This is a genomic window from Marinobacter sp. V34 (genome assembly GCF_055524115.1).
Map to the genome: position 1 here is coordinate 115344 of NZ_JBUPZY010000003.1, position 57671 is coordinate 173014.

Consider the following 57671-nt stretch of genomic DNA (forward strand, 5'->3'; position numbering starts at 1 on the left):
ACGGCGGATTGTATCGGGGCTGATGGCATGGCGGTTTTGGCCAACCTCCCTGCCTTGATTCAGGCGTTCGGCCATACAGTGCAGGATGCTTGCCCCCATGTGACGTTGCATATCCTGATTATCCCGAGAGCGATCGAACTCTCCCGCCACAAACTGAACCAGCCCTTGCAGCTTATTGTCCAGAACCAGTGTGCGCGGCCGCTCAAACAGGGGGGCGAGCGTTTCATACTCACTGTGGCCGGGGCTATTTATGGCCGGCATGTAGGGATCGAGGTTGATAACCAGAACGTGGTTCTGTAGGTCGCCACAGTAATCATGGCGCGCTTCTGTGGGAACCAGGCAGGCTCGCCAGGTATCCAGGTGAGAACCTGTTCCATCCACACTCAGGTCGGCCTCTCCACGAACACCAACAACAATCTGGTGATGTTCATGGCGATGGTGGTGTGAAGCGGTGGGAAGCTTGAGCAAACGTGCGTCCAACATGCCCGCGATCCGGAGATTTCCTGAGAATGTAGCTCAATTAAAGCAGATCATCGGCAAACTTGCACGACTACGCCCGATTCACCAGATTCCGAAGCAGGCCCGCGACCTCGTCGCTGACTGTCTCGATCGGCTGGGAGGCGTCCACAATGTGATAACGGCCCGGTGCGTTGGCCGCACGCGCAAGATAGGTCTCGCGTATTCGCTCAAAAAACGCCACCGCTTCCTGTTCGAATCTGTCCAGGCCTCCCCGCTGTCGGGCACGGGTCATACCAATGTCCACCGGTGCATCCAGCAGGATAACGTGATCCGGGCGTACCGTGCCCTGCACCAGGCTTTCCAGTAGCGCTATGCGCTCAGCGGGCACCCCACGCCCGCCCCCCTGGTAGGCAAAGGTCGCGTCGGTGAAGCGATCGCACAGCACCCAGCGACCAGCCTCCAATTCAGGAAGAATACGCGTATGAAGGTGTTGCGCCCTGGCGGCGAACATCAGCAGCAGCTCGGTGGTTTCGTTCACCGGCTCATCACGCGGCGCCAGCAACAGCTCGCGAATGGACTCCGCCATCGGGGTGCCGCCGGGCTCTCGGGTTACAACGCATTCAACACCAAGCGCGTCCAGCGTACTTGCGGCGTTCGCCAGCTGAGTAGACTTACCAACACCTTCCGTACCTTCAAAGGTAACAAACTGCCCTCTGCGGGTCATTGGTCACCCTCTTCCGCTGTTGTATCCGGAGACGGCGCTGGAGACGGTGCTGGAGAGGAACGATAGTCTGAACGGCGGTTGAGCTGAAACGCCCTCACAGCCTTCTGGTGCTCCGCCAGGGTTTTCGAGAACTTGTGGGTGCCATCACCACGCGCCACAAAGTAGAGCGTATCGCCTTCAGCCGGATTCAGGGCCGCATGAATCGCTTCCCGGCCGGGCAACGCGATGGGTGTGGGCGGAAGTCCATCGATCCGATAGGTATTGTAGTCAGTGTGGGTTCGCAGATCCTTGCGGGTGATACGCCCCTGGTATTTCTCTCCCATCCCATAGATGACCGTAGGATCAGTCTGCAACCTCATACCTTTCTCCAGGCGCCGCACAAAGACGCCGGCCACTTCCTCCCGCTCATGAACCGCACCGGTCTCGCGCTCAACGATCGAGGCCATGATCAGAGCTTCATAGGGAGAATCGTAAGGCAGGTTTTCAGCCTTAGCCTGCCATTCCGTCGCAAGCACCTCTTCCATTCGCTCAAAAGCCCTGTGAAACAGGTCAAGGTCGGTTTCACTGCTGGTAAACAGGTAGGTATCCGGGAAAAAGCGGCCTTCAGGGTGCTCGTCATCGGCACCCATCGCCTCCATGATCCGCTCGTCAGGCCAGTCGGCCGTCACCTGTCCAAGGCGCTCACTGCTGGCAAGCGCGGCGCGCATGTCTTTAAAAGTCCAGCCCTCTATAAACTGGATCTGCCAGTGCTTGGTGTCTCCGGCGACCATCTTGCTTATCATTTCGAGGCTGGTCATGCCATCGGTGAACTCATATTCGCCAGCCTTCAATAGCGCCTGATCCGGGTAAAGGCGCCCATGAACCTTCAGCCAAAGACTGTCGCCCACAAGGCCTTCTGCTTCGAGTTTACGCGCAATCTGGCCGTAACCGCTCCCGGATGGCACGCTGAACAGAACCGGCTCATCCAACGCCACCGGTTGCTCAAGAGTCTGAAGCCCCTGCCATAACCAGAGACCGCCCCCGGCAAGCGCCAGGACTGAGAGACACAACACACAGATGAGTAACTTCTTGAACAAGCTTTTTATTCCAAAGTTTTCAGGGGGTCGCAGATTGTCTCAAGCCCATCATCAACTGGCAAATCAACCCGGCCCATTCTGCGAACCGCTACAATACCGATAACGCTGTTGACGAGATACAGGCCACGTAGCCCGGGCGACGACAGCAACGAGGGGGGGATGATCTGCTCCCGGATAGTATGGCCGGATGCGCGCAGACACTCGAGGGCGTACTGCCGCATGACGCCTGCCACCGCAAGGCTCTCAACCGGCGGGGTTACCCACTCACTTTCCATCCTGACAATGAGGTTGGTTCGCGTCCCCTCAAGCAACTGCCCGTCGGCGTTCGCCATGATCAGTTCGAATTCCTCGCCACTGAATTCACGGCTTGCCATCACCTGCTCCAGCCGATTCAGAGTCTTGATGCCTGCAAGCCTCGGATTCACGGTGAGTGGAAACTGCGAAAATGCGGCGACCACACCTCCCGGCTCGGGGAGCGCGGGCATAGGAGAGGAGGTGACAATCAGGCTTGGCTCGCACTCGACAGGCAACCGGTAACCTCGCCCGCCACTTCCCCGAGTAAGGACCAGTTTCAACACCCAGTCGTCATCGCCGTATCGGGAGGCCAAATCGCAACCCGAGCGGGTGATTTCAGCATCCAGATCGCTACGCTCGACAGGAATACCCAACCGACCGGCATCGGCCACCATACGATCCAGGTGATGCGAACGCAGCACGGCTTTCCGACCGCGCATCCGGATGGTTTCAAACAACCCATCGCCGTAGGCCAACCCTCGATCTGTCGTGGAAACTCCATTGCTGTCGGGGTGAATAACGTTCAACACAACCCGATCAATCCTCGTAACGACGGAAAATCAGAGTGCCGTTTGTACCACCAAAGCCAAAAGAGTTGGACAACGCAACCCGCACATCAGCCTTGCGGCTCTTGCCGGCCACAAAATCCAGATCACAGCCATCATCAGGGTCGTCAAGGTTGATGGTCGGCGGCAGCACACCGTCACGGATCGCCAATACCGAGAAAATCGCCTCAACGGCCCCGGCAGCGCCAAGCAAGTGCCCGGTCATGGACTTGGTGCTGCTGACAGCCAACTTGTAAGCGTGGTCGGCAAATACCGATTTCACGGCAGACACTTCTGCCAGGTCTCCCACGAGCGTGGAAGTGCCATGGGCGTTAATGTAGTCGATGTCGTCGGCGCCGAGCCCGGCATCGCGAATCGCATTCTTCATGGAGCGCGCGGCACCCTCACCGTTCTCTGGGGGAGCGGTTATATGGAACGCATCGTCGCTCATACCGAAACCGATCACTTCGCCATGAATGGTGGCACCACGGCGTTTCGCGTGCTCGAGATCCTCCAGCACCAGCACGCCGGCGCCGTCGCTGAGCACAAAGCCATCCCGGCCACGATCCCACGGCCGGCTGGCCTTTTCCGGATCGTCATTGCGGGTGGACAGCGCACGCGCTGCCGAAAACGCGGCAATTGAGCTTCGGGTGGTGGCCATTTCCGAACCGCCGGCCAACATCACGTCGGCATCACCGTAAGCAATGGTGCGCGCCGCATAGCCAATGTTATGGGTGCCGGTCGTGCAGGCTGTCACGATTGCGATGTTTGGCCCCTTATAGCCAAAGCGGATAGCCACGTTTCCTGAAATCATGTTGATTACGGAGGCTGGCACAAAGAAGGGAGACACCTTTCGCGGCCCGGACTTCTCCATCGTGATCACGTTCTTCTCGATGTATTCAAGGCCACCGATACCTGAGCCGATAGCAACCCCGACTCTCTCACGATCGAGATCGGTGTACTCATCAAGGCCACTGGTGTCCACTGCCTGCTGGGCGGCGATCAGACCGTAATGAATGAAGGCATCCAGTTTTCTGGCGTCCTTCGCAGACAGGTAAGGTTCAATATCCAGATTCTTGATGCCACCGCCAATCCGTGTGCTGTATCCGGTGGTATCAAAGCGGTCAATCCCGGCAATGCCGCTGCGACCGGAACGAATACCATCCCAGGACGAATCCACATCGTTACCCAGTGGCGAGAGCATTCCCATGCCTGTGATTACAACACGTCGTTTAGCCATACCCCTTCACCTGAGTTCCTTGCTGGTCATGAACTGGAATATCTGCCAATAAAAAAGCCGTCCAATGTCTTATCACATGGACGGCTTTTTGCCTGGCGATAAAGCGTGCAGAGTATCAGGTGTGCGCGACGATGTAGTCGATCGCGTCCTGAACACTCGCCAGCTTTTCCGCTTCCTCATCAGGAATCTCGGTCTCGAACTCTTCCTCGAGTGCCATGACCAGCTCAACGGTGTCCAGTGAGTCAGCGCCAAGATCCTCTACAAAAGAAGATGTGTTCTGAACTTCGGACTCTTTAACGCCCAACTGCTCACAAACGATCTTCTTCACGCGCTCTTCAACTGTACTCATAATGTCCTCACTTTTGTGTCAACCAAGCAACTTAAGTGCTGCCAGTTTAGTTTAAACCATACCTGCAAACAAGCAGGGGTTCCATTCAAACATGTTGTGCGACAAGGGTTTGCGCACACGCCCCGTCAGGGACTATCCCATGTACATACCGCCGTTCACGTGGATCGTTTCACCCGTCACGTAACCAGCGGCCTCCGATGCCAGGAAAGCAACCACCGCAGCCACTTCTTCCGGCTCACCCAGACGACCGGCAGGTATGACTTCCATCATAGCCTCACGTTGCTTGTCGTCCAGTTTTCGGGTCATATCCGTGTCGATAAATCCAGGCGCCACACAATTGGCCGTGATGCCCCGGTTCGACATTTCCTTCGCCAGGCTGCGGGTAAAGCCTTCAACTCCGGCCTTGGCAGCGCAATAGTTGGCCTGTCCGGGGTTACCCATGCCAGCCACAACCGAGCTGATGTTGATCACCCGGCCCCATCGCGCCTTGGCCATTCCCCGCAATACGGCTTTACTGGTCCGGTAGACGCTGGACAAGTTGGTTTCCACCACCGACGCCCAGTCATCATCCTTCAGACGCATCAGCAGATTATCACGAGTGATCCCTGCGTTGTTGACCAGGATTGCAGGCGCGCCGGCTTTCTCGTTGATTTCCTTCAGGCCAGCCTCGATGCTGCCTGGGTCGGCAACATTCATTACGATACCGAAACCCTTCGCACCCGCTGCTTTCAGGTCGGCAGAAATCGATTCAGCACCATTCTCACTGGTTGCCGTGCCAACCACCATTGCGCCTTGATCTGCAAGCGCCTTCGCAATGGCCTTTCCGATACCGCGAGTAGCACCCGTTACTAGCGCTGTTTTGCCTTCAAGAGACATGTATTGCTCCTATTCATTACTGTCCAAATGCCTCTGACGCCTTTGCCAGCGCATCCGGCTCGTCAATGCCGTAAACCGACAATTCACGGTCAATGCGCTTCGCCAGTCCTGCAAGGACTTTACCGGCGCCGCACTCTACAGCGATCCGCACATCATTTGCCACCAGTTTACGAACTGTATCGGTCCACAACACCGGTGAGTATAGCTGCTTGACCAGATTAGCTTTGAGGGATTCACTGTCCTGGGCAACGGCCGCGGTGACATTCTGTATCACCGGGATGACAGCATCGTTAAACGTTACTTCGTCCAACGCGGTTTCCAACTCCTCCGCGGCCCCCTTCATCAGGGCGCAGTGGGAAGGCACACTCACTGGCAGCGGCATGGCCTTGCGGGCGCCTCGGGCCTTGCAGGCTTCGATGGCACGCTCGACAGCTGCAGCGGCACCAGCAATCACTACTTGCCCAGGGGCATTGAAATTGACGGCGGCCACCACATCGCCATTTGCCGCCTCGGCACAGGCTGCGGTTACATCATCGTCTTCAAGACCAAGAATGGCTGCCATCTTACCTTCGCCGGCTGGCACAGCAGCCTGCATGAGCTCGCCACGCAGTTGCACCAGTTTAATGGCGTCAAAGAAGTTCAGGCTTTCGGCGGCAACCAGCGCGCTGTACTCGCCCAGGCTGTGGCCGGCAACATAATTGGGCGCCTGGCCTCCCGCCACAAACCATTGCCGCCATAGCGCCACACTTGCTGCAAGCAGCGCCGGCTGGGTAACTGTGGTCTGATTGAGCTCTTCCGCAGGTCCATGCTGGCACAGGTGCCAGAGATCATAGCCCAGCACATCGGAGGCTTCGGAGAACGTTTTTTCTATGATCGGCCAGTTCTCGGCTGCTGCCCCCAGCATACCGACAGACTGCGATCCTTGTCCGGGAAAAATAAAGGCTGATTTCATAGTGGGAATCTTACCGTCAATGAGGGGTTACGGGAGATTAGCCAATAGTACAACCTGGGGGCCAATCCGGCCAATCTAGCAAAAATGGGGAGAGACTTTAGTCTCAGAGAGGGGCTAAAGCTTGCGGGCTCAGATCATCAGGTCGTCAAGACGGTCATTGATGCGACTGGGCACTTCCAGTTCAACTTCACGAACCGCCTGACGTATGGCTGCCAGCATGGCGCGCTCGTTGGCATTGCCATGGCTCTTTATCACCACACCCTGAAGGCCCAGGAGACTGGCACCGTTGTGCCTTGAAGGGTCCATAAGCCGAAGCAGCCTTCCGATGATCGGCCGCGCTAAAAAGCCGACACACTTGCCATAAAAAGTTTGTGTAAAGGCTTGCTCCAGCAGCTCAATCAGCAGACCGGCTACGCCCTCACCTGTCTTTAGGGCAATATTCCCGACAAAACCGTCGCACACCACCACATCCGCCACATCGCGGAACAGATCACTGCCCTCGATGTATCCGATATAGTTGATGGTATCGCACTGGGCCAGCATGTGAGAGGCAAGCCGCACTTGCTCGTTGCCCTTGATCTCCTCTTCGCCAACGTTGAGAAGAGCGACCCGAGGTTCTGGCTGATTGCAGATGGCCGACGCCATCAGTGAGCCCATCAGTGCGTACTGATAGAGGTTTTCCGCTGTGGAGTCCACGTTGGCGCCCAGATCGAGCACGTGGCAACGCCCCCGAAGCGACGGAATCAGTTTGGCGATTGCAGGGCGCTCAATACCCGGGTACATGCGAATAACAGAACGGCCAAACGCCATGAGAGCCCCGGTGTTGCCGGCACTGACGCAGCCTTGAGCAACACCGTCACGGACCAGCCCCAACGCCACGGCCATGGACGAATTACGCTTGTGGCGAAGCGCGTGGGACGGCCGCTCGTTCATCCGTACGACATCAGCAGCTTCGACGATGCGAATTCGCGGGTGCCCAGGATGCAACAAAGCCTCAAGCTCACTCCGGATTCCCACCAGAACAAGACTCAAGGCTTCGTTTTCTTTCACCGCAACCAGTGCAGCGGAGGCCACAACGTCGGCTCCGCGATCGCCACTCATGGCGTCAATTGCGACGGTGACCGGCTTCACCGTTCCTCCATCTCGCACTGGCGGGTGGATTGCTCGCGACGGTTTACTCGTCGCGAGCCTCAATTACCTGCTTGCCACGGTAAAAACCGTCCGGGGACACATGGTGACGAAGATGCACTTCACCAGTCGTAGTGTCAGTGGACAGAGCTGCCGTGCTCAGAGCGTCATGTGAACGGCGCATACCGCGCTTTGAGCGGGTCTTTCGGTTTTTCTGTACAGCCATGATTATGCTCCTGACCTGATAAACGTGTGTTCGTTAAATTCGCGACGGTTTCCAGAGAAAACGACGCCTGATTAATGCTTCTTTGTCTTGAGATCCGCCAGCACACTGAACGGATTGTCTTCAGCCTTCCTGACCGGCTCCTCGTCCCCGGATTCATCCGGCTCAAAGGCTTCCAGCTCTTCCCGGGCAGGACATTCGTCACGCTCGTGAAGTGGAAACGGAGGCAGAACAAGCAACAGCTCGTCCTCAGTCAAGGACCACAAATCCGCGCTGAAATCGTCCGTCAGAAACGGTTCAAGCTCTTTTGGCAACTGCTGGGCCTGCTCATCGCTGGTCACCAACCCCAACGTAAAGCGGGAGACCAACATCTTTTGCATAGGCCCCATGCAGCGCTGACACTCCAGGGTAACCGGTGCCTCCAGCTCACCTGTCACCATGCGTCGGCGTTCGCCGTCCATGGAAAATGACAGGCTTACCCGGCACACTGCGCCGTCCTCAAAACCAAATACAGAATCACCAAAACGAGACAATGCCTGCAGAGGGATTTCTCCCTCCAACACTATTTTTTGCTCTGCCAACCGGTAAGGATCGACAGTTTTGGGCAGTTCGGTGCTTGAGGCTTTTGACATAGGCGCGCAATTTTAGGGACCTGACCGCCTGCTGTCAAAGACTTCATGCGCATTTGGGCAAGGGTTACGCTGCAGATAGGTGTATTCTACGATACCACCAGCGCAACCAGGCCCGCCCGGACAACTCCGAACACCGACTAAGGGCATCGACTATAGGAAACCTTATGAAACAACACCCGCTTCTCCTTGCCTCATCCTCACCTTATCGGCGACAACTGATGGAGAAGCTAAGGCTGCCATTCCATACCGCCTCGCCGAACGTCGATGAATCGCAGCACATGAATGAGAGTGCGGAACACTTGGCCGTGCGGCTTTCACTAAAAAAAGCGGAGGCCCTTTGCAGCGGCCACCCTGATCACTGGATCATCGGCTCCGACCAGGTCGCCTGCCTGGAGGATGGCACCATACTGAACAAACCGGGAACCCATGAGCACGCAGCGGAACAGCTCAAACGCAGTAGCGGCCAGCGCGTTTCGTTCCTGACCGGCCTGGCACTGGTGGACTCAAGCACCGGGCAGCGACAGAGCCACTGCGAATACTTTCACGCCCACTTCCGCACGCTCGATACGGACGAAATCGAAAACTACCTGCGCGCCGAGGAACCCTACGACTGCGCTGGCAGCTTTAAAATGGAAGGCCTGGGCATCGCCTTATTCAGCCGACTGGACGGGCGCGACCCCAACAGCCTGATAGGACTGCCGTTGATCGCACTCACCGAAATGCTTCGGAATTGGGGGCTAAATCCGCTGTACCAGCTGCCCATCTCTTACCGAAGCTCCAGCCGCGATTCAGCGAAGTAGCGGGCGATACCACTGCCCACGGAAACGCCAAACTGGTCAACAATGTCCTGGAACGGCGACTCACGGCGACTATAGTCCACAAGGTCCTCCTGGCCGATGACCTGCCTTGCCACGTGAGAAGAGCTGCCAAGGCCATCGATCAGACCAAGCTCGAGCGCCTGCTCGCCACTCCAGACCAGCCCTGAGAACAGCCGCTCATCATCCGCAAGCCGATCACCCCGCCCCTTACGCACACTTTCGATAAACTGATCGTGAGTGGTTTCCAAAACGTCTTGCCAGAACTGCACCTCTTTCTCTTCCTCCGGCGAGAACGGGTCCAGGAAAGCCTTATTCTCCCCAGCGGTGTACAAACGCCGGTCGACCCCCAGCTTATCCATAATCCCGGTAAAACCGAAACCTCCAGCCACCACACCAATGGAACCCACCAGGCTCGCCTTGTCGGCGTAGATTTCATCAGCAGCCGCAGCGATATAATAGGCGCCAGAGGCACCAATATCGGAAATCACCGCATACACTTTTTTGTCCGGGTACTCGCCCCGCAATCGAACGATTTCGTCATAGACATAACCGGACTGGACCGGACTGCCGCCCGGGCTATTGATCCGCAGGATTACACCCTCTGAATTCTCCGCCTCGAAGGCTTCGCGCAGGGAGCCGACAATGTTGTCGGCACTGGCAAGCTCGTCCGCCGCGATGGTGCCCTCGATCTCAACGAGCGCCGAATGCTTCCCCTTGGCAGCGGATTCCAGCGCACCGCTAAGCGGGAACTGAATCATCAGTAGCAATGCAAAGAGATACCCGAACGTCAGCAGCTTAAAAAATATCCCCCAGCGGCGGCTTTTTCTCTGCTCTGACTGCAGCGACATCACCAGCTTTTCGATCAATTTCCAATCGCGAGCTGACTCCGGCGGCATTGCCGGTGTGCGGCGACTTCCCGCAGATCTGTTCGCGCCGCCTTCCGGCTCGCTCCCCCAGCCGGGATGCCTGTCTGATTCCCAATCGCTCATTGCTGCTTCCTATTACTGTTACGACTCAGAGGCCAAGTACGTTGCGCAGGTCTTTTACCGAATCGACGATCGCGTGCGGCGCATAGTGCCCCAGCACATCCCGCTGATGCACACCCCACTCCACACCAATAGACGGCATCCCGATACGCTGGGCCATTTCAAGATCGTACCGGGTATCGCCGATCATAACCGCTTCTGCCGGCTCAATGCCGTAAAAGCGGGTGATCTCTTCAAGCATCGCCGGATCGGGCTTGGACCGGGTTTCATCCGCGCAGCGGGTGATATCGAAGTGCGGGCCAAGGCCGCTGGACACCAGCGCACCTTCCAGGCCGCGACGGCTCTTGCCGGTGGCCACCGAACAGCCGCGACCACCCGCGCGCAGGTCAGCCACCACGTCTGCCATACCGGCGAACACATTCTGAGGCGTGGTTACCTTGGAAAAAAAATAACGGGCATAACCTTCCCGGATGGTGGTCATTTCCTCCCGCGTTATACCGGGATACAGCTTCTCCAGAGCCTCAATCATGCCCAGGCCGATGATATCGCGATAGGCTTCCCTCTCCAGTTCCGGATACCCCAACTCGGTGGCCGCCTGGTGAAGGCTGTCTGCGATATGATCAACGGAATCCACCAGCGTTCCGTCCCAGTCAAAAATCACGACCTTTACGTCCATTGATACTACCTTGGTGCGGTTATCCTGCTTGCCAGCCACAGAACAACGGATTATTCGGATGCCTTCCGGCGCGCCGCCAGCTTGGCCATGAGTTCGCTGAAAGCTTTGTCGTAGGAAGCCTCAAGGTGAACAGGCTCTCCCGTGGAGGGCAGCGTGAAGTCCAGAGCACGGGCATGGAGCATCAAACGCTGACCGCCTGCGGAGCGAAATGCCCGCAGACTTACATCATCCATATACTTGTCATCCCCGGCAATCGGATGACCGGCCCAGGCACTGTGAACGCGAATCTGATGGGTACGGCCGGTAACCGGTGAAGCCTCAACCAGCGTGTACCCTGAAAAAGACGCCAGCACCCTGAAGCGGGTGAGAGAGTCCTTTCCTGCTTCATCCACTCGAACACGGCGCTCACCGGAGCCCAACTCAAACCGCAACAGCGGCTCGCTGACCTTCTTGACGGACCCCGGCCAGTCGCCAGCCACCAGGGCATGATAATGCTTACGAATACGCTTATGACGCAACTCGTCCTGCAAATAGCGCAACGCAGAACGCTTCTTCGCGACCATCACCAGCCCCGAGGTATCCCGGTCAAGCCGATGTACGAGCTCCAGGAATCGAGCTTCCGGACGCGCCGCCCGCAAGACTTCGATCAGCCCGAAATCCAGCCCGCTACCGCCGTGCACGGCTATTCCGGATGGCTTGTTGACCACCAGCATCTGATCATTCTCAAACACCACTGCGTCCTGCATGACTCCCTGAACCCGGGAACCCGGAACAACCTGCGCCGGTTTTTCTTTGCGGGTAACGGGCGGAATGCGCACCTCATCCCCCGTGTTCAGACGGGTATCAGGCTTTACCCTGCCCTTATTCACGCGCACCTCGCCCTTGCGGATAATGCGATAGATGATGCTGCGCGGCACGTCTCGGATCTGCGCCATGAGGTAGTTGTCTACGCGCTGGCCGTGATTATCCTCATCAACCACCACCTTTCGCACACCCTGCTTAATCTCGCCGCCTCTGGAGCCGGGTACAGAGCCGCCCTTGCCGTCACCGGTAGACCGTGGTGAGGAAGGGTGACGTTTTTGCCTGGTCGATCTGGACATGGATACCTTACCGCTGGAAACCCCGCGGGATTGAAGGAGCCGGCGAATACTGTTATATTCCGGCGTGCTCTGCCGTTTGTCTACGGCCTGGCCAGTATGCCAGAAGCCGGAGCGGCAGGAGTATACCGACACTATTTGAGAGTTTGAACGCCGAACGCCCAATCATTACCGGGCCCGGCGATTGAAATCCTCCCGGATCAAAACGGAAGACGCTGACTACAGTGACTGTCCGAAAGCCGGGGGAACAAGAAACCGTACGGAAAACCGTCGGGCGACATCGCGAAGAATCATTACCAGCACGCAGGGCCGGGCCGTCCAGCATACGAATACGACGTGAGACCCAGGCACCCGCGTGAACCTGAAAACGGATAACATGCGCCAACAGACTCTGACCCTAAGCGACTCTTTCCTGCCCACAGGCAGGCGAACCGTCGGCGGTGGCCTCGGAACCCCGGGAAAATCCCCCGCAGGGATCTGATTCGTCTGGCCGCCGGATCACCCCTGTTACAAGGGGCCCGCGGCACGCAAGTTCTGCTTCGCTGATGCTATTCCCCAGGTTTTCTGTCCAAACCAAACGACAGGAACCATTTCTTTCCATGAAAAGAATGCTAATCAATGCGACTCATCCCGAAGAGTTGCGCGTAGCCCTGGTTGACGGCCAGCGCCTGTTTGACCTCGACATCGAATCCAGCTCCCGCGAGCAGAAAAAGGCCAATATCTACAAGGGGCGCATTACTCGTGTAGAGCCCAGCCTGGAAGCTGCCTTCGTAGACTTCGGCGCGGAACGCCACGGATTCCTCCCTCTCAAGGAAATCTCCAAGGAGTATTTCAAGAAATCACCTGGCCAGATTGAAGGCAAGATCAACATCAAGGATGTGGTTGCTGAAGGCCAGGAAGTCATCATTCAGGTGGACAAGGAAGAGCGTGGCAATAAGGGTGCCGCCCTCACCACTTTCATCTCCCTTGCCGGCCGCTATCTCGTGCTGATGCCGAACAACCCCCGGGCCGGCGGTATCTCCCGTCGCATTGAAGGGGATGAGCGAGCACAGCTGAAAGAGGCCATGAACGACGTACAGGTGCCCAAGTCCATGGGCATCATTGTTCGCACCGCCGGCATCGGCCGCACCACCGAAGAGCTGCAGTGGGACCTGGACTACCTCGTTCAGTTCTGGGAAGCCATTACCCAGGCCGCCGGCGAGCGCAAGGCGCCATTCCTGATTCACCAGGAAAGCAATGTCATTATCCGCGCTGTACGTGACTATCTTCGCCAGGACATTGGTGAAGTGCTGATTGACGCCGGAACGGTTTACGAGGACGTACTGAACTTCGTTCGTGCCGTTATGCCCTCGTTCGAAAACAAGATCAAGCTGTACAAGGACGAAATCCCCCTGTTCAGCCGTTACCAGATCGAAGGCCAGATCGAGACCGCTTTCCAGCGTGAAGTGAAGCTGCCCTCCGGCGGCTCCATCGTGATCGATCCCACCGAAGCGCTGGTGTCCATCGACATCAACTCCTCCCGTGCCACCAAGGGCCACGATATTGAGGAAACCGCGCTGCAGACCAATCTGGAAGCGGCGGAAGAGATTGCCCGCCAACTGCGCCTCAGGGATATGGGCGGTTTGATCGTGATCGACTTTATCGACATGACCCCGGCCAAGCACCAGCGGGAAGTCGAACAGAAGATGCGCGAAGCACTGGAAATCGACCGCGCCCGAGTCCAGGTGGGCAAAATTTCCCGCTTTGGTCTGCTCGAAATGTCACGCCAGCGTTTGCGCCCATCACTGGGCGAGACCCGTAGCGAAGTCTGTCCTCGCTGTGAAGGCCAGGGCACCATCCGGGGCATCGAGTCTCTGGCCCTGAGCATCATGCGCCTGATCTACGAGGAGTCTTCCAAAGAAAAGACCGGTCAGGTTCGCGCCGTGGTGCCCGTCGCCGTCGCCACGTTCCTGCTGAACGAGAAGCGCAAACAGTTGGCCGACATCGAAGCGCGCCAGGAAGTCGAGTTGGTGGTCGTACCCGCACCTCACATGGAAACACCGCACTTCGAAATCCTACGTATGCGTGACGACGAAACCGGCGTGGAGCATGTATCGAGCTACCAGGTAGCCCAGGAGTACAGTGAACGGGAAGAGGAAATCTTCGAGGCCCCCGCTGCACAGCCACCGGCTCGCGAACAAGCAGCGGTGAAGGCCATTCGTGCGGCTGCACCCGCACCCGCCCCTGCCCCGGAAAAGGCGAAGCAAGAGACATCAACCGAACAGACCGAAGGCCTGTTCGGCAAACTTGGTCGCAAGATCGCCGACTTCTTCAGCGGTGAGGAAGTCATCGGAGAACCACCGGCGAAACAGGAGCAGCCCACAGGCTCCAACCGTGACGACCGACGCTCTCAGGGCCGCCAGGACCGCCGCAAATCAAGGGTAGCCCGTGATGACAACCGCTCCGGCAATCGTAGCGGTGCTGAGCGCCGCCAGCCCGGCGCTAATCGTGGCGATAGCAGCCGCAGCGATGACAACCGGGGACGCAACCGAGGCGCGAACCGCAATCGGGGAGACGTCCAAGGCCAGCAGAGCGGTACCGACAAGCCTACTGACAGCCGCAGGGACAGCAATCGCAAAGACGGCCAACCTCAGAGCCAGGGACGTGGACAAGGGCGCAACAAGCCCCAAGCCAGGGACCAGAAGGAGCAGCAGGACACCAGCACCCAGAAGAGCACTGCCGCCGAAAAGTCCGGTTCCGATGAAAAACGTCGTAAACCAAGACGCAATCGTAATCGCGACGGTTCCCCTGCCGAAAACCCAGCGTCCACACCGGCAGATCGAAAATCCGCTCGCAGCGAGAAGCACCAGAAGGATACCCAGCCGGAGGAACAGACAGACAAACAACCTGCCGTTCAACCCGCTGGGAAACCGGACGTAGCGGCGGCCAATACGGCAGAGCCCAAGCCGGCGGAAAGCGTGCCCAAAAAATCTGTCGAGGTTAAGACAGCAGAGGGCGCAACGGAGGCACCGGCTGAAAAACCGGCGGAGAAACCCGCTGAACCAACGACTGGTGGTCCAGAGTCTACAGAAACGCCTGAAAAACAGCCGAAGTCGGAAACCTCCGTTGCCGCGAAGACCGATCAGCCGGACACCGCTGGCAAAGATTCGGTGACATCCGACGCCGACACCGGTGTCGAGGAGAAGCCGAAACGCCCTGCCCGACCACGCCGGTCGCCCAGGAAGCCCGCTGAGAAGAAAGCCGAAACCGCCAATGCAGATGCAGATGCGACGGCCGACAAGGCTGAAACGGCGACTCCGGAAAAAGGGGCCCCCGTGCCTGAAGCACCCGAGCAGGAAGTGGAAGCCAAACCACAACCAACAGACGCTGACACCAAACCCAAGGCAGAATCCAGGGCCGACAGCGTTGCTGATGCCGAGCCTTCGACGATCAAAGCAGAGAAAGCGGAACAGCCCGAAACCGCTACCCCGGCGAACCAGCCGGAAGCGGCGGCAGCGGATACCGCCGAAGAAGCGAAGGAAGCCCCCAGCAAACCAGCTGCGGAACCGGACGTCGCGGTTGCCCAGGCAGAGGAAAAGCAAAAGCCCGAAGAGAAGGCAATTGGGCCCGCCGCCGAGCAAGAACAGCCGAGTGAGCAGGTGGATGTACCGGTAACCCCGGGCCGCGCCTACAATGATCCGAGGGAAGTCCGTAAGCGTCAGCGGGCAGCCGAAGAGGCCAAAAAGGCCGGGAGTAACTGAGGAATGCTATCAGATTCGGACATCGAAGCGCTGGAAGACATCCTTTTCGCAGAACCCTGGGGCGATGAAGCCCTGGACTTCTTCGGTTTGCATGGGGTTGTCTGCGCCAGCGTGGTAGGCCCGGCATCCTTGAGCACTGAGGATATCTTCAGGCTGGCCACAGGCGCTGAACAAGCGCCCGGTGGCCAGGTTCCGGATGTGTTTCGCCAGACTGTTGAGCAGCTCGGCAAGGACATGGCCCACGCACTGGACTTGGGCCAGCCTCTGGAGTTGCCAGAACCTGAAGATGGCGATCCGATGAATGCACTGGAGAACTGGTGTGCCGGGTTCGTGGACACCTTCCTCGAGAATGAGGAAGCCTGGCTGGAAGCCGGCGAAGAAGAAACCGCCGACCTGCTGGTGCCGATGCTCACATTGTCCGGGCTGTTCGAAGATGAAGACTTCCAGAATGTTCGCAACAGCGAGAAACTGTCCCGACAAATGGCGGACGCCATCCCGGACTCGCTGACCGACCTATACCTGCTGTTCCACGCACCGGATTAAACCGCTGCGGGAACCCCTGCCGGTTGTTTGAAATGATGCCAGACAGGCTCAAGCCCGTCTGGCATTTTCATGATCGCCCCAAGCTCACACCAGGGTGCACCGGGAAAATGGAAGTCGCTACCCTGGGAGGCAAGCAGGCTCTCCCGACGACACAATTCCGCCAAAAAGCCCAGATCCCCACTGGACTGCCCCGAGGTTGATACCTCGATACTCCGGCCTCCCGCCTGACGAAAGTCGGCAACGAGCGCCCGCAGTTTTGTCGCCGTAAGCTTATACTTCCTGGGATGGGCCAGCACGGCCACACCTCCAGCCTCGGTAATCCACCTGACAACCTCCGGTAGTTCAGGCCAGAAGCCCTTTACATCTCCCGCTTTGCCGGCTCCGAGGTAGCGCTTGAACGCCTGCGCGATATCCTTCACCGCCCCCTCTTCCACCAGCACCCTGGCAAAATGAGGACGCCCAGGCACATCGCCACCCGCCCTGTCGGTTGCTTTCTCAAGCAGGTTTTCAATTTTCAGTTTCGAAAGTTTGTCGGTAATCGTGCGGGCACGGGACCAACGATTCGTGTTCTGCCGCTCCAGCGCCTGCTTCAGACGGTTGTCATCACTGTCAAAATCAAGCCCGACCACGTGTATGGTGTGACTTTTCCAGAGACAGGACAGCTCAGTACCGGCGATCAGAGTAATGCCCGTTTCCCTCGCCGCCTCCGATGCTTCTTCAAGTCCGGCAATGGTGTCGTGATCTGTCACCGCAAGGTGGGTGACGCCTTTCGCGTGTGCGCGTGCGATCAATTCCCTTGGTGGCAACGCACCGTCGGATGCCGTTGTGTGGCAATGCAGATCAATGCAGAAGTCAGCTTCTTGAGTTATAGTCACATCTTTTCCGATTTCAGAGTAAATACCATCAACGCCAGTGTACCAGTCAGGTATTACACTGTGTCAGTAAATATCCGGAGATTATCATGTACTACGCCATCATCAGCGAGGATGTCGAAGGCAGCCTGCCACTCAGAACCTCTGCCCGCCCTGCCCACATTGAACGACTCAAACTGCTCAGGGACGAAGGCCGTCTTCTGGTCGCGGGCCCCCACCCGGCCCTGGATACACCGGAACCGGGTGATGCGGGATTCACCGGCAGTCTGGTTGTGGCCGAATTTGATTCGCTGGCATCAGCCCAAGCCTGGGCTGATGCCGACCCCTACGTGGATGCAGGCGTGTACCAGAAAGTGACCGTCAAACCCTTCAAGGCAGTACTGCCTTGAAGGCACATAGCCGTCTGCGCCTGGCACCATGAGCTTTTTGTAATGAACTCCACCTTGTATGACCCGGCATCTATGACAAAATTGCGCCTTAAATCGCTGTTCCAGGGAATAAAACCAGTGACGCCTTTACGTCTGATTACCTGCATTATCATTTTGATGGTGGCTGCAACCTCCGCCCACGCCAGAACCGTTTATGTCGAGGATACGCTCTACGCTCCGATCCGAAGCGGTGAAGGAACACAGTACCGCATCCTTCATTCAGGAGTCCGGAGCGGGACTTCGCTTGAACTGCTGGAAACATCGGAATCAGGATACAGCCGGGTGCGCACACCGGACGGGATAGAGGGCTGGATGGTGTCACGCTATCTCACTGACACCCCTATTGCACGCCAGCGTCTGGAAGCCACCAACCGGCAACTGGAACAAGCCCGCAATGAACTGAGTAATCTCAAGACGCAGCTTGAGGATGTCACCAGTGAGCGGAACGAACTCAGGAGCTCAGAAGAGTCGCTGGAGGCTCGTTCCGGGCGCCTTAGCGAGGAGCTTCGCAACATCAAGGAAGTGGCCTCCGACTCGATCAACCTGAATCGCCGGAATAGTGAACTTCGTGAAGAAAACCAGAAGCTGCGCAACGACTTGGAAGTACTCACCGCAGAAAAGGAGCGTTTGGAAGCCAAAAAAGAATCCGACTTCATGCTTCTGAGCGCAGCCCTTGTGCTTCTCGGCGTGATCCTGGCCCTTGTAATCCCGTTACTCAAACCTTCAAAGAAAACGGACAACTGGGCATAAACCACCTCCTCACACCAGGAGGCCTCGGACAGAGCGCTCCGCCCAAAACCTACATATAGTGCCATTCGGGAAACCTAAATACTAAATATAAGGGTTTCCCGAATTTTTATTCCCATGAATTCTTTGACGCTTCAGCCCTTAGCATTTATAACTAACAAAACAACAACCGCGAGGTGCCGGGATGTCTGAAACCATGAAGGACTATTCAGAAAAACGCGATTTCCATCGCATGACGATGAACTCGGAAATCGAACTCACGGACAGCAAGGGCGTCGCGATTCCTGGCATTTGCCGGGATCTCAGCGGCACGGGCATGCAGCTTTATGTGGAAAGGGCGTTTGCCGAAGGGGATGAAATACACACCCTTCTACCTTCCACCAGCGAGCAGTTTCCACCATTCGAAACGGTCTGCCGAGTGCTACGCTGCGTTCCAGACGGGGATGGATTTCTCGTGGGGATGGAAATTGTAAAGGTAAAACGCTGACCGGGGCAGTCAGTTGGAATATAGCCCGGTAGTGATTAGAGGGACTACCGGGCAAACGGCTGCATCAGTTGATCTTCAGTGACGTTTCGGAAACCACGATGCCGTTGTTATCTGCATAGATGTAATGGCCGGGTTGGAAGGTCACGCCTCCGAAGGTGACCGGTACGTCCAGATCACCCACTCCCCGTTTCTCGGTCTTGCGCGGATGCGCACCCAGCGCCTGCACCCCCAGAGCTGTCTTTCCGATGACATCCACATCGCGAATGCAGCCATAGATCACCAGGCCCGCCCAACCATTATCCGCCGCCTTCTCGGCCAGCATGTCACCCAGCAGAGCAGCCCGCTTTGATCCGCCACCATCGACAACCATCACACGACCGTTACCCGGCAGAGCAACCTGCTCCTTAACGATGGAGTTGTCCTCGAAGCATTTCACCGTCACGATTTCGCCCCCGAAGGCGTCCACGCCACCAAAGTTGCGAAAACCTGGCTCTACCACCAGGATTTCGGGGTAATCGTCACACAAATCGGGGGTTACGATAGGCACGCGCGCACTCCTTTTTCGAAATGGTCAGTCAATTTTCTCGTCAGCAAGGAAGAACCAGGTATCCAGCACTGAGTCCGGGTTCAGCGACACAGAATCAATGCCCTGATCCATCAACCACTTGGCCAGATCAGGATGATCCGATGGCCCTTGACCGCAGATACCAATGTACTTGTTGGCCTTCTTGCAGGCCTGGATAGCACTGGCCAATAATGCCTTGACGGCGTCATTCCGTTCGTCGAACAGGTGGGCAATGATGCCGGAATCCCTGTCCAGCCCCAGGGTCAACTGGGTCAGGTCGTTAGAACCGATCGAGAAACCGTCAAAGTGCTCCAGGAACTGCTCAGCCAGCAGGGCGTTGGCGGGAAGCTCGCACATCATAATCACGCGCAACCCGTTCTCGCCACGCTTGAGGCCGTTCTCCGCCAGCAGGTTGACCACCTGCTCCGCCTCACCCACTGTGCGGACAAACGGCACCATGATCTCAACGTTTGTCAGCCCCATTTCATTACGAACTTTCTTCAGGGCCCGACATTCAAGCTCAAAACAATCGCGGAAGGTTTCGGAGATATACCGGGAAGCACCACGAAAGCCCAGCATCGGGTTTTCTTCGTCAGGCTCGTAAAGGGTACCGCCGATCAGGTTAGCGTATTCATTGGATTTAAAATCCGACAGGCGAACAATCACTTTCTTGGGCGCAAAGGCGGCGGCAAGAGTGGATATTCCCTCGACCAGCTTGTCAACGTAGAAGTCCACTGGCGAGCTGTACCCGGAAATACGCTTCTCCACCGTCTGGCGAATATCCCTCGGCAGACCGTCAAAATTCAGCAGCGCCTTAGGGTGCACGCCAATCATGCGGTTAATGATAAATTCGAGCCTAGCCAGTCCGACACCTTCGTTAGGCAGTGCCTGGAAGTCGAAGGCCCGGTCCGGGTTGCCCACGTTCATCATGATCTTGAACGGAATAGCGGGCATGGAGTCGACCGTGTTCTCTTTCAGCTCGAAATCCAGGCTGCCCTCGTAGATCATTCCGGTGTCGCCTTCGGCGCAGGACACGGTCACGTCCTGGCCGTCTTTCAGTATTTCCGTGGCATCACCACACCCCACCACGGCCGGGATACCAAGCTCACGCGCAATAATCGCCGCGTGGCAGGTGCGCCCACCGCGATCGGTGACAATGGCGGACGCCCGCTTCATCACCGGTTCCCAGTCCGGGTCGGTCATGTCCGTAACGAGAACATCACCCGCCTGGACTCGATCCATCTCCTTGATGCTATTAACAATTTTGACTGGTCCACTGCCAATTTTGTGGCCGATACTTCGGCCCTCCACCAGGATGGTGCCGGTTTCGTTGAGCAGGTAGCGCTCCATGACGTTGGCCGAGGTACGGCTCTTAACCGTTTCAGGGCGGGCCTGCACAATGTAGATGCGGCCATCGTCACCGTCTTTCGCCCACTCGATATCCATCGGGCGCTGGTAGTGCTTTTCGATAATCATGGCCTGCTTGGCCAATTCTTCCACTTCCGCGTCGGTGATACAGAAGCGATTACGATCGTCCTGTTCAACCTTTACCGTTTCCACAAACTGCTCTGCGGCGGGGTCAGTGTGATAAACCATCTTGATGGCCTTGCTGCCCAGGTTGCGACGCAGAACGGCAGGCTTACCCGCAGTGAGGGTGGGTTTGTGAACGTAAAATTCATCGGGGTTCACGGCACCCTGCACTACTGTTTCGCCCAGGCCGTAGGAGCCAGTGATAAACACGACATCCCGGAAACCGGATTCCGTGTCCAGAGTAAACATAACCCCACTGGCAGCAGTCTCACTGCGCACCATTTTCTGGATACCCGCAGACAATGCCACCTGCTTGTGATCAAAACCGTGGTGGACGCGATAGGAAATGGCGCGGTCATTGAACAGAGAGGCGAAAACCTCCTTTACTGATGTCCGTACCTGCTCCAGACCCACAACGTTAAGGAAGGTCTCCTGCTGGCCAGCAAATGACGCATCTGGCAGATCTTCTGCGGTAGCTGAGGAACGCACCGCCACCGCCAGGTTGTCGTTGCCACTGCGTAGCTTTGCATAGGCGTCTGCAAGCGGCTTCTCCAGCGCATCCGGAAACGGCGTGTCGAGAATCCACTGGCGAATTTCGGAGCCAACTCGCGCTAACTCGTTCACATCGTTGATGTCCAGGGCGTCCAGAGCGGTGTCGATCTTTTCACGAAGACCGTCTTTGGCCAGGAACTCACGGTAAGCGTGGGCGGTTGTTGCAAAGCCACCCGGAACGGTAACACCTGCGTTGGCAAGATTACTGATCATTTCACCGAGGGAGGCATTCTTTCCCCCTACCCGGTCAACGTCTGACATTCCCAGGTGATCAAACCAGATAATGTAATCTTCCAAAGCGTGTCTCCCTTGATTCATTGTAGCAAAGAGCCAAACCGGACAGGTGGGGCTGATTTCAACCCTGCAAATACTGCATTCTCCACTGCGGGCTCTCGAACTTGGCGTGTATGATACTGTAACCTGTGGAAATTACCTAGGGTAGCCGCCAAATACGGAGCCGGACCGCACACCATGAAACGAACCGCTTTCTTTATATCCGATGGCACCGGCCTGACCGCCGAAGCCTTGGGGCACAGCCTTCTGGCACAATTTGAAAAAATCGAGTTTGAACGCATAACGGTGCCATATATTGATGACGCTGACAAAGCCCGGGAGATGGTTAAGCGTATCAATAAAGCGGAGGAAATCGATGGCATGCGGCCGCTGGTTTTCGACACCATTGTCAATAGCGATATCCGTGATGTGATTGCCGGCGCGAACGGTTTCATGGTGGATATCTTCGGTACTTTTCTGAATCCATTGGAACAGGAGCTACAGTCATCGTCCTCCTACACCGTTGGCAAGTCACACGCCATCAACAACGAAGGCAGTTACGAACGGCGCATCCATGCCGTCAATTTCGCGCTGGATAACGATGACGGCGCCCGAACACGTCATTACGATGAGGCAGACCTGATTCTGGTAGGCGCCTCCCGCAGCGGCAAGACACCAACTTGCCTCTACCTGGCCCTGCAATATGGTGTTAAGGCGGCCAACTACCCCATCACCGAGGAAGATCTGGACGACCAGAAGATGCCTGCAGCTCTGCGCCCTCACAAGGAAAAAATCTTCGGTCTGACCATTGAGCCAGAGCGGTTGGCCACCATTCGTAATGAGCGCCGCCCAAACTCCCGCTACTCATCCATGAAGCAATGCATGCATGAAATCGAGGAAATTGAGCTGATGTATCGCCGTGAAAGAATCCCCTACCTCAACACGACGGCGTATTCCGTGGAAGAAATCTCTACGCGCATTATGGTCAGCACCGGGCTCAAGCGGAACCGATAGGCCTTCCGCTTCCTCGTTACGTTCAGGCAGGCGCTTTACAGCTCCTGAATGTCCAGCCCCAGAGCTTCAGCAGCGTCGCGATTCTCGAAGCTGGTAACAACCGCCACACTGGCACTGTCCGGCGTCAGCCACTCGCGGGCCACACGCTTCATATCGTCCAGACTCACCGCCAGCACCCGCTCCCGGAAACGCGCACGTTGCTCCGGTGTGCGGCCGAAAAGACGGTTATGGAAGGCATGGCGGGCAGCTCCCGCCGGAGACCGTGGGCGATCCAGTTGCCCAATCACGCCGAGGATGGACTCTTCCAGTTCCTGGGGATCGTGTTGCTCCGTTTGCAGCCATTCCAGGGCGTTGTCAAAATCCTCCAGCGTGTCGCCTAACCGCGGATCGCGGTAGGAAAAGAAACGGAAGGTGCCGTTCACGCTGTCCTGGCCAGCACCACCACCATAGGCGCCACCCTTTTCGCGGATGGTCCGGTGCAGGTAGCCGTTGCGCAGAAAACCGCCCAACACGGTCAGTGCCGCTGCGTCCTGATGGTCGATCGCAACCGTGCTGTAGGCTTTGGCACAGAAGTTCACCTGGGTTGACGTTAACCACGCCTGGCGCGCTTGGTAACTTACGGGCTCAAGCTTCCAGGCTGCTTCCTCTCCCGCACCGGAGTCGCCCCAAACGGTCTTCATTTCCGTCAGCATCGGGTCCAACTGCTCTTCCTCACCGATCAGCAGGAATTGACGAGACTGGTTCCGAATACGTTCGTGCAGCGCGGCAAGCCGCTCACATAACCTGTCGAGCTCGGCCGGATCGCTGAGGGACTTATCGAGCGCCTTAACGCCACGGATAGCCTCCAGGCCACCAAGACGGAACGACAGCCACGCACCCGGACTGATTCCCTGCGATGCCGCCCCCATGGCCAAAGCATGGCCACTGCCTGTAACCGCCTGCTCGCGGCGGGAACGAATCTGGGCAATCAGCTCACGCACACGCTCCTTCTCATCAAACCGGGCGCCATTAAAGACGTCGTTCAGCAGGCGAGTCAACGCCTCGCGGTTTCGAGCCAGCGCCTTGCCATTGAAGACGATATATCCCTCAAGATTCTGCACATCGTCGATTTGCCCTTTGGCGGAGAATGACGCACTGATGCCACCGGATTCGGCCGAGATACGGTCCTGCATCTGCAGGTAATCCAACTCGCCGCACCCCACTTCCGGAATCAGGGTGGTGTAGTACGGCAGCAACAACAGTTCTTCCTCGGTCAGGTTCGGTACCGGCAGGATCACCTGCTCGTACACCAGACCATTGGTGCCACGGGCATAAATGGTCGCAGGCATGTCACTGGCGAACCGCGCTTCAGGTTCCGGCAACTGCAGGGGAACATCGGTCAGGTCTACCTTCGGCAGGATGGAATCATCATCTTTCCGCGTCTGCCGCTCTTCCAGGGCCTGGGCGCGCTCAATTATCTGGCGCACTTCTTCGTCGGTCAACGATGCCTTGCGGTGGGCAAGGGCATCGCGAATGGCGGCCTGGCGACGGCTTTCCAGCTTGTCGTCCGGGCGCAGTGTCAGGGTGACGCGATGCGGGTTTTCCAGCAGTTTGCGGCGGATCAGGCCGGGCACATACTGGGGATCGCGGATTTTTTCCCGCATATCGGCCAGCACCGGCTCCAGATCCAGGAGTTCAACCGGATCTCCGCCATGGACCATTGGCGAAATCGCGGTCATGATCAGTTGCAGACCGTACGGGAAGCTGTCACCGGCGATCTCACGCTGGTGCAACTCCAACTGGTGCAGAATGGCTTCCAGGCGATCCTCACTGACGCCCTCTTCCACTACCTTGGCCAACGTCTGTTCGATCAGCGCTTCAAGGTCGTCCTGCTTGTCCGGGTCACTGCCCTCAATGCCGCAGACGAAGGTCATTTCACGATTGGAATCTTCCAGACCGCACATCGGAGACGGCGAGTGACCAATGTCGGTGGTTTCAAGAGCTCGCATCAGAGGCGACGCACTGTTTTCCAGGAGAACACTGGCGAGCAACTGCCCTTCCAGGTTTTCCTGCAGGTCAAAGCTGTGGCCCAATAACCAGCCCATCACGATGTGGGTCTTTTCGCCAGTTTCCTCGCCTTCACTAACGGCGTAGCTCTGGTCGACGCGCACCGGTGAGAACATCCGCTTCTCATCCCGCACCGGCAACTCCACATCCAGGCGATCAAACCGCTTCAGGGCCAGCTCTTCAAAGCGTTCATGATGCTCGTGGGCCGGAATATCCCCGTAGGTTGCAAAGATCGCGTTGCTGGGATGGTAGTGATGGCGGTAGAAGCGCAGCAAATCGTCGTAGCTCAGATCCACAATATGGTCCGGCTCACCGCCGCTGTTGTAGTGATACGTCGTCGTCGGGAAAAGGTGGCTGGACAGGTTCTGCCACAGCTGTGAGGTGGGCGCACTCATCGCGCCCTTCATTTCGTTGTACACCACACCACGGTAGACCAGGTCGGTGGACGGATCGTCAGGCGTATCGAATTCGAGGCGGTGACCTTCCTGCGCGAAATCCAGCGGATCCAGAGATGAGAAGAACACCGAATCCAGATAAACCGTCAACAGATTGTCGAAATCCTTGCGGTTCATGCTGGCGAAGGGGTAAGCCGTCCAATCACTGCTGGTAAAGGCATTCATAAAGGTGTTCAGGGACCGTCGAATCATCATGAAAAACGGGTCGCGCACCGGAAAACGCTCGCTGCCACACAGCGCCGTATGCTCCAGGATATGAGCAACACCGGTGGAGTCCATGGGGAAGGTTCGCAGGGCCACAAAGAACACGTTCTCATCGTTGTCCGCCGCCAGGTGCAAGTGCCGGGCACCGGTTTTGCGATGACGGTATTCCTCGACCGTCACGTTCAGCGTGCTGATCCGGTGACTGCGAAGCTTTTCAAAGGCCGGATGGACGGTGTTTTCGATCACTGCAGCCATTCAAACTGTCCTGTCTTTAACTAAATGGGGATTGTAGGGTAACACGTACTTTCTATTATCATGCACTAACCAGAAGCCACAAGGCAGCACCCAACTCCATGACCACCGACCCCCATGGCATCCAGACACCGGATACCCCGCCCAAGGCGGCCAAAACCGCCCACAAGGCTACCGGCAATCGCCGCGCCATCCACGCTCCGGAAGTGGCCGCCTACTGGGCCGAGCGTCGCCACTACCTGGAGCGTATACGCCGCGTCCCGGAAATAAGGCAGCGATACTGGCGGGCCATCGGCATGTATCTGCTTCGCCGGGTGCTTTGGTCCTTCGGTTTCTTTCCGGTTTTCATCGCGTTCTGGGTGCCATTTGTACTTTCCAGCTTCAACCCGGTGGTCATGGCGTCCGACCTGATCCCTTTGCTCGAAGGGTTCGTCGACGCCAATCCGGAAATTCAGGCCAATACCCTGAGTACACTCGTCATCGCCTGGGCGTCAATCGGATTCTTTTTTCTGGTGTTCGATTTTGTATTAACGCCGTTTAGATCCCCTTACGACTATGAAGCAGACGTCTACATGCGCTCCTGGGAACAACTCAACCATGACCAGCTTCCGGACAAAGTGTGATTTGTCCTGCATTCTCGTGAACTTCAGTGACTTTCTGTTACATAACATTGCTCCGACTGGGTAAGATGAAGCGGTGTCATTCCTGAACCCCGCTCAACAACGACAATGAAACGGGCCGGATATTGGCAGTAACACGAATGCAGAATTGAGAGGTTGTCCATGGTCGATTTCAGGCCCCTCCTGTTTGTCAACGCACTGGCACTGATGCTTCTGGTGACGGCGGGCTTTGCGTCCGTCCGCGATGACTTGCACCGGGACGTGAAAACAGTAGCCAGCGTACCGAACACCGAGGAGACCATCACCCGTGTTTCCAGTGATACCCCAGCGGAGGCACAGCGCCCGGACGAACTTTACCAACCGGATACCAGGGAAGACGTAGCCGAAGACAACCTCGAATTGCCTTTGGAAAGCGATGCCCTGGCTGCATCCGGAGAGCCGTCAGGCGACGATTCCGCGACCGTCTCCGGTGCCAGCCGCATTAACGCCAAACCTTTTTCCGTTCCCGACCTGCCGGAAGACCCCAAGATGCTGGCAATGGCGGAACCAGCATCGGCCATGCCGGAAACCGACACCCGACGCGATGCGCCAGAGCCCCCTACAACCGGACTGCTGATACTGCGCTCCAATGTCGTCGACGATAACGTCACCATTGATGGCAAGGACCATGGGGCCACGCGGCTGGACCTGGAACTCGAACCGGGCAAATACGACGTCACCATTCGCAAGGAAGGTTACAGGCCCTGGCAACAAACTGTGGCAATCGCCGCGGGCAATGAAAAAACCCTGGTGGGCAAACTGGAGGCTTATACAAGGGTGGAGTACCGAAACGGCAACTGGGTTGGCGGAGTTAAAACCGGCGATGGCACTTATGAAGACGCCGACGGCCTTCGGTATGAGGGGCACTTCGTAGACGGCGAGTTTGATGGCAAGGGCACAGCCTGGCACCCGGATGGCAGCCGCTATGAAGGCGACTGGCAGGAAGGCCAGCGTCATGGCGAGGGCACTTGGCGAGACGCAGACGAAACCCGCTACACCGGCCAGTTCCGCAACGATCAGTTTGACGGCCAGGGCACGCTCACCATGGCCAATGGCGACATTCTCACCGGGCAATGGTCAGGAGGCAGGCTCAACGGGCATGGTTCGCTGACCACGTCAGACGGCATGCTCTATGTTGGCGGTTTCAAGGAAGATGAGTTTCACGGCGAAGGCACCCTCACCTATCCGGATGGACGCCACTACGAAGGGGCGTTCTCCAACGGCGAGTTCCACGGCAAAGGCAAGGAAGTCTTTGCCGATGGAAAAAAATACGAAGGTCAGTATATTGAAGGTTCGTTCCACGGCAAGGGGCTGCTACTGAACCCCAATGGCAGTTCGATTGAGGCGACCTTCCGGTACGGCGAGCCCTACGGACAAGTCCGCCTGACGACAGCAGCCGGGGAGATATTTACCGCCCGGACCAAGGAGCCCGGTGTTTGTTATCGGGAGAAAAGCTACCGGGCGACCCAATGCCCGACACTTGAAGGCTGGTAAACACCCGCCCGATAACGAACACACACGCTGTAAAGGTTGAGGTTGTAACATGGCGATCAAGAATGCACTCCTGGTAGACGACTCGAAAGTGGCTCGATTTGCCCTGAGCAAACTGCTGGAAGGCCGGGACATGGAAGTGAACATGGTCGGCTCGGCGGAGGAGGCATTGGATTTTTTGAGGTCCCACCAGCGTCCGGACGTGATTTTCATGGATCACCTTATGCCGGGGATGAATGGTGTGGAGGCCATCAAGGCCATCAAGGGCAATCCGGACACTGCAGCCATCCCCATCATCATGTGCACCTCCAAGAAATCGTCATCGTTCATGGAGGAAGCCCGCAACTTCGGTGTCTACAACATTCTGACCAAACCACCACACACAGAAGGGCTTAGCCTCGTTCTCGACCAACTCAACAGTGATGTGACCGAAGGCAACCTGCCCGAACCGCCGGAACTGGATGCAGGCCCGAAAACATCGGACGACGATATCCTGGATATTCCCTCCGATGCCTCCCTGGAAATGTCACCAAAAGCCGAGGATGGGCTACCCGCAAGTGACAACGGCGGCCCCCAGGTTGTACCCCTGACCAGTGATCTGATCGAACAGATCGCCCGCTCAGCAGTAAAAACTCACATCAACAACCGCCTGCACGAATTACTCAGTTCGCTGTTCGACGAGCAGTTTGACCATCTCAAGCGGGTACTGGACGAATCCGGCAAGAAGCAGGAAGCGGCGGTTGAGGAACGCCTGAACACGTTGATGAATATGATCGAAGAGCGCACACGCAACCTGCGTGACGACGTGGCCGCTGAAGTCAACCTGAACCTGGGCCGGGAACTGGCGGATCTGCGCAAAGATCTTTCTCGCAACACCGGCTTCACCAGTGACCACATGGCGGAACTCAAGGATCATATAACCAGCGTACAAACCATCGATACCGAGTTCTGGCAGACCCTGCAGTCGGAGGCCATCCAACAGGCCCACGAAATCTCCCGGGAAACCGCCGAGGACATCGCCCAGAGAACCATTGACCTGTTCGTGGCACAGCAGCGCTCCGCCACCTCGCGCATCTACACCGTCGGCCTGGCTGCCAGCCTGGGTATTTTTGCAGTGGGCATAGCCTGGTTATCAGGGCTGTTCGGCTGATTCGCTGTTGATGCGTCGCCAGTCCTCGGGCGTATCCATGTCCGACTCGGCGCCAGCCATAGGCAGCCGGGTCGCGCCATGTCGTGCCAGCACGACAGCGGCTCCCTTATCCCCTTCAAGGGCCATGATTTCGGGCCATAAGCGTCGGGGAATGTAAGCCGGCGCCCCCGGCTTTCCCCGCAGGTCCGCGGCAGCAGGCTGCGACGGATTCGTCCGCGCCACCTCGGCAAGTGCAAGCATCGCATCCGACGGGATTAGTGGTTGATCCAGCAGCACCACAAACACCCCCTTCACTCCCGGCCCGAGACTTGCCACACCGGCTTTCAAAGAGGCTGACATCCCTTCCGGCCATTCCTGGGCAATCACCCATGCAGACGGGTGGCTCCGGCAACGATAGCGGACCAGCGGGTACCAGCCACCGACGACCACCGTGACGGATCCCCCAAGCAGCCTGGCCTGACCGATAGCATGGTCCAGGAGCGTACCGGAACCCACCCGCAACAACGCCTTGGCCCTCCCCATTCGGCGTGAGGCGCCGGCAGCCAGCACCAGTACTGCAAACGCATCATGATTATCCGAGTTGCCCTGGCCCACTCACCTGCCCCTTGTTTTTGCCCTGCGACACACGCAAGACTGCTAGCGTTAGCGAATTTTTGCTAGAATCCGCCCATCAATCAACCTCATCTTTCCGGGCACCTCCGATGAATCACCTTTTCGTAGACAATCTGACGGTTATCGACTTCGCCTACCTGGATGCTTCCAGGGGCCTCGTTGGTGAAAGCTGGATTGTCGATGTCGTGCTCGGAGGAGAACTGGATGACCAAGGTATGGTGTTTGATTTCAGCAACGTCAAACGCACCATCAAACGGGTTATCGACGAGCGCGTGGATCACCGGCTGGTGATACCTCGAGCCTACAAAGGGCTTGAGTGGACCGAGGATGAGCCAGACAGCTTCACTTGGCACCTGACCAACGGCACCCACATTCTTCATCGCTCCCCGGACGAAGCGGTGGTTTGGCTATCTTCTGATCGTGTGGTGCCTTCTGCCGTTGCCCGGCTGTTGGAGCAGGAATTACGGGCAGTGTTGCCAGCAAACGTGACGAACGTGGACATTGCGTTGCGCGAAGATGTGATTGAAGGGGCCTACTACCATTATGTTCACGGCCTGAAGAAACACATGGGTAATTGCCAACGGATTGCCCACGGGCATCGCTCGCCTATCCGGATTGACCGTAACGGGCACAGAGACCGGAACCTCGAGAATCAATGGGCCAAGCGGTGGCAGGATATCTACGTGGGCTCCGAGGAGGACGTAACCCAACGCTGGGTGGCCGAAGACGGTACAGCGTACGTAACCTTTGAATACGAGGCCAATCAGGGGGAATTTGCGCTGACATTGCCGGAGAGTCGGGTTTATATGCTGGACTCGGATACTACTGTGGAGCTTATTGCGGCGCATATTGCCGGACAGTTGAAATCCGAGTTTCCGGAGGATGCCATTCGGGTCAAGGCATATGAAGGCGTCGGCAAAGGGGCTATTGCGTCCCGCTGACATTTCCTTTAGACACAAAAAAACCGCCCGAAGGCGGTTTTTTTGATGGCTTACCGGTGGACTAAACCGGTTGAGCCGCATTGGCGTCCCCTAGGGGGTTCGAACCCCTGTTGCCGCCGTGAAAGGGCGGAGTCCTAGGCCACTAGACGAAGGGGACTAGAAATTGGTGGAGCCAAGCGGGATCGAACCGCTGACCTCAACACTGCCAGTGTTGCGCTCTCCCAGCTGAGCTATGGCCCCTCAACGGCTGCGTATATTAAGGATCGACCCTTAGGGCGTCAACCTTTTTTCCAACGTTTTTTCAGTTTCGTGAACATCCCTGTTCTAGTCGCTTACTAATTCACCAAATTGGTTATTCCGCCAGCAATGCCGCGTATTCTTTTTCCACCCTCTTGGTTTCCTTCTTGGAGAATCCACCCATTACTTCAAGAGCATGGCGCAGGCGTGACCGAGTCATGTCCGGACCAAGGAGAGCCATAGAGTCCATGACAGACCAGGAGTTAGGGGTACCGGCGACAGCGACGAAGATGGAGAACATGAAATCGCCCATCTTCAGCTCCATGGCCTTGGCAAGAGCTTTGACGTCGGCAAAGATATTCTCTTTGCTCCAATGGCGCTGGGCTTCAAGTTTCCACAGGGTAAACTGGAGCACCCGCTTGACCTGGCCCTCATCCAGCTTGTTGTGATCGAAGTCTTCCGGCTTGAGATTGAGCATGCCGGAGAACATGAACGAGGCCATTGGCGATACATCGCTGAACACTTCCGCCCTGCCCTTGATGTGAGGCACCAGGTCCCGCAGGGCCTGTTCGTTGAACCACCAATGGCGCATGCGCTCGACGAACTGGTCGTCGCTGAGGTCGTCACGGATCCATTGGCCATTGAGCCAGCGCAGCTTTTCCACGTCGAAAACCGGGCCGCCCAGGGAAACACGCTGGATGTCGAAGTTTTCGATCATTTCATCCAGGGTGAATTTCTCCCGCTCATCCGGCATGGACCAGCCCATACGGCCCAGGTAGTTAGTGACCGCTTCCGGCAGGAACCCCATGCGCTCGTAGAAGTTGATGCTGGTGGGGTTCTTGCGCTTGGACAGTTTGCTCTTATCCGGGTTGCGCAGCAGAGGCAGATGGCACAGTACCGGCATGTCCCAGCCAAAGTACTCATACAGCAGTTTGTGCTTCGGCGCGGAGTTGATCCACTCTTCTCCACGCAACACGTGGGTGATTTCCATCAGGTGATCGTCAACCACATTGGCCAGGTGGTAGGTGGGCATGCCGTCGGATTTCAGCAGGATCTGACTGTCTACCTGGGACCAGTCGATTTCGATGGTGCCGCGCAGCATATCGTCTATTTCACAAATGCCGTCTTCCGGCACTTTCATCCGGATAACATAGGGGTCACCGGCATCCAGACGACGCTTGACCTCTTCCTCCGATAGCTCCAGGTCTCCCTTGATACCTGGATTCAAGCCCTGGGCCTTACGCTCTTCGCGGATGGCATCCAGCTCTTCCGGTGTGCGGAAGCAATAAAACGCATGTCCCTGGGTGACAAGGTCCAGCGCGTATTGACGATATGAGTCCTTCCGCTCTGACTGCCTGTAGGGACCATGGGGGCCGCCTACGTCAGGGCCCTCGTCCCACTCCAGCCCGAGCCAACGCAAGGCATTCAGGATATCCTGTTCAGACTCTTGCGTACTGCGAACCTGATCCGTGTCTTCAATCCGCAGTATGAACTGGCCACCGTGCTGACGGGCAAAGCACAGATTAAACAGCGCCACGAAGGCAGTGCCAACGTGAGGATCACCGGTGGGAGACGGTGCGATTCGGGTACGTACGGTCATGAAAACATCCTGATGGTGTCAGCCTGAAAAAGGCTATGCATTAAAAGCCACGCATTATACCGGCCACAGCCGGATTTCGCATGGTCAGGCGATCGCGCTCTTCATTCGCCGCCTTAATTGTTATATTATAACGTACCATTAACTTTCCAGAGTCTCAGTAACATGATCATTAGCCGTTTTACAGGCGCCATCGCATTGTGCGCAGCCGCACTCCTGGCATCCGCCAGCACTCTGGCAGGCACCCAGGTTGTCACCTCACTCAAGCCCATCGAACTGCTGGTGAAAGCCATAGCCACTGACGATGTGGAAATCACCACACTGGTTCAGCCTGGCGCCAGCCCGCACAACTACTCAATGAAACCCTCACAACGCAGGGCATTGGAAACTGCTGACGCCATTTTTTGGGTGGGCCCGGAGATGGAAACCTTTCTGACACGGCTGCTCGGCGGAAGCGAGTTCCGGGATCGCACCTATTCACTCATGCACGGAGAAAACGTGCCGGAAGTGCAGTCGGACAGCGATCACGGTGACCATGACGAACATGAGCATCACAACCACCATGACGACCATGAGGAATCAGGCGGTCATGACGACCATCGTCACGACCACGGCTCCGGAGAGGATCCGCACATTTGGCTGGATCCGGCCCTGGCAGTGGAAATGGCGCGGGATATTCACAGGGTACTCGCAACCGTGGAAGGTGCCGACATCCACGCGCTTGATGCCAATCTAGCGCGTTTCGAGCAGGCTATGGCGGAGGCCGAGGCAGCGATCAATCAACGCCTGACCCCCGTTCGCGACATCGACCTCTTCACCTACCACGACGCGTTCACCCGCTTCGTGGGACACTACAACCTGAACCTGGAGGGGATTCTGACGCTGAACCCGGAACTGTCTCCAGGCGCCGGCCACATTGCAGAAGTCCAAGAGAAGCTGCGCAACGCCAATCACCCCTGCCTGCTGACTGAGCCTCAGTTCAACCGTCAATGGTGGCGTTCAATCACCGAAGGTCTGGACATAACGTTCAGTACCTGGGACCCACTCGCCACCGATATTGAAACCGATCAAGACGGCTACACCGCCTTTCAACAGGGCCTTGCAGACGCTGTACTCAAGTGCCTACCAGAGGATGCCCAGTAGCAGGGGAATGGTCACCATGGCCAGCAACGTCTGGCCACTGATGATGCCCGCCATCAACGGCGCGTCACCACCAAGCTGGCGCGCCAGGATGTAAGAAGAAGTGGCGGTTGGCAGCGCTGCCAACAGTATGGCCACCTGAACCATCATCCCCTCCAGGCCAAGCAGCAGGGCCAATCCGGCAGTGAGCAGCGGAAAACTCACCAGCTTTGCCACTGAGGACACCAGGAATGGCATGGAGGCCCCGCGTAGCGCCTTTAACTGCAGGCCAGCACCCACAGTCATCAGGCCCAGTGGTAACGCCAGGTCACTTAATGGCTTGATAATACCGGCCACCAGTGGATGGAAGCCAATCTGGAAATAACTCCAGAACATTCCAACCACTGACCCAATAATCAATGGGTTGGAGACGACAGCCTTGAACACAGGCTTCAATTTCACCGCACTCTGTCCTGCTTCCCGCCCCGCGACCACGGAGAACATCAGGATGCAAAGCAGGTTTAGCAGCGGCACTTTCACTGCTACGGCAATGGCAATCAGGGACAGGCCGTCATCCCCAAGCAACATACCGGCGGTCGCCAAGGCAACGTAGGAGTTGAAACGGATACCGCCCTGAAATACCGAGGAGAATACCGGCCCCGGCCAACGCCAGATCCATTGCAGCGCAATGAGCACCAGCGTCATCGCCGCCAGCATGGCAACGATCAAAATGAGGATATCGCCGTAGGCTGACGCTGGCACCTGAGCCTGGCCCAGCTTGAAGATCAACATCGCCGGGAAAAGTACGTAGTAGGTGAAACGTTCTGCCTGGGGCCAAAAGTCGCCCCCTGGAAAATGCCAGCGTCGGAACAGATAACCCAACAGGATCAACACAAACACCGGCAATAGCGCCTGAATCATGACCGGCATTGCATAGCTCTCCCGAATACCCCGTTGATAAGGCCTGAAAGAGTACCAAATATAGCGGTCTGTCGCCTTGCCCGGATGGCAACTACTGACGCCAGAGTTTTCTCAGCACACTTCGGGTCAAGGACGTGGGCGCGGATTTGGCGATGGGCCACAATGCCCGAAACTGCATGGAAATTGGTCGGTGCAGGCGCGGCTGCTCGACCTGAGCCCACACCTGCGCTGCAACAACGTCCGGAGTCAGGTTAACGCCCAGGCGCTCAAATAAACGAGATCCCTGCTCGTTGTGCTGCACCATGCCGGTATTCACGAACGGGGGCATCAGATCACACACGCGGATATCGTGCGGCTCCCATTCAATATCCAGGGCCTCGGTCATCGCACGTACAGCATGCTTGCTGGCGGAGTATGACGCGAAATCCGGAATCCCATAGGCGGCAGAGGCTGAACTCATGTTCACCACCTGGGCACCCGGCGTTGCCTTCAGATAGGGAAACGCGGCGTGCAGAACCGTCATCAGCCCAATCACATTGACCTCAACCACGGCGCGATGCGCGGCCAAATTGATCTTCTCGAACGGGCCGACTTTCAGAATGCCGGCATTATTGTGAAGCAACCTCAGCCGGCCACCCGTACGACTGGTAAAGTCTGCCAGGCCCTGCCTGACCGATGCCTCGTCCACCACATCCATAATGTGGGTACTACACCGCTCACCCCCCAACTCACCGCTAAGCGAAGCCAGAGCTGCCTCATCACGGTCCGCAGCACCGACAAACCATCCCTTGGAGGCAAAAAGACGGGCGGTCTCCCGGCCAATACCGGCGCCAGCGCCAGTGATAAAAATGCAGTCGTTCATGAGGCAACCCTATCCTTGTTATTTAATGGGTGTGGATGATCTCAGGAAGTTGACGACAAAGATTGGCCAACAGGGCCAACCTCAATGTGTTCACGATAAAGTGCAGCACCCAATGCCACAAAGTAGCACCGAAAGGCGTCGTTGATTCGCTGGCGGTGCTGCCCTTCTGGATAGAGGCCTGCCCTGGCCTCGTCAGAATACACCGTGCCACGGACCAGAAAATTGTTCTGTGGCTGACTGTCTTCAACAAATGCTTCAAATGCCCGGGCACAGAGCTCTTCAGGTCTCGCATAATAAAGCACCTTCACTTGCGTATCGGCCCGCTTCGAGCACTGAAACAACGAACTGGGGCTGACGCCATCCTCATTTAGCAGGATGGCCTGAAAACAGGCGCCCAATCGTTTGTTGAGGGGATGCGCCTTCTGGTCGGCGCTATCCAGCCAACCACTGGACGCGAATCCGCCACTCCCCATGCGGCGGAAAGCCTTATGCCCCATGTAATGATCGAAAGCGTGAAACCATTCATGGGCCAGGCTCCCCGCACCCGCATTCTTCGCCAGCGCCAATTGCCGGGTTGCAGGGATGTAGTGCGCGGCAACACCCGGTCGGCCACCGATCCCATACTGCAACCCCAGTGATCCCCGCAACGAGATCAGATGTTCCGGCCCTTGAAGGATAGCCATAAGATCGCACAAAGCCTCATAGAACTTGCCTGCCGCTCTGTCCCGTTCAGGCGGTGTGACCCAACGACCGACTTCAATGCTCCGGAATTCAAACCGGCGCCTAACCTCAACAAAAGATACCGGACTTTGTGCTGTCATGACGGTTCTACCTGATTGATAGAAATTTGAGAGGCCGAGTTAAGTACACCTTCGGCCAAATACTGTTTATTTATACAGCATTCTGTCGCGCATTAATTGCCGCGTCAACGGTTCGTGAATCCACCCAAGGCATCCGTGTTTGCACTACCTTTCGCAGATACCCTCAAGTCAAAAGGTGTGCTTTCCTGATAAACTATCGCCCCTTGAAACACTTGTTAATGGTATAGCTGAGTAGTCGATGAACATGAACGCGCCACAGGAAACGCCCTCCCTGAAGCCCTCTCGCCGCTTCTGCGTGGCCCCAATGATGGACTGGACCACGAGCCACTATCGCTATCTGGCGCGCCAACTCAGCCGGCACACCCTGCTCTACACCGAGATGGTCACGACCGGCGCATTAATCCACGGCGATACCGCTCGATTCCTGAGACACGACCCGACGGAATACCCACTGGCACTGCAACTTGGTGGCAGCAACCCACAGGAACTGGCCCATTGCGCCAATCTGGCTGAACAATACGGGTTTGATGAGGTGAACCTGAATGTAGGCTGCCCCAGCGACCGGGTGCAGAACAACATGATCGGCGCCTGCCTGATGGCACACCCAGACAAAGTGGCCGAGGGCGTGCAAGCAATGATCGCCGCCACCAGCCTGCCGGTAACCGTCAAACATCGTATCGGGATCGATGGCCGTGAATCCTGGGACGATCTGTGTGAGTTTATCGAGAAGGTCTCCCAGGCCGGTTGTCGTACCTTTATAGTGCATGCCCGGATTGCCGTTCTCGAAGGTCTGAGCCCGAAAGAGAACCGGGACGTACCGCCGCTGAAATACGACTGGGTCTATCGCCTTAAGGCCCGCTACCCGCATCTTGAGATCATCATCAACGGGGGCATCAAGACGTTTGCCGAATGCCGGGAGCACCTTGAGCACACGGACGGCGTAATGCTCGGACGCGAGGCCTACCATAATCCGTGGCTGCTGGCTGGCGTGGATACCGAGTTTTTCGGGCAGCCCATGCCGATTTCTTCACGACACGAAGCATTACGAGCTGTATTACCATTCATTCAGAGTGAACTGGACCGTGGCGTCTACCTCAGCCACATCTCTCGCCACCTGATGGGCCTGTTCCACGGGCAGCCTGGCGGTCGCCAGTTCCGCCGCTACATCAGTGAGAACGCCCACAAGCCCGGATCCGGAATTCAAGTCATCGAACGGGCCATGGCGAAAGTTCCCGAGCCTGCCGACGCCACGATAGTGCCAGCCTGAGTACCTTGTTACCTTAATACTGTCTTGTTCCTGTCAGGGCGGCCCGTTATTGTAGGCGTATGACCCAAAGCGCCCGCCAAACGGGCGATCAATAAAAATCGATCAGGACGACAGGACGAATGACCAGCAAGCTCGAACAACTGAAAACCATGACCACGGTGGTTGCCGATACCGGGGACCTGGACGCTATTGCCCAGTGGAAACCGGAGGATGCCACCACCAACCCGTCGCTTCTTCTCAAAGCCGCGGCCTCCGAGGCCTACCGCCCGATGCTGGACGAAGCCGTGGCAGCCGCCCGCCAACAGGGTGGCTCCGATGCCGAGCAGCTGACCTACGCGACTGACATGCTGGCTGTGCTGGCAGGCCAGCAGATTCTCGGGCGCATACCAGGCGTGGTTTCCACCGAAGTGGATGCCCGGCTGTCCTTCGATACCGATGCCACCCTCTCCCGCGCACGGCGCCTGGTCGAGCTGTATGACCACCTCGGCATGGATACCAGCCGGGTGCTGATCAAGATTGCGTCCACCTGGGAAGGTATTCGCGCCGCTGAGCAGCTGGAGAAAGAGGGTATACACTGCAACCTCACCCTGCTGTTCTCTTATATCCAGGCCGCTGCCTGTGCCGATGCCGGCGCCTTCCTGATCTCGCCGTTCGTGGGTCGCATCCTCGACTGGCACCTGGCCGCCACCGGCCGTGATGCGTTCCCGGCCGCAGAAGACCCCGGTGTCCAGTCGGTTACCCGCATCTACGACTACTACAAAGCCAACGGCTACAAGACGGTGGTGATGGGCGCCAGTTTCCGCAACACCGGCGAGATTGAAATGCTGGCCGGTTGTGACCGTCTGACAATCAGCCCAGCTCTGCTTCAGGAACTGGAGAACGATCCCGGCGATCTAACACGCCAGTTGTCCGCTGAGGGCGCGAAGAGCTCGGACCGGCCGGGCGAGATTGATGAACGCCTGTTCCGCTGGGAGTCCAACGAAGATGCCATGGCCACGGAAAAACTCGCCGATGGCATACGTCGCTTTACCAACGACCAGATAGAACTTGAAAACCGCGTCCGCCGCCTGTCCCAGGCCGCCTGACGCCAGTAATCCCACGGAGGAGAGCCCTGATACTATGATTGAGCGCCTGAAGAGCCTGTTTGGCTCGCCCGAAGATGAACCGACGCAGCCTGACAGCCATCAGCTAGCGGTGGCCGCCACTGCCCTGATGGTGCAATTGGCCCGGGTCGACAACGATCAGGACGACGAGGAGCTCAAGACCATTGTCAGCTTCGCTGTCGAAGCTCATCAGGTAACCCGTGAGGAGGCGGAAGAGATCCTTCAGGATGCGCTCAGCCACGCGGATGACGCCACTTCTCTTTACGAATTTACCGGCATGATCAACGAACAGCTGGACCAGTCGGAGAAACAGCGACTGCTCGAGAGCATTTGGCGGGTGGCCTTCGCCGACGGGCGAATCGACAAGTACGAAGAACACCTTATTCGCCGCATGGCGGATCTACTGCATCTTAACCACAGGGAATTCATGCAGGCCCGCCATCGCGCTGAAGGCACTGACTGACTCTCAAGGAGCAAGTATGTTAGCCATTCTTCACCCGGATACCGCGCTGGACAGCGAAGCCTATCGCCAGACCATGCATTTTCTGGAGAACCTGCCAGGGGTATCGGTCAGGGTGCACGAGGTCCAGGGTGCCAAGCAGCGCCTGACAGAGGTATACCTGCTGGGCGACACCAAATCCCTGGACAAGGACGAGATTGAGGCCCTACCCGCCGTGGAGCGCGCCATACGTATCTCCGACGACTACCGGATTCTGGGACGGCACAAGGACGACAGGCGCCAGAGTGGCTTCACCTACAACGATGTAACCTTCGACCAGTCCAACCTGAACATATTCGCCGGCCTGTGCGCCGTTGACGTGCCAGAGCACGTGGAGCAGATGATGCAGGCGCTTGAGGACAACGGCCAGGTTTGCACCCGCATGGGCGCCTACAAGCCCCGGACCAACCCATACTCTTTTCAGGGCCACGGCAAGGGTTGCCTGCCCTGGGTGTTTGAGAAAGCCGGCAAACATGGCATCAAGGTGATTGCCATGGAGATCACCCACGAGAGCCACATTGAAGAGATCGACCACTGCCTGGAGCAATTGGGGCGCCCCACCGGTGTGATGCTGCAAGTGGGCACGCGTAATACGCAAAACTTTGAGTTACTCAAAGCCATTGGCCGCCAGAGTACTTACCCGGTGCTGCTTAAACGCGGCTTCGGTATCACCCTGAACGAATCCCTGAACGCCGCAGAATATCTGGCCAGCGAAGGCAACGCCAACGTGATCTTCTGCCTGCGTGGTATGAAAACCGAAGCTGGGCAGCCCCACCGCAACATGGTGGACTTTGCCCACGTGCCGGCTGTAAAGCGCCTTACCCGCATGCCAGTATGCGTCGATCCGTCCCACTCGGTCGGCAGCCGCGAGCGCGCACCCGACGGCGTTCTGGATGTCATGCACGCAACCGCTCAGGGCGTTATAGCGGGCGCCAACATGGTACTCGTAGACTTCCATCCGAAGCCGGAGAAAGCTCTGGTGGATGGCCCTCAGGCCCTGTTGATGCAGGAGTTACCGGCGTATCTGGAAGACATTCAGCTGTGCCACGACACCTGGAAGAAACGCCAGCAAATCTATAACCGTCTGAAGGAATCTTCTCCAGAATGATTGTGTATGGACACAGGGGCGCAAAGGGGGAAGCCCCGGAAAATACCCTGGCCGGTTTTACCCATGCCTACCGCCACGGGGTTCGGCACTTTGAGCTTGATCTGGTGTTGTCAAAAGACGGGACGCCAATGGTCATTCACGACCTAACCGTTGACCGCACCACCGGAGAGGAAGGCAGCGTTGCCAGCTACACAGCATCCGAACTGGCAGACATGGACGCCCGACGCAACACCACATCCTGGCCCCGGAAAGCAGGCATCCCAACCCTGGAGGCGCTACTCAACGAATTTCCGGATTTCGAGCATCTGCAACTGGAAGTGAAGAAAGACAACCGTCACCGACTGAACATTCTGTGCAATCGCCTGACAGAAATCATTCAACGTCGCGACCTTTACAACCGAGTGGTCATCACCTCCTCCGACAGCTGGTTTCTGCAGGAAGCCCGCCGCCGTGACCGCAAGGTGCGGATTGGGCTGGTAACAGACCGGAAATTCCCGAAACCGGTCAATACTGCAGCCCGGTTGCATTGCGATTTTCTCTGTATTGGCTGGCGTATCTGCACCAAGTCCACCGTGGAGGACGCCCACAGGCGGGGCATGCACGTGTCCACCTGGACGGTAAACCGCATTCACGACATGGTTCAGCTTGAAGCCAAGGGCGTCGATAGCATCATCACCGACTACCCGACCAGCACGCGCATGTTTTTCGACAACCGCGCAAAAGCGGCCCTGCATCTTCCCACGCCCCAGGAGAGCGCGGAAAACACGGGCACTCGGCCCGCAATCACCAGCTAAAAAATCCGGTTCAGGCCGTTGAGCGCCGCTACCCGATAAGCCTCAGCCATGGTCGGGTAGTTAAAGGTCGTATTGATGAAATAGTTCAGGGAGTTGGCCTCGCCTTCCTGGTTCATGATCGCTTGGCCGATGTGAACGATTTCCGCAGCCTGATCACCAAAACAGTGAATCCCAAGAAGCTGGCGGGATTCGCGGTGGAACAATATCTTGAGCATGCCCACCGGGTCCCCGGTGATCTGGGCCCGCGCCAGGTCCTTGAAAAACGCCTGCCCCACTTCGTAGGGAACCTTGGCTTCGGTCAGTTCCCGCTCGGTTTTACCAACCGAGCTGATCTCCGGCAGGGTATAGATACCCGTCGGCACGTCCGATACCAGCCGGAAGTAGTCATCCTTGACGATATCAGAAGATGCGGACCGCCCCTGATCATACGCGGCGCTGGCAAGGCTCGGCCAACCAATAACATCACCGGCTGCGTAGACATTCTCCACTTCAGTCCGATAATGGTCGTCCACCGCAAGCTGCCCACGACCATTAGGGGTCAACCCAACGTTCTCAAGGCCCAGTTTCTCCGTGTTGCCGCTGCGGCCATTGCACCAGAGAAACGCATCGGCACGGATTTTCTTGCCGGACTGCAGTGACAACACCACACCGTGGTCGTCACCGTCCACCGATTCATATTCTTCGTTATGTCGCACCAGAACGCCATTGTTGCGCAAGTGATAACTGAGCGCGTCTGATATCTCATCGTCCAGGAACGTTAACAGGCGACTGCCAGGATTAATCAGGTCTACCTTCACGCCCAGCCCGGCAAAAATCGATGCGTACTCAGAACCAATGACGCCAGCACCATAAATGATCAGAGTTCTGGGAGTATGGGACAGGTTCAGAATTGTGTCGGAGTTGTAGATGCGGTGGTGGCGGAAGTCGACGTCCGGCGGTAGATACGGACGAGAGCCGGTTGCAATGATCGCCTGTTTGAAATGCAGGATCTCATGGGATTTATTACCGCGAATCTCAATGCGGTTGGCGTCCATAAAACTGGCACGGCCGTTGATGAGATCCACCCTGTTACGAGCATAGAACTGGGTTCTCAACTTGACCTGCTTACCGATCACCTTCTGCGCATTCTGCAAAACGCGGGGAAACGAAAACCAGCGTGGTTCGCCGATATCACGGAACATCTGGTTGGTGTTAAAGGTGATGATCTGCTTGACCGAATGACGCAACGCCTTGGAAGGAATGGTGCCCCAGTGGGTGCAGTTACCGCCAACGGTGGGTTTGTCTTCGATGATTGCGACACGCTTGCCGTGTTTCGTCGCATTCATCGCTGCACCTTCTCCCGAAGGGCCCGCGCCGATAACGACGACGTCGTAATGATGTTCTGCCATTCTGCAGTGACTCCTTATCTACGTCGTGAGGGAGCCTCTGAAAAGACCCTGCAGGCACGCACTGGCAGGGCGCAGGCGCTTTTCAGAAGCTCCCTGGATTTTTATAAGTTGGTGGACGCCGGATCAGCGGTCGTCTGAACGGGAGGCATCATACGTCAGCGCCTCCGCGGACTTGCCGTCGTTGGCAAGGCGTTCGTTTTCTTCTTCACATTTCTGGGTGCTGCCACCACAGATATCACAGGACTTGCTGATGCCCATGGCACCAATCCCACCGCAGGTGCCACTGATCGGCTTACGGCCAAAGATGACCCCGACGGACATCGCTGCCACCAGCAGTACGACAATCATCAGGACCAGCAGAAAAGTACCCATAAGGCATCTCCGTCAATGTGTCAGGAACGAGGAAAACGCAGGTGTGTAGTCCGTTTCAAACCCGTTGTCACCCCGGACAATAAAATACGCGGCTATGTTCTCGCGCGTTGCCAGCGCCTTCGCCTGATCATGCCCCATCACGTTAAAGGCCGTTGCCAAAGCGTCTGCCGTCATGCAGTCGCCCGAAATCACCGTCACCGACGCCAGTGTATGGCTTATCGGTCGGCCATCCTTCGGGTCTATTGTATGCGAAAACCGCTGACCGTCCGATTCGTAGTAGTTACGATAGTCGCCTGAGGTTGCCATTGCATGTCGGTCAAGGGCAACCACACGATTGATTTCACGCATCTCGGAAACAGGCTGCTCGATAGCCAGGCGCCAGGCCTCACCATCCGGCTTGTGCCCATGAGCTTGAACTTCGCCACCTATTTCAACAAGATATGCGGTGACGCCTTCATCTTTCAGGTAACGGGCCACCGCGTCCACGCCGTAGCCCTTGGCAATGGCTGACAGATCGATGTATTGATTGGGGCTCGCCCTCAGTGCCGGGGGATCAGCTCGAAGGTCCAGTTTGCCATAACCGGTAGCTGCCAGCCTGGCCGCGAGTTCCTCGTCGCTGGGGACCGTCTCTGGACGGGCATCCGGCCCAAAGCCCCACAGATTGACCACCGGGCCGATGGTGACATCGAAGGCTCCATCGGTCAGTTCAGAAACCTGATCAGCGGTAGCAAGCACTTCGTGGAGCGGCGTTGAGATTTCCACCCACTCAGATTGATCGTCCAGACGATTAAAGCGAGAGAGCTCGGAATCTTCACGCCATGTGGACATCGACGTGTCCACGCCTTCCAGAACCTTTTCAATGCCTTGCGACAGATTTTCCAGTCGTTCCGGATCATCCGTCAATACGACGTTGATATGATAACGAGTACCAAACACCGGCCCGGCGATCTCCCAGACCTTTTCCTCTTTCTCAAACGAACAACCCGCCAGCGCGGCCACGGCCAGCACCAGTAAGGCGCTGGCCACAACCACCCTGACGGGTCGGAACATGCTGAATGTCATGTGAGCTAATTAACCCCCGAAGTCATCCAGCATAATGTTCTCGTCCTCAACACCCAGATCCTTAAGCATCTTGATGCACGAAGCGTTCATGATGGGAGGCCCACACATATAGTACTCACAGTCCTCCGGAGCCGGATGCTCCTTCAGGTACTTTTCATAGAGCACGTTATGGATGAAGCCAGTCTCACCTTCCCAATTATCGTTCGGCTGCGGATCTGATAGCGCCACATGCCACTCGAAGTTGTCGTTTTCTTCCGACAGTTGGTCGAAATCCTCTACGTAGAACATCTCCCGGACACTTCGTGCGCCGTACCAGAAGCTGATCTTACGCTTGGATTCCAGGCGCTTGAGCTGGTCAAAGATGTGGGAGCGCATGGGCGCCATGCCAGCACCACCGCCAATGAACACCATTTCAGCATCGGTCTTCTTGGCGAAGAACTCACCGAACGGCCCCATCACCGTCACCTTGTCTCCGGCCTTCAGGTTGAAGACGTAGGACGACATGATGCCCGGGTTGTGGTCGGTTCCAGGAGGCGGAGTGGCAATACGGATGTTGAACTTGAGAACACCCTTCTCTTCCGGATAGTTGGCCATGGAGTAAGCGCGGATGGTCTCCTCCTTGTTAATGGCCTTGTAACGCCAGATATCATGCTTGTCCCAATCTTCATGGAACTCCTCCTCAATCTTGAAATCCTTGAATGGGATTTCATAGGAGGGGCATTCAAGCTGGACGTAACCACCGGCCCGGAAGTCCACTTCTTCGCCTTCGGGAAGCTTCAGTACCAGTTCCTTGATGAACGTAGCCACGTTGTGGTTGGAGACGACCTCGCATTCCCACTTTTTGACGCCAAAGAACTCCTCCGGCACTTCTACCTTCATGTCCTGCTTCACCGGAACCTGGCAGGACAAACGCCAGCCTTCCTTTTCCTCACGATTGGTGAAGTGGGTCTTTTCCGTGGGCAGCATGGCGCCACCACCGTCCAGAACCTTGCACTTGCACTGGGCACAGGTACCGCCGCCGCCACAGGCAGAGGATAGGAAGATACCACTTCCGGCCAGGGTTCCAAGCAACTTACCGCCAGCTTCCGTTGTCAGCGTATGCTCTGGGTCATCATTGACTTCAATGGTCACATCACCGGTGCTTACGAGTCTGGACCGTGCCGCGAGAATGACCGCGACAAGGGCCAGCACGATAACGGTGAACATGACCACGCCGAGAATAATTTCTGTATTCATGGTCTCGCCTTTTCGTTAAATCGAATCACCGGGTTGATTACAGTGAAATACCTGAGAACGACATAAAGCCGAGGGACATCAGACCAACGGTAATGAAGGTGATACCCAGGCCACGCAGCCCTTCGGGAACATCGCTGTACTTGAGCTTTTCGCGGATACCGGCCAAAGCGATTATAGCCAACGCCCAGCCGACACCGGCGCCAAAGCCGTAAACCACACTCTCACTGAAGGTGTAGTCCCGCTCAACCATGAACAGTGATGCACCCAGGATGGCGCAGTTCACGGTAATCAGCGGCAGGAACACCCCAAGGGCGGCATACAAGGCCGGCATGTACTTGTCCAGAACCATTTCCATGATCTGTATAAGCGCCGCGATTACACCAATGTACGTAATAAGGCCCAAAAAGCTCAGATCAACATTCGGCAGACCAGCCCAGTCCAGCGCACCTTCCCTGAGGATGGTGTTGTAGAGCAGGTTATTCACCGGCACCGTAATGGTCAGTACCACGACAACGGCGATACCCAGGCCAGCGGCCGCTTCAATCTTCTTGGAGATCGCCAGGAAGGTACACATCCCCAGGAAGAAAGCCAGCGCCATGTTTTCGACAAAAATGGCCTTCAGGATCAGACTGATATAATGCTCCATCAGAAAGCCTCCTTAACGGTGTGGCGGGACATTTTAAAGTCCGCTTCTTCTACCTGTTCAGGCTTCCAGGTACGCAGTCCCCAGATCGCCAGGCCAATGATAAAGAATGCACTCGGCGGCAGTAGCAACAGGCCGTTGGGGATGTACCAACCACCTTCGTTGACGACCGGCATGATAGATACACCGAACAGCGAACCCGCGCCAAGCAGCTCTCGGAAGAACGCCACGAAGATAAGCAGAACGGAATAGCCCATGCCATTGCCAACGCCATCCAGGAAGCTCAGCCAGGGGCCGTTCTTCATGGCGAAACCTTCAGCACGGCCCATAACGATACAGTTGGTGATAATCAGACCAACGAATACCGACAGCTGCTTGCTGATTTCGTAGGCATAAGCCTTGAGCACCTGGTCAACAACGATAACCAGGGAGGCGATGATCGTCATCTGCACGATAATCCGGATACTGCCGGGAATCTGTGTGCGAACCAGCGACACGGCCAGGTTCGAGAAGGCCGTTACCGCGATAACCGCCATGCACATAACCAGGGTTACGTTCATGCTGGTGGTCACCGCCAGTGCCGAGCAGATCCCGAGAATCTGCAGGGCAATGGGGTTGTTACTGAATATCGGCTCGAAGAGAACCTGTTTGGCTGAAGCGTCTGCCATGATCAGACCTCCCCTTCACGAAGTTTTTTCAGGTACGGCGCGAAGCCCCGGTCGCCCATCCAGTAGTTGACCAGTTGCTCCACACCTCGGCTCGTCAGGGTCGCACCAGACAGCGCGTCGACTTTATGTTCCTTGTCGGCTGCTCCGGAACCCACACCACCCTTGACCAGGCGAATCTGCGGCTTTTCCAGTTCATCGCCGTACACTTCCTTGCCAACCCACTGACTCTTCCAGCGAGGGTTATCCACCTCGCCACCAAGCCCCGGAGTTTCGGCATGGTCATAGAAGCCCAGGCCCTCAATGGTGTTAGCATCACCCTCAAGCGACACAAACCCGTAAAGGGTGGACCACAGACCGTAGCCATGGATCGGAAGCACCACCCTGGTCAGTTCACCGTTTTCACTCAGGGTGTAGATCTTGGCAATGTTCGGGCGGCGCTTGATGCCTGCCTTGTCTTCCGATGCAGGAATATCAACAGACATGGACGGATCAGAAGCCGCTTTGTACATGTCGTACTTCATTGGCTCCTTCACACCGACCGCCTCGGGCTCAACGTAATCACCGGATTCCAGGTCGACCAGTCGAACATCGAAGCGAGAGAAGGTTTCTTCGATCTCTTCAGCCGTTGCGCCCTCTTTCAGCATTCCGGCAGCTGCCAGGATGTTAGAACGAATGTCCAGATTCTGGTTTTGGATCTGCGCCGGTCGAAGCATTACCGCCGCTGTCGACACCACGACAGAGAACGCAACGCTCAGCACCAGCGCAACCATCAGCGTTCTGGAGACAGTTTCTTTAGCTTTAGCCACGGGCAAGCCTCCGTTTGATGTTGGCCTGAACCACATAGTGATCCATCAGCGGTGCAAAGAGGTTGGCAAACAGGATTGCCAGCATGATGCCTTCCGGGAACGCCGGGTTGATCACGCGAATCAGCACGGTCATCACGCCAACCAGGATACCGAAGCACCAACGGCCCGTGTTGGTCATGGCCGCTGACACCGGATCAGTCGCCATGAACATCATGCCAAAGGCAAAGCCACCCATCACCAGATGCCAGTGTGCGGGCACGTCAAACATCGGATTGGTATCTGAGCCAACGATATTCAGCAGCAAAGACATTGCAATCATGCCAATCAACACCCCACCGACAATACGATAAGACGCGATTTTCATCCCCAGCAGGATAATGCCGCCGATCAACACTGCCAGCGTTGAGGTCTCACCCATGGAGCCCTGAATCGAGCCCATAAAGGCCGACATCCAGCCTATCTGTGCTTCAAGCGCTTCCAAGCCACCGCTTGCAGCCCAGCTCAGAGCCGTTGCGCCACTGAAGCCGTCGACTGCCGTCCAAACCGTGTCACCGGAAATCTGGGCCGGATAGGCAAAATACAGGAAGGCACGACCGGTGAGGGCCGGGTTCAGGAAGTTCTTGCCGGTGCCGCCAAACACTTCTTTACCAATGACCACACCGAAGGTAATACCAAGAGCGACCTGCCAAAGCGGAATGGTCGGAGGGCAAACCAAGGCGAACAGCACGGAAGTCACGAAGAAGCCTTCGTTCACTTCGTGGCGACGTACCGTGGCAAACAGCACTTCCCAGAAACCGCCCACCACGAAGGTGACGAAGTAAATGGGCACGAAGTACGCCATGCCGTAGACAAAGTTGTCCCAGATGCTGGCAGCATTATTGCCGGCCAGGGCACTGATAAAGGCAGTACGCAGACCACCGTCACCCATCAGTGCGTCCGGGTTCTCAGCCAGGAAGCTGTTGGCCTGAAAGCCAATGTTCCACATACCGAAGAACATTGCCGGGAAAGTACACAGCCAAACCGTGATCATGATGCGCTTGAGATCAATACCATCACGCACATGAGAGGTAGTGGACGTCACGCTCGCCGGCGAATAGAAAATCGTATCCACCGCCTCGTATAGCGCATACCAGCGCTCGTACTTACCACCTTTTTCGAAATGATGCTCGATACCATCGAGAAACTGTCGGATTGCCATCGTTTTAGCCCTCGATCTCGATTCGGGTCAGGTTCTCGCGGAGAATCGGACCGTACTCGTATTTACCCGGGCACACGAAGGTACACAGTGCCAGATCTTCTTCATCCAACTCCAACGCACCCAGCTTTTGTGCCATTTCAGTGTCGCCCACGATCAAAGACCGCAACAACTGGGTCGGCAGAATGTCCAGCGGCATGATCTTTTCGTACACGCCCACCGGCACCATCGCCCGCTCACTGCCGTTGGTCGTGGTGGTCATATCAAACCGCTTGCCGCCGACCAGTTTGGACAGATAGATGTTCATAATCGAGAATTTGTTGGCTCCAGGGGAGAGCCAGCCCATGAACTCTCGTTTGTTGCCCTCTTCCAAGATCGAAATCTGGTTGGCAAAGCGACCGAGATAGTTACACGGTCCGTCACCACGACGACCACCAAACACTGAGCCGGAAATCGTACGAACTTCGCAATCGGTGGCGATTTCGCCCTCCAGAAGCTCAGCAAGATCTGCACCGACACGAGTACGAAGCAGGCGCGGCTTCAACGCCTTCGGACCACCAACGGCGACGACCCGACCTACCGAAAGCTCTCCGGTTTCAAATAGTCTGGCAATGTCGATAACGTCCTGGTAGCCGATACTCCACACCACCTTGTCACCTGCAATCGGGTCAAGGTAATGAATGTGGGTGCCAACATTTCCCGCCGGATGAACACCGTCAAACTGCTGTACTTCCACTTTGTCACCAGACGGAACCGGCACGTCGGAACCGGGCTTGCCGGTCACAAATACCTTGCCATTCGTGAGCTTGGAAATAATCTGCAAACCCTGTTCAAAAGCTTTGCCATTTTCACGAATGATGACCGTTGGGTCCGCCGCCAGGGGGTTGGTGTCCATCACAGATACAAAAATGGAATGCGGCGCCGTATCAATGGCGGGCACCTTACTGTAGGGACGGGTCTTGAAGGTTGTCCACAACCCGGACTCGACCAGATTATCGACGACTTGCTGACGCTCCAGACCAGCAACATCAGACGCATCGTAACGCGCAAAGGTTTCAGCATCATCGCCGTCGATTTCAACGACCACCGACTGAAACACACGGCGTTCGCCGCGGTTGATTTCCTTGACCACACCGGCTGCCGGTGAGGTATAACGAACGCCTTCGGTCTTCTTGTCCGTAAACAGCAGCGTGCCGCGCTTTACACGGTCACCTTCTTTCACAGCCATCGTTGGCTTCATGCCTACGTAGTCAAAACCGATCAACGCCACATGGCGAACGGGTTTGCCGTCTGTAATGGTCTGTTCAGGAGCGCCGCTGATGGGAAGATCCAGGCCTTTTTTGATCTTGATCATTAGCCTCATCCAATCATCAGAAACTATTCGATGGATTTGTAACGCCCGACGTTTGCCGCCCAGTTGTGCCAATCCGGCCTGAACCGAATGATGGCGCCAGGGCAACGGATCCACCGGCGTTAATCACAGCCAGGCATCCGGTTAGGGAAAAGCGATGGAAAGCGGGTGTCAGACGTACCCAAAATCGCGCCAATTATAGAGATTAAGGAATACTATTTCCACCAGAAACCCGACGGAGTTTGTGCCTTAACGTAATCAGAGAGTGGTTTACATGAGTCCAAAAAGAAACCCCGGTCGCCAAAACGACCGGGGTTTCTTAACTGCCTCAGAGCACTTTTGGGCCCGTCAGCCTCTAACCCGCTTCGGGAAAATCGGGTAAGTAACACCCGCCATCTGATTAACCACGCGAATCACCTGGGCGCTGTAACCGGCCTCATTGTCATACCAAACGTAGAGGATCAGGCGCTTGCCATTGGCGATGGTGGCCTGCGCATCCACAATGCCAGCATGGCGGGAACCGACGAAATCGGTGGAAACCACTTCCGGCGAGTTAACGAAGTCGATTTGTTTTTGCAACTCGGAGTGCAGCGCCATATCGCGAAGGTATTCGTTAACGCCCTCCACCGTTACGTCTTTTTCCAGGTTGAGATTCAGGATTGCCATGGACACGTTCGGAGTGGGAACGCGAATGGCGTTACCGGAAAGCTTACCCTTCAATTCCGGAAGCGCCTTGGCGACGGCCTTCGCGGCGCCGGTTTCGGTAATAACCATGTTTAGCGGGGCACTGCGACCACGGCGGCTGCCCTTGTGGTAATTATCGATCAGGTTCTGGTCGTTGGTGTAGGAGTGAACCGTTTCGACATGTCCGTCCTCGACACCGTACTCATCATAAATGGCCTTGAGCACCGGTGTAATGGCATTGGTGGTACAGGATGCCGCTGACAGGACCCTGTCTTCATGAGTGATCCAGTCGTTATTAATGCCGTGCACAATATTTTTGATGTCACCCTTACCCGGCGCTGTAAGCAGAACCCGGCTGACTCCCTTGGATTTCAGGTGCAGACCAAGACCAGCTTCGTCGCGCCAGATACCGGTGTTGTCAATGACGATCGCATTGTTAATGCCGTATTGGGTGTAATCCACCTGGTCTGGGCCCGGCGAGTAGATCACCTTGATAAAGTTGCCGTTAACGATCAGCGCAGAGCTCTCTTCGTCCACGCTAATCGTACCGTTGAACGGACCGTGAACCGAATCACGGCGCAGCAGGCTAGCACGCTTTTCGAGGTCATTGCTTGCCCCACCCTGACGGACCACGATGGCACGCAGACGCAGGTTGTTGCCGCCACCGGCCTTTTCGATCATGATCCGGGCCAGCAATCGCCCGATCCGTCCGAAGCCGTACAGGACCACGTCCTTGGTGTCGTTTTCGGCATCTTCCTGGGATTGGGTATGATACTGGCCGACAATCGGGCCAATCTCTCGCTTGAGAAAGTCATCAAGAGATCCGCCTTCTTCCTTGAACTTCACCGCGAGCTTGCCAATATCGACGTGCCCGCGCCCCAACTCCATCTTGTCCATCGCCTGCAGAATAGGCAAGGTGTTGTGAACGGACAGCTCGCTGTCTTCAACCTGGCGCACAAAGCGGTGCGCGCGAATGATGTCGATGACCGACTGGTTGATAATGGACCGGCCATACACGGACGTGACCACATTGTTTTTACGGTAGAGCCGACCGATCAGCGGAATCATGGCTTCCGCAGTGGATTCTCTTTCCGTCCAGTTAGACAGGTGCTGGTTGATCTGTTCGTGACTCACGCTTGAACCTCTGCAGTTGGAACCTGGAAAATAGGGGCCATATTATCCAACGTTATTTCTCAGACAGCAAATACACCCCGTTAATCCTTTCGTAACTGTCGTCCTGCTGTCATGACAGCGAAGCATCGGGCCGGTAGAATACGCGCCTCGCCACTCCCAGACCCTACTGTACTCAGGAGAAAGATCCCGCCCATGACGCACGCCGCCCACTCCGACAGCCATCCCGCACTGGTTGCGCCGGTCGCACCTGTCAAGGCTGCGGATCATCGCATCTGGGGGCAACTGCATGGCAGCAGTGACGCCCTGGCCATCTGCGAGAGCGCCAGGGCCCACCAGGGTCTGACATTGGTAATAACCCGTAGCACCGAGGAATCCATCCGCCTCGAGCAGTCCATGCGATTCTATCTGGGCCTGCCCACCGATGAAGATCAACCGGCCATTACGCCGGATGGTCTCGAGTTGCTATCGCTGCCCGACTGGGAAACCCTGCCCTACGACCTGTTTTCGCCACACCAGGACATTACCTCTCGCCGAATCCGGGCCTTGCACCGGTTGCCAACGACAAACCACGGCGTCCTGGTGGTGCCGGCCCGCACCCTGATGCATCGGTTGCCTCCGGTCAGTTACCTGCAGGGCAACACCCTGCTTCTTGAGGTTGGCCAGTCACTGGATATCGACACTTGGCGCATGCAACTGGAATCTGCGGGCTACCGGCACGCCGATAACGTCTATGAACACGGCGAATACGCGGTACGCGGGGCCATCCTGGACATCTTCCCCATGGGCGCCACCCGCCCCTACCGCATTGACCTGTTCGATGACGAAATTGAAACACTGCGAACCTTCGACCCGGAAACCCAGCGCTCGATCGACAGAATTGAACGAATTGAGCTGTTGCCCGCCAACGAGTTTCCCTGGCACAAGGAAGCCCGATCAGGGTTCCGCAATCGGTGGTTTGAGCAGTTTCCGCACGCCGATAAGGACGCCCCGATCTACCAGGACGTCACCCACAGCATTACACCGCCGGGGATAGAGTATTATCTGCCCCTGTTCTTCGAGCAGACGGCAACACTGTTTGACTACTTGCCTGGAGAAACTCTGGTATTCACAGCGTCCGGGCTCAACGAGGCCGCTGACGCCTTCGACGCCGACACCCGCGCCCGCTACGAGGACCGCCGCCACGACCGGATGCGCCCTATCCTGCCACCAGCGGAACTTTTCCTTCAGAAAGATGAATTCTTCGGTCTGCTCAAGGGATTTCCCCGAGTAACGATGACCACGGAAACCACTGAGTCCGCCGGCGGCAGGAATTGCCAGACCGACATTATGCCTGATGTCGCAATGGATGGCCGTGCCGCGGACCCGGCCGGCCGCCTCAAGCGCTTTATCAGTGAGTTCCACGGGCGGGTCCTGATCTGCGCAGAATCCTCCGGCCGACGTGAGGCGTTGATTGAGAACCTGGCCGACCATGGCCTCAAACTGTCAACTCTGGAACACTGGCAGGCCTTTGTCAGCGACCCGTCTGCCACCCTCGGCATTACCGTCGCACCCATGGAATATGGGTTGCTGTTGCCAGACCATCACATCGCTCTGATCACCGAAACAGCACTCTTTGGTGAGCGCGTGCTGCAGCGTCGGCGCCGGGAAAAGCCAACGGAGGCGGACGACGCCGGGTACCGGGACCTGTCCGAGTTGCGCATTGGTGCGCCGGTGGTTCATATAGACCATGGCGTTGGCCGGTACCAGGGCCTGGAAACCATTACCGTTGAAGGCGAAGCCAGCGAGTTCCTGATGCTGGAATACGCCGGGGGCTCGAAACTCTATGTACCGGTCTCCAGCCTGCACCTGATATCCCGCTACACCGGTGCGGATACTGATCATGCGCCCCTACACAAGCTGGGCACGGACCGCTGGAGCAACGCCAAACAAAAGGCTTTGGAGAAAATCCGCGATACCGCGGCGGAATTGCTGGACGTCTACGCACGCCGGGAAGCCCGCAAGGGTTTTGCCTTTGAAGACCCCAAAGAGGCGTACCGCGCCTTTGCCGCCGGCTTCCCCTTTGAGGAAACCCCGGACCAGCAGGCGGCCATTGAGGCCGTGTTCGAGGACATGGTCAGCGAAAAGCCCATGGACCGACTGGTCTGCGGCGATGTTGGCTTCGGCAAGACCGAAGTGGCCATGCGCGCGGCCTTCATGGCGACGTACTCCGGCAAGCAGGTCGCTGTGCTGGTGCCGACCACCCTGCTGGCTCAGCAGCATTACGAGTCCTTTCGCGACCGCTTCTCGGATACCGCCGTTCATGTCGAGCTGCTCAGCCGCTTCCGGAGCGGCGGGCAAACCACCAAAGCGATGGCAGCAATCGAAGCAGGCAAAGCCGATATCGTGATTGGCACCCACAAACTGCTCCAAGGCGACATCAGGTTCAAGAACCTGGGCCTGGTGATCATCGATGAAGAACACCGGTTCGGTGTACAGCAGAAAGAACGCCTGAAAGCCTTGCGCGCCGAAGTGGATATGCTGAACCTGACTGCCACGCCGATTCCCCGCACCCTTAACATGGCCATGGGGCACCTGCGGGACCTGTCAATCATCGCCACGCCCCCCGCGCGACGCCTATCGGTAAAGACCTTTGTGAGGCAGCGGGACGAGGCCATGGTCAAGGAAGCCATCCTGCGGGAAGTACTCCGTGGCGGTCAGGTGTACTTCCTGCACAACGATGTGGCCACCATCGAGAAAACCGCCGAGGATTTGCGCCAACTGATCCCGGAAGCACGCGTGGGCGTTGCCCATGGCCAGATGCGCGAGCGCGAGCTGGAACAGATCATGTCGGACTTCTATCACAAGCGCTTTAACGTGCTGGTGTGTACCACCATTATTGAAACCGGCATCGACATTCCCAGTGCCAACACCATTATCATTGAACGCGCGGACAAGTTTGGGCTCGCACAGCTGCACCAGCTCCGCGGCCGTGTGGGGCGGTCTCACCATCAGGCCTACGCCTATTTGCTGACACCACCACCCCGGTCCATCACCACAGACGCGAAAAAGCGCCTCGAAGCGATCTCGGAGGCACAGGACCTGGGCGCTGGCTTCATGCTGGCCACCCACGATCTCGAAATTCGCGGCGCCGGGGAGCTGCTGGGGGAAGAACAAAGCGGTCAGATTGAAAGCATTGGTTTTACGCTCTACATGCAGCTACTGGACGAAGCCGTGGAGGCAATACGCGACGGCAGAACCCCTAACGCAGAGCTGCCGTTGAGCCACGGTACGGAAATGAACCTTCGCATACCGGCGCTGATTCCCGACGATTACCTACCCGATGTCCATAACCGGCTCATGCTTTACAAGCGAATCGCCAGCGTGAACGATAAAGATGGATTAAAAGAACTTCAGGTTGAAATGATCGACCGCTTCGGACTATTACCGGAACCGGCAAAAAACCTGATTCGACAGTCTGAGCTCCGGATCCACGCAGAAGCCCTGGGAATCGTGAAGGTGGACGCTGGAAAGGAATGGGCCAGGCTGGAATTCGGCAGTTCTACGCCGGTGGACCCACTGGTTCTGGTTAAGAAAGTGCAATCCTCTCCAGACCAGTATCGGCTGGAAGGCGCCAACAGTTTCCGTTTCCGGCTGAAGGATACCTCAACCAGTGGTAAACTCGACGGCATTTCCGACATGCTGGGGCAGCTGGCCTCCTGACACAACTGGTTCAGCGCCCCCTGATGATTAACAGGAACATTGGAGCAATGCCCTTGCGAACGCCCGGTAAACCGTTGTACGGAACACCAGCCCTATTTCTGGCGGCCCTGCTGGCCCTGTCACCCTGGGTATCAGCCCAGGAATCATCCGGCCCCGCCGCAGGCGCAACATCCGAAGAACAGGGGCGTGACAACGCTGCGTCGCAAGCCCAGCCCCCCCGTGAGGACTACTACCGGGCTGAGTTCGTGATCCTCGAAAGGATCGTCGACCCGGCCGACGTCAATGAGAAAATGGCCAGCCGCATTCCTGAGCCGCCAAATACTGACATCAATGACGTACTTCGGGCCGTGGACCGCAACGGCAACGTGGAAACCACTCGGCAGCTGGTCTCACGAAATCAGCTTCACCTTCAATCAGCCGCCAACCGGCTGGAAAATAGTGGTCGCTTCCGGATACTCCTGGCCACAGGGTGGTACCAGTCGTTCCCCCCCGATTTTGACGGAGCCCCCCTGAGGGTCGCTATCGGCGACTGGCTCGCCGATGCCGGACACCGCGAAGTGGAAGGCCACATCACCATCGATCGACAACGCTATCTCCACGTGGATGTCCACCTCAACCACTGGCAGCCCCTGTCACAACAAAAGGCTGCACTCGGCCAGGGTAAGGGCAACACAGGTAACGACCAGCCCACCGTCGAAAACGATGAAGCCCGAGACTCACTGGCCTCAATGGCCGCGGGAGGCGACATTGCAGAAGCAGATCAGGTGCAGGTTTCCAGTGCCAACCAGCCAAAGGCGCAATTGGTTACCTGGATAAGGGAAACACGCCGCATGCGTAGCGAGGAGGTCCATTTCCTCGACTCCCCCACTATTGGCGTGTTGGTGTTCTTCAAGAAGATTGAGAAGTAAGGGCGCCCAGGCCACTGATGGAAATTTCGAGGATCCGCTTGACGCCGGACATGCCCAGGCCGATAGCAGCCTCGATCTCTTCCATTGTAATGATGTGGTTTGACTTACCCGCCGCTCGGTTGACCACCAGCGCCAGGCAGACGTAATTCATCTTCAGTTCCGCCGCCAGCGCCGCTTCCGGCATTCCCGTCATACCCACAAGGTCACAGCCGTCCCGCTCAAGGCGAAGTACTTCTGCCGCAGTCTCCAGTCTGGGCCCCTGCGTCGCGCCGTATACACCGAAATCCGAGAACGGACACCCCACTGCACGGGCTCCATCAATCAACAGCACCCGGGCCAGTTCAGAATATGGAAAGGTGAAGTCGATGTGCGTTGTTTCCTGCAATTCGCCCTCAAAGAACGTACCCGCCCTGCCCCATGTGTAGTCAATGATCTGATCGGGAATCACGATATGGGCAGGCCCCATATCGGCATGAATCCCACCAACGGCATTAACGCCGACTACGGTACGCACTCCTGCCTGATGAAGGGCATGGAGATTGGCGCGATAGTTCACCTGATGCGGAGGAATGCGATGGGGGTTTCCATGGCGTGACAGGAACACCACCGGCTGATCCCCAAGGAGTCCGCCCACCAAAACCGATGACGGCTCACCCCAGGGCGTGTCGACAACCCACTCACCCGTAATCTCCAATCCAGACAACGTCGTGAGCCCGGTTCCCCCGATGATCCCCACGGGGGCGATTTGGTTATTCGCACCCATAATCAGTCCCCGTCAGCCTGGTTGCTATCACCACGTGTTTCCGAGGAGTGCCTGCTCCCCGAGACAGGCGCGCGCCCCTGCTCAACATCTTCGGCAACGGCCTCATTTGAGGAATCCGAATCGCCGCGATCTTCTGCCTGCTTGCCGTTCGCCGCGACACGCACACCATCAGGCAGGTGAAGCGTGCGAGTCGGAAAGGCAACCTCGGCATCGTGGCTTTCGATGATTTCACTGATCCTCAGCAGTATGTCCTGTTTGATCTCATGGAACCTTACCCATTCGATGGTCTTGGTAAAGGTGTACACCATAATGTCCAGCGACGAGTCGTTAAAGGCCAGGAAGTTCACGATCAGGGTCTCGTCCTGGTCGATATCCTCATGGCTCTCCAGCATCGAACGGATGTCTGCCACGACCTCAGCCATGCCACTGACATCCACGTAGCGGATACCGATGGTTTCAGAGATACGGCGGTTATGCATGCGTGAGGGGTTCTCCACCGCGATGGTGGTAAAGGTGGCATTCGGCACGTAGAGCGGGCGCTTATCAAAGGTACGAATCGTGGTCAGCCGCCAGCCAATGTGCTCGACTACTCCCTCGATGTTTCTGTCGGGAGAGCGAACCCAGTCACCAACCTTGAATGGCCGATCCAGGTGGATGATGAACCCGCCAAAGAAGTTGGCCAGCAAATCCTTGGCGGCAAAACCCACAGCGATACCACCAACACCACCGAAGGCCAGCACCCCGGATATGCTGTAGCCAAGAGATTGCATGGCAATCAATACCGCCGTGATGATAACA

The 57671-nt window shown here is 57.0% G+C and carries 53 protein-coding genes, 2 tRNA genes and 1 pseudogene (2 of these 56 cut by a window edge); 19 read left to right on the forward strand and 37 right to left on the reverse strand.

The window, feature by feature from the left end; genetic code table 11:
* The 11 genes from AC0B60_RS05990 to AC0B60_RS06040 all read right to left on the reverse strand — a co-directional run.
* Positions 1-483 carry the 5' portion of an AraC family transcriptional regulator gene (locus AC0B60_RS05990; protein WP_465084833.1) on the reverse strand. The gene continues 297 nt to the left of window position 1, outside the view, so only the first 483 of its 780 coding nucleotides appear in the window; it begins with the start codon at positions 481-483; the stop codon falls past the left edge of the window.
* 67 nt (positions 484-550) lie between these two features.
* On the reverse strand, positions 551-1183 hold the full coding sequence (gene tmk, locus AC0B60_RS05995; RefSeq protein ID WP_465084835.1) for a dTMP kinase: 633 nt from the start codon (positions 1181-1183) through the stop codon (positions 551-553).
* Positions 1180-2259 (reverse strand): endolytic transglycosylase MltG, encoded by a 1080-nt coding sequence (mltG, locus tag AC0B60_RS06000; RefSeq protein ID WP_465084837.1) that lies wholly within the window; start codon positions 2257-2259, stop codon positions 1180-1182. Before mltG ends, tmk begins: the two co-directional genes overlap by 4 nt.
* A 5-nt stretch (positions 2260-2264) precedes the next feature.
* Positions 2265-3083 (reverse strand): aminotransferase class IV, encoded by an 819-nt coding sequence (locus AC0B60_RS06005; protein ID WP_465084839.1) that lies wholly within the window; start codon positions 3081-3083, stop codon positions 2265-2267.
* Positions 3084-3090: 7 nt separating this feature from the next.
* Positions 3091-4338: a beta-ketoacyl-ACP synthase II gene (gene fabF, locus AC0B60_RS06010; RefSeq protein WP_465084840.1), complete on the reverse strand. Its 1248-nt coding sequence runs from the start codon at positions 4336-4338 to the stop codon at positions 3091-3093.
* Between the two features lie 115 nt (positions 4339-4453).
* A complete protein-coding gene (gene acpP, locus AC0B60_RS06015; protein WP_007154069.1) occupies positions 4454-4687 on the reverse strand; it encodes an acyl carrier protein in 234 nt (77 codons plus the stop codon).
* Between the two features lie 132 nt (positions 4688-4819).
* Positions 4820-5563 carry a 3-oxoacyl-ACP reductase FabG gene (gene fabG / locus AC0B60_RS06020; RefSeq protein ID WP_462826148.1) on the reverse strand — a complete coding sequence of 248 codons (744 nt, stop codon included), beginning with the start codon at positions 5561-5563 and terminating at the stop codon, positions 4820-4822.
* Between the two features lie 16 nt (positions 5564-5579).
* Complete coding sequence (fabD, locus tag AC0B60_RS06025) at positions 5580-6515, reverse strand: ACP S-malonyltransferase (RefSeq protein WP_465084842.1); 936 nt, start codon at positions 6513-6515, stop codon at positions 5580-5582.
* A gap of 129 nt (positions 6516-6644) precedes the next feature.
* Positions 6645-7646: a phosphate acyltransferase PlsX gene (plsX, locus tag AC0B60_RS06030; protein WP_465084843.1), complete on the reverse strand. Its 1002-nt coding sequence runs from the start codon at positions 7644-7646 to the stop codon at positions 6645-6647.
* A gap of 43 nt (positions 7647-7689) precedes the next feature.
* Positions 7690-7869, reverse strand: a complete 180-nt coding sequence (gene rpmF, locus AC0B60_RS06035; RefSeq protein WP_007154073.1) for a 50S ribosomal protein L32 — start codon at positions 7867-7869, stop codon at positions 7690-7692.
* Positions 7870-7940: 71 nt separating this feature from the next.
* Positions 7941-8498 (reverse strand): YceD family protein, encoded by a 558-nt coding sequence (locus tag AC0B60_RS06040; protein ID WP_465084845.1) that lies wholly within the window; start codon positions 8496-8498, stop codon positions 7941-7943.
* A gap of 164 nt (positions 8499-8662) precedes the next feature.
* Here AC0B60_RS06040 and AC0B60_RS06045 point away from each other — a divergent pair, with 164 nt between their 5' ends.
* A complete protein-coding gene (locus AC0B60_RS06045) occupies positions 8663-9298 on the forward strand; it encodes a Maf family protein (RefSeq protein WP_465084847.1) in 636 nt (211 codons plus the stop codon).
* Here AC0B60_RS06045 and AC0B60_RS06050 read toward each other — a convergent pair.
* The 3 genes from AC0B60_RS06050 to rluC are packed head-to-tail and all read right to left on the reverse strand — an operon-like array spanning position 9265 to position 12078.
* Positions 9265-10305 (reverse strand): S49 family peptidase, encoded by a 1041-nt coding sequence (locus tag AC0B60_RS06050; protein ID WP_465084848.1) that lies wholly within the window; start codon positions 10303-10305, stop codon positions 9265-9267. The two genes, AC0B60_RS06045 and AC0B60_RS06050, sit on opposite strands and share 34 nt — an antisense overlap.
* Positions 10306-10330: 25 nt before the next feature.
* Entirely contained in the window at positions 10331-10978 is a 648-nt protein-coding gene (locus tag AC0B60_RS06055; protein WP_465084850.1) for an HAD family hydrolase, read from the reverse strand.
* A 50-nt stretch (positions 10979-11028) separates the two neighbouring features.
* Complete coding sequence (gene rluC / locus AC0B60_RS06060; protein ID WP_465084852.1) at positions 11029-12078, reverse strand: 23S rRNA pseudouridine(955/2504/2580) synthase RluC; 1050 nt, start codon at positions 12076-12078, stop codon at positions 11029-11031.
* Between the two features lie 596 nt (positions 12079-12674).
* Here rluC and rne point away from each other — a divergent pair.
* Positions 12675-15815, forward strand: a complete 3141-nt coding sequence (gene rne, locus AC0B60_RS06065; protein WP_465084853.1) for a ribonuclease E — start codon at positions 12675-12677, stop codon at positions 15813-15815.
* A gap of 3 nt (positions 15816-15818) precedes the next feature.
* On the forward strand, positions 15819-16358 hold the full coding sequence (locus AC0B60_RS06070; RefSeq protein ID WP_465084854.1) for a YecA/YgfB family protein: 540 nt from the start codon (positions 15819-15821) through the stop codon (positions 16356-16358).
* Here AC0B60_RS06070 and AC0B60_RS06075 read toward each other — a convergent pair.
* Entirely contained in the window at positions 16355-17233 is an 879-nt protein-coding gene (locus AC0B60_RS06075) for a PHP domain-containing protein (protein ID WP_465084855.1), read from the reverse strand. The two genes, AC0B60_RS06070 and AC0B60_RS06075, sit on opposite strands and share 4 nt — an antisense overlap.
* An 86-nt stretch (positions 17234-17319) precedes the next feature.
* Between AC0B60_RS06075 and AC0B60_RS06080 the strand changes: the two genes are divergently transcribed.
* From AC0B60_RS06080 to AC0B60_RS06090, 3 genes are all read left to right on the forward strand, one after another.
* Complete coding sequence (locus AC0B60_RS06080; RefSeq protein WP_465084856.1) at positions 17320-17619, forward strand: YciI family protein; 300 nt, start codon at positions 17320-17322, stop codon at positions 17617-17619.
* A 117-nt stretch (positions 17620-17736) separates the two neighbouring features.
* Positions 17737-18408, forward strand: a complete 672-nt coding sequence (locus AC0B60_RS06085; RefSeq protein WP_465084857.1) for a TIGR04211 family SH3 domain-containing protein — start codon at positions 17737-17739, stop codon at positions 18406-18408.
* A gap of 181 nt (positions 18409-18589) precedes the next feature.
* Positions 18590-18892 carry a PilZ domain-containing protein gene (locus tag AC0B60_RS06090; protein WP_465084859.1) on the forward strand — a complete coding sequence of 101 codons (303 nt, stop codon included), beginning with the start codon at positions 18590-18592 and terminating at the stop codon, positions 18890-18892.
* Between the two features lie 64 nt (positions 18893-18956).
* Here AC0B60_RS06090 and rraA read toward each other — a convergent pair whose 3' ends face one another.
* Positions 18957-19439 (reverse strand): ribonuclease E activity regulator RraA, encoded by a 483-nt coding sequence (gene rraA, locus AC0B60_RS06095; RefSeq protein ID WP_465084860.1) that lies wholly within the window; start codon positions 19437-19439, stop codon positions 18957-18959.
* 24 nt (positions 19440-19463) lie between these two features.
* Positions 19464-21836: a phosphoenolpyruvate synthase gene (gene ppsA / locus AC0B60_RS06100; protein WP_465084862.1), complete on the reverse strand. Its 2373-nt coding sequence runs from the start codon at positions 21834-21836 to the stop codon at positions 19464-19466.
* A 174-nt stretch (positions 21837-22010) separates the two neighbouring features.
* Between ppsA and ppsR the strand changes: the two genes are divergently transcribed.
* Entirely contained in the window at positions 22011-22826 is an 816-nt protein-coding gene (ppsR, locus tag AC0B60_RS06105; RefSeq protein WP_465084864.1) for a posphoenolpyruvate synthetase regulatory kinase/phosphorylase PpsR, read from the forward strand.
* Between the two features lie 35 nt (positions 22827-22861).
* Here ppsR and AC0B60_RS06110 read toward each other — a convergent pair whose 3' ends face one another.
* Positions 22862-25786: an insulinase family protein gene (locus AC0B60_RS06110; protein WP_465084865.1), complete on the reverse strand. Its 2925-nt coding sequence runs from the start codon at positions 25784-25786 to the stop codon at positions 22862-22864.
* A 98-nt stretch (positions 25787-25884) separates the two neighbouring features.
* On the opposite strand from AC0B60_RS06110, the gene AC0B60_RS06115 reads away from it, so the two are divergent.
* From AC0B60_RS06115 to AC0B60_RS06125, 3 genes are all read left to right on the forward strand, one after another.
* Positions 25885-26406: a hypothetical protein gene (locus AC0B60_RS06115; protein ID WP_465084866.1), complete on the forward strand. Its 522-nt coding sequence runs from the start codon at positions 25885-25887 to the stop codon at positions 26404-26406.
* A gap of 159 nt (positions 26407-26565) precedes the next feature.
* Positions 26566-27936, forward strand: a complete 1371-nt coding sequence (locus AC0B60_RS06120) for a PEGA domain-containing protein (RefSeq protein ID WP_465084868.1) — start codon at positions 26566-26568, stop codon at positions 27934-27936.
* Positions 27937-27985: 49 nt separating this feature from the next.
* Complete coding sequence (locus AC0B60_RS06125; protein ID WP_465084870.1) at positions 27986-29083, forward strand: response regulator; 1098 nt, start codon at positions 27986-27988, stop codon at positions 29081-29083.
* Here AC0B60_RS06125 and AC0B60_RS06130 read toward each other — a convergent pair.
* Positions 29066-29677: a nucleotidyltransferase family protein gene (locus AC0B60_RS06130; RefSeq protein ID WP_465084872.1), complete on the reverse strand. Its 612-nt coding sequence runs from the start codon at positions 29675-29677 to the stop codon at positions 29066-29068. The genes AC0B60_RS06125 and AC0B60_RS06130 overlap by 18 nt on opposite strands.
* Positions 29678-29784: 107 nt before the next feature.
* Here AC0B60_RS06130 and AC0B60_RS06135 point away from each other — a divergent pair, with 107 nt between their 5' ends.
* A complete protein-coding gene (locus AC0B60_RS06135; protein WP_465084874.1) occupies positions 29785-30636 on the forward strand; it encodes a 6-pyruvoyl trahydropterin synthase family protein in 852 nt (283 codons plus the stop codon).
* 81 nt (positions 30637-30717) lie between these two features.
* Here the strand turns inward: AC0B60_RS06135 and AC0B60_RS06140 are convergent.
* The 3 genes from AC0B60_RS06140 to gltX all read right to left on the reverse strand — a co-directional run bounded on the left by AC0B60_RS06140 (position 30718) and on the right by gltX (position 32473).
* A tRNA-Glu gene (locus AC0B60_RS06140) sits at positions 30718-30793 on the reverse strand.
* Positions 30794-30800: 7 nt separating this feature from the next.
* Positions 30801-30876: transfer RNA gene (locus AC0B60_RS06145), tRNA-Ala, on the reverse strand.
* Positions 30877-30988: 112 nt separating this feature from the next.
* A complete protein-coding gene (gene gltX / locus AC0B60_RS06150) occupies positions 30989-32473 on the reverse strand; it encodes a glutamate--tRNA ligase (protein WP_465084875.1) in 1485 nt (494 codons plus the stop codon).
* Positions 32474-32635: 162 nt separating this feature from the next.
* Between gltX and AC0B60_RS06155 the strand changes: the two genes are divergently transcribed.
* Positions 32636-33613, forward strand: a complete 978-nt coding sequence (locus AC0B60_RS06155; RefSeq protein WP_465084877.1) for a zinc ABC transporter substrate-binding protein — start codon at positions 32636-32638, stop codon at positions 33611-33613.
* Here AC0B60_RS06155 and AC0B60_RS06160 read toward each other — a convergent pair.
* From AC0B60_RS06160 to AC0B60_RS06170, 3 genes and pseudogenes are all read right to left on the reverse strand, one after another.
* Entirely contained in the window at positions 33593-34519 is a 927-nt protein-coding gene (locus AC0B60_RS06160; protein WP_465084879.1) for an AEC family transporter, read from the reverse strand. The two genes, AC0B60_RS06155 and AC0B60_RS06160, sit on opposite strands and share 21 nt — an antisense overlap.
* A gap of 82 nt (positions 34520-34601) precedes the next feature.
* Positions 34602-35372, reverse strand: a complete 771-nt coding sequence (locus tag AC0B60_RS06165) for an SDR family oxidoreductase (RefSeq protein ID WP_465084881.1) — start codon at positions 35370-35372, stop codon at positions 34602-34604.
* A gap of 41 nt (positions 35373-35413) precedes the next feature.
* Positions 35414-36217 (reverse strand): annotated as a pseudogene (locus AC0B60_RS06170) (CLCA_X family protein); the annotation flags it as partial.
* Positions 36218-36437: 220 nt separating this feature from the next.
* Between AC0B60_RS06170 and dusA the strand changes: the two are divergent.
* The 5 genes from dusA (at position 36438) to AC0B60_RS06195 (ending at position 40964) form a co-directional block, all read left to right on the forward strand.
* On the forward strand, positions 36438-37460 hold the full coding sequence (gene dusA, locus AC0B60_RS06175) for a tRNA dihydrouridine(20/20a) synthase DusA (protein WP_465085171.1): 1023 nt from the start codon (positions 36438-36440) through the stop codon (positions 37458-37460).
* A gap of 119 nt (positions 37461-37579) precedes the next feature.
* Positions 37580-38545, forward strand: coding sequence for a transaldolase (gene tal, locus AC0B60_RS06180; RefSeq protein WP_465084882.1), 966 nt, complete (start codon positions 37580-37582; stop codon positions 38543-38545).
* Positions 38546-38579: 34 nt separating this feature from the next.
* Positions 38580-39026 (forward strand): tellurite resistance TerB family protein, encoded by a 447-nt coding sequence (locus AC0B60_RS06185; RefSeq protein ID WP_465084886.1) that lies wholly within the window; start codon positions 38580-38582, stop codon positions 39024-39026.
* 16 nt (positions 39027-39042) lie between these two features.
* Positions 39043-40170, forward strand: coding sequence for a 3-deoxy-7-phosphoheptulonate synthase (locus AC0B60_RS06190; RefSeq protein ID WP_465084888.1), 1128 nt, complete (start codon positions 39043-39045; stop codon positions 40168-40170).
* The gene (locus AC0B60_RS06195; RefSeq protein ID WP_465084890.1) at positions 40167-40964 is read left to right on the forward strand and encodes a glycerophosphodiester phosphodiesterase; all 798 of its coding nucleotides are present in this window, start codon (positions 40167-40169) and stop codon (positions 40962-40964) included. Before AC0B60_RS06190 ends, AC0B60_RS06195 begins: the two co-directional genes overlap by 4 nt.
* Here the strand turns inward: AC0B60_RS06195 and sthA are convergent.
* From sthA to AC0B60_RS06245, 10 genes are all read right to left on the reverse strand, one after another.
* Positions 40961-42352 carry a Si-specific NAD(P)(+) transhydrogenase gene (gene sthA / locus AC0B60_RS06200; protein WP_465084892.1) on the reverse strand — a complete coding sequence of 464 codons (1392 nt, stop codon included), beginning with the start codon at positions 42350-42352 and terminating at the stop codon, positions 40961-40963. The two genes, AC0B60_RS06195 and sthA, sit on opposite strands and share 4 nt — an antisense overlap.
* A 123-nt stretch (positions 42353-42475) precedes the next feature.
* A complete protein-coding gene (gene nqrM, locus AC0B60_RS06205; RefSeq protein WP_465084894.1) occupies positions 42476-42724 on the reverse strand; it encodes a (Na+)-NQR maturation NqrM in 249 nt (82 codons plus the stop codon).
* A gap of 12 nt (positions 42725-42736) precedes the next feature.
* On the reverse strand, positions 42737-43774 hold the full coding sequence (locus AC0B60_RS06210) for an FAD:protein FMN transferase (RefSeq protein ID WP_465084896.1): 1038 nt from the start codon (positions 43772-43774) through the stop codon (positions 42737-42739).
* A 21-nt stretch (positions 43775-43795) separates the two neighbouring features.
* On the reverse strand, positions 43796-45022 hold the full coding sequence (nqrF, locus tag AC0B60_RS06215; protein ID WP_465084897.1) for an NADH:ubiquinone reductase (Na(+)-transporting) subunit F: 1227 nt from the start codon (positions 45020-45022) through the stop codon (positions 43796-43798).
* 37 nt (positions 45023-45059) lie between these two features.
* Complete coding sequence (gene nqrE, locus AC0B60_RS06220) at positions 45060-45668, reverse strand: NADH:ubiquinone reductase (Na(+)-transporting) subunit E (protein WP_465084898.1); 609 nt, start codon at positions 45666-45668, stop codon at positions 45060-45062.
* Positions 45668-46333, reverse strand: a complete 666-nt coding sequence (locus AC0B60_RS06225; RefSeq protein ID WP_465084899.1) for an NADH:ubiquinone reductase (Na(+)-transporting) subunit D — start codon at positions 46331-46333, stop codon at positions 45668-45670. The genes nqrE and AC0B60_RS06225 overlap by 1 nt, the downstream gene beginning before the upstream one ends.
* A 2-nt stretch (positions 46334-46335) precedes the next feature.
* Positions 46336-47139 (reverse strand): Na(+)-translocating NADH-quinone reductase subunit C, encoded by an 804-nt coding sequence (locus AC0B60_RS06230; protein ID WP_465084900.1) that lies wholly within the window; start codon positions 47137-47139, stop codon positions 46336-46338.
* Positions 47132-48337: an NADH:ubiquinone reductase (Na(+)-transporting) subunit B gene (locus AC0B60_RS06235; RefSeq protein ID WP_465084901.1), complete on the reverse strand. Its 1206-nt coding sequence runs from the start codon at positions 48335-48337 to the stop codon at positions 47132-47134. Before AC0B60_RS06235 ends, AC0B60_RS06230 begins: the two co-directional genes overlap by 8 nt.
* A 4-nt stretch (positions 48338-48341) precedes the next feature.
* The gene (locus AC0B60_RS06240) at positions 48342-49688 is read right to left on the reverse strand and encodes a Na(+)-translocating NADH-quinone reductase subunit A (protein WP_465084902.1); all 1347 of its coding nucleotides are present in this window, start codon (positions 49686-49688) and stop codon (positions 48342-48344) included.
* Positions 49689-50033: 345 nt separating this feature from the next.
* Positions 50034-51503, reverse strand: coding sequence for a glyceraldehyde-3-phosphate dehydrogenase (locus AC0B60_RS06245; protein WP_465084903.1), 1470 nt, complete (start codon positions 51501-51503; stop codon positions 50034-50036).
* A 192-nt stretch (positions 51504-51695) separates the two neighbouring features.
* Between AC0B60_RS06245 and mfd the strand changes: the two genes are divergently transcribed.
* Positions 51696-55202 (forward strand): transcription-repair coupling factor, encoded by a 3507-nt coding sequence (gene mfd, locus AC0B60_RS06250; protein ID WP_465084904.1) that lies wholly within the window; start codon positions 51696-51698, stop codon positions 55200-55202.
* Between the two features lie 47 nt (positions 55203-55249).
* Positions 55250-56110, forward strand: coding sequence for a CsiV family protein (locus AC0B60_RS06255; protein WP_465084905.1), 861 nt, complete (start codon positions 55250-55252; stop codon positions 56108-56110).
* Here AC0B60_RS06255 and AC0B60_RS06260 read toward each other — a convergent pair.
* Both AC0B60_RS06260 and AC0B60_RS06265 read right to left on the reverse strand, forming a co-directional pair.
* On the reverse strand, positions 56091-56873 hold the full coding sequence (locus AC0B60_RS06260; protein WP_465084906.1) for an S-methyl-5'-thioinosine phosphorylase: 783 nt from the start codon (positions 56871-56873) through the stop codon (positions 56091-56093). The genes AC0B60_RS06255 and AC0B60_RS06260 overlap by 20 nt on opposite strands.
* A 2-nt stretch (positions 56874-56875) precedes the next feature.
* A protein-coding gene (locus AC0B60_RS06265; RefSeq protein WP_465084907.1) for a mechanosensitive ion channel family protein crosses the window boundary here: on the reverse strand, positions 56876-57671 show its 3' portion. The gene runs 458 nt beyond the window's last position; 796 of the gene's 1254 nt are visible here — the last part of the coding sequence; its start codon lies beyond the right edge, outside the window; its stop codon occupies positions 56876-56878.

Excerpts from the sequence above, each read along its gene's own strand:
- tmk (WP_465084835.1), bottom strand. The coding sequence starts at position 1,183 with ATGACCCGCAGAGGGCAGTTTGTTACCTTTGAAGGTACGGAAGGTGTT.
- fabF (WP_465084840.1), bottom strand. The coding sequence starts at position 4,338 with ATGGCTAAACGACGTGTTGTAATCACAGGCATGGGAATGCTCTCGCCA.
- acpP (WP_007154069.1), bottom strand. The coding sequence starts at position 4,687 with ATGAGTACAGTTGAAGAGCGCGTGAAGAAGATCGTTTGTGAGCAGTTG.
- fabG (WP_462826148.1), bottom strand. The coding sequence starts at position 5,563 with ATGTCTCTTGAAGGCAAAACAGCGCTAGTAACGGGTGCTACTCGCGGT.
- fabD (WP_465084842.1), bottom strand. The coding sequence starts at position 6,515 with ATGAAATCAGCCTTTATTTTTCCCGGACAAGGATCGCAGTCTGTCGGT.
- rpmF (WP_007154073.1), bottom strand. The coding sequence starts at position 7,869 with ATGGCTGTACAGAAAAACCGAAAGACCCGCTCAAAGCGCGGTATGCGC.
- AC0B60_RS06040 (WP_465084845.1), bottom strand. The coding sequence starts at position 8,498 with ATGTCAAAAGCCTCAAGCACCGAACTGCCCAAAACTGTCGATCCTTAC.
- AC0B60_RS06045 (WP_465084847.1), top strand. The coding sequence starts at position 8,663 with ATGAAACAACACCCGCTTCTCCTTGCCTCATCCTCACCTTATCGGCGA.
- AC0B60_RS06050 (WP_465084848.1), bottom strand. The coding sequence starts at position 10,305 with ATGAGCGATTGGGAATCAGACAGGCATCCCGGCTGGGGGAGCGAGCCG.
- AC0B60_RS06055 (WP_465084850.1), bottom strand. The coding sequence starts at position 10,978 with ATGGACGTAAAGGTCGTGATTTTTGACTGGGACGGAACGCTGGTGGAT.
- rluC (WP_465084852.1), bottom strand. The coding sequence starts at position 12,078 with ATGTCCAGATCGACCAGGCAAAAACGTCACCCTTCCTCACCACGGTCT.
- rne (WP_465084853.1), top strand. The coding sequence starts at position 12,675 with ATGAAAAGAATGCTAATCAATGCGACTCATCCCGAAGAGTTGCGCGTA.
- AC0B60_RS06070 (WP_465084854.1), top strand. The coding sequence starts at position 15,819 with ATGCTATCAGATTCGGACATCGAAGCGCTGGAAGACATCCTTTTCGCA.
- AC0B60_RS06080 (WP_465084856.1), top strand. The coding sequence starts at position 17,320 with ATGTACTACGCCATCATCAGCGAGGATGTCGAAGGCAGCCTGCCACTC.
- AC0B60_RS06090 (WP_465084859.1), top strand. The coding sequence starts at position 18,590 with ATGTCTGAAACCATGAAGGACTATTCAGAAAAACGCGATTTCCATCGC.
- ppsR (WP_465084864.1), top strand. The coding sequence starts at position 22,011 with ATGAAACGAACCGCTTTCTTTATATCCGATGGCACCGGCCTGACCGCC.
- AC0B60_RS06110 (WP_465084865.1), bottom strand. The coding sequence starts at position 25,786 with ATGGCTGCAGTGATCGAAAACACCGTCCATCCGGCCTTTGAAAAGCTT.
- AC0B60_RS06115 (WP_465084866.1), top strand. The coding sequence starts at position 25,885 with ATGACCACCGACCCCCATGGCATCCAGACACCGGATACCCCGCCCAAG.
- AC0B60_RS06120 (WP_465084868.1), top strand. The coding sequence starts at position 26,566 with ATGGTCGATTTCAGGCCCCTCCTGTTTGTCAACGCACTGGCACTGATG.
- AC0B60_RS06125 (WP_465084870.1), top strand. The coding sequence starts at position 27,986 with ATGGCGATCAAGAATGCACTCCTGGTAGACGACTCGAAAGTGGCTCGA.
- AC0B60_RS06135 (WP_465084874.1), top strand. The coding sequence starts at position 29,785 with ATGAATCACCTTTTCGTAGACAATCTGACGGTTATCGACTTCGCCTAC.
- gltX (WP_465084875.1), bottom strand. The coding sequence starts at position 32,473 with ATGACCGTACGTACCCGAATCGCACCGTCTCCCACCGGTGATCCTCAC.
- AC0B60_RS06155 (WP_465084877.1), top strand. The coding sequence starts at position 32,636 with ATGATCATTAGCCGTTTTACAGGCGCCATCGCATTGTGCGCAGCCGCA.
- AC0B60_RS06160 (WP_465084879.1), bottom strand. The coding sequence starts at position 34,519 with ATGCCGGTCATGATTCAGGCGCTATTGCCGGTGTTTGTGTTGATCCTG.
- AC0B60_RS06165 (WP_465084881.1), bottom strand. The coding sequence starts at position 35,372 with ATGAACGACTGCATTTTTATCACTGGCGCTGGCGCCGGTATTGGCCGG.
- dusA (WP_465085171.1), top strand. The coding sequence starts at position 36,438 with ATGAACGCGCCACAGGAAACGCCCTCCCTGAAGCCCTCTCGCCGCTTC.
- tal (WP_465084882.1), top strand. The coding sequence starts at position 37,580 with ATGACCAGCAAGCTCGAACAACTGAAAACCATGACCACGGTGGTTGCC.
- AC0B60_RS06185 (WP_465084886.1), top strand. The coding sequence starts at position 38,580 with ATGATTGAGCGCCTGAAGAGCCTGTTTGGCTCGCCCGAAGATGAACCG.
- AC0B60_RS06190 (WP_465084888.1), top strand. The coding sequence starts at position 39,043 with ATGTTAGCCATTCTTCACCCGGATACCGCGCTGGACAGCGAAGCCTAT.
- AC0B60_RS06195 (WP_465084890.1), top strand. The coding sequence starts at position 40,167 with ATGATTGTGTATGGACACAGGGGCGCAAAGGGGGAAGCCCCGGAAAAT.
- sthA (WP_465084892.1), bottom strand. The coding sequence starts at position 42,352 with ATGGCAGAACATCATTACGACGTCGTCGTTATCGGCGCGGGCCCTTCG.
- nqrM (WP_465084894.1), bottom strand. The coding sequence starts at position 42,724 with ATGGGTACTTTTCTGCTGGTCCTGATGATTGTCGTACTGCTGGTGGCA.
- AC0B60_RS06210 (WP_465084896.1), bottom strand. The coding sequence starts at position 43,774 with ATGTTCCGACCCGTCAGGGTGGTTGTGGCCAGCGCCTTACTGGTGCTG.
- nqrF (WP_465084897.1), bottom strand. The coding sequence starts at position 45,022 with ATGAATACAGAAATTATTCTCGGCGTGGTCATGTTCACCGTTATCGTG.
- nqrE (WP_465084898.1), bottom strand. The coding sequence starts at position 45,668 with ATGGAGCATTATATCAGTCTGATCCTGAAGGCCATTTTTGTCGAAAAC.
- AC0B60_RS06225 (WP_465084899.1), bottom strand. The coding sequence starts at position 46,333 with ATGGCAGACGCTTCAGCCAAACAGGTTCTCTTCGAGCCGATATTCAGT.
- AC0B60_RS06235 (WP_465084901.1), bottom strand. The coding sequence starts at position 48,337 with ATGGCAATCCGACAGTTTCTCGATGGTATCGAGCATCATTTCGAAAAA.
- AC0B60_RS06240 (WP_465084902.1), bottom strand. The coding sequence starts at position 49,688 with ATGATCAAGATCAAAAAAGGCCTGGATCTTCCCATCAGCGGCGCTCCT.
- mfd (WP_465084904.1), top strand. The coding sequence starts at position 51,696 with ATGACGCACGCCGCCCACTCCGACAGCCATCCCGCACTGGTTGCGCCG.
- AC0B60_RS06255 (WP_465084905.1), top strand. The coding sequence starts at position 55,250 with ATGCCCTTGCGAACGCCCGGTAAACCGTTGTACGGAACACCAGCCCTA.
- AC0B60_RS06260 (WP_465084906.1), bottom strand. The coding sequence starts at position 56,873 with ATGGGTGCGAATAACCAAATCGCCCCCGTGGGGATCATCGGGGGAACC.